This window comes from Lonepinella koalarum, from assembly GCF_004565475.1.
Taxonomy (GTDB): Bacteria; Pseudomonadota; Gammaproteobacteria; order Enterobacterales; family Pasteurellaceae; genus Lonepinella; species Lonepinella koalarum.
Genome location: NZ_SRHX01000007.1, coordinates 57672 through 115342, shown reverse-complemented (window position 1 = coordinate 115342; position 57671 = coordinate 57672). Strand labels below are relative to the sequence as shown.

The window sequence follows — 57671 nt, the reverse complement described above, 5'->3', positions numbered from 1 at the left end:
TTGGGGCGGGCTTGTTGGCACGCAAGGCGGTGGAACGAGGTTTATCCAGTCAACCTTGGGTGAAAACTTCCCTTGCCCCAGGTTCAAAAGTGGTCACCCAATATTTAACACGTTCGGGCTTAAATGCGGATTTAGATGCCTTAGGTTTTTATAATGTGGGTTATGGTTGCACTTCTTGTATTGGTAACTCTGGGCCTTTGCCAGAACATATTGCTAATGCCGTGGATCAAGGGGAACTGGTGGTGGCATCGGTATTGTCGGGCAATCGTAATTTTGAAGCACGGGTACATCCACAGGTGAAAATGAACTTTTTAATGTCGCCGATGTTGGTGGTGGCGTATGCTTTAGTGGGGCGAGTGGATTTGAATTTATTAGAAGATCCCCTTGGCACCGATCCCAATGGCAACCCTGTCTTTTTAAAAGATATTTGGCCAAGTCGAGACGAGATTGTGCAGACCATTCATGATTGTTTAAAACAAGAAGATTTTCAGCAAGTTTACGATGTGATTTTTGATGGTTCAACTGATTGGCAAGACTTGGAAGTGGATTTAAGTGAAAATTATCAATGGAATGAAAGCTCTACTTACATTAAACAAGCACCATTTTTTGATAATTTAACCGTTGAAACCAAGACGATTACGGATATTGAAGATGCTCGTGTATTGCTGTATTTAGGCGATTCCGTGACCACTGACCATATTTCGCCCGCAGGTTCATTTAAACCCGAAACGGCGGCGGGGCGTTATTTGCAAGAACAAGGCGTAGAGCCTGTGGATTTTAACTCCTATGGTTCACGGCGTGGTAATCATGAAGTGATGATGCGAGGCACTTTTGCTAATGTGCGGATTAAAAATAAAATTGCCAATAAAGAGGGCGGTTTTAGTCGCCATTTCCCCAGTGATAAGGTGGACACTGTGTTTGACACCGCACAAGCCTATGCCAAAGACGGCACGCCGTTAATCGTGTTAGCGGGTAAAGAATACGGCTCTGGATCGTCCCGTGACTGGGCGGCGAAAGGCACATTTTTACTTGGAATTAAAGCCATTATTGCGGAAAGTTTTGAGCGGATTCACCGCAGTAATTTAGTAGGCATGGGGATAGCCCCCTTGGTGTTTGAAGAGGGCGAAAATGCCGAAAGCCTTGGTTTAGACGGCTCGGAAACCTTTAGCATTACAGGCTTAGCCAAGGATTTAAAACCCTTTAAAATGCTTGATGTAAAAGCCGTGCATCCCAGTGGCAAAGAAACGCAATTTAAGGTGAAAGCCCGCCTAGATTCCGCCATTGAAATTGAATACTATAAAAATGATGGCATTTTGCAATATGTGTTACGGCAGTATTTGAAAGACGCATAGGCGTAAAATTAGGCATAAAAATAGGGGAGCGATCCCCTTTTTTACCCCCCTTACAATCCCCCTAAAGATCCTGTATAATCCTGTCTAATTTTATATTTTTATTGGGGTCTGTTGACCTTTTGGTTTGACCTATTTGTTGTCGGCTAAAATCGTCACAGGCAAGGAATAAAACGTAGTGAATGGTTATTCCATTCACAAGTTTTATGATGCGGGATGTGGCGATTTTAGCCACAACCCAAAGGGCTAGGCTTAATTTTAGCCAACTCGGCGTTGAAAAACCTTTGTTTGGAATGACCAAACGGCAGGTTTTCCGCCTTGATTTGGCTAAAATTAAGCTCTAGCAAATAGGTCAAACCAAAAGGTCAACAGACCCTACAAGTTGTGAGAAATTTTAATGTCTGAAACATCACAAACTATCCCTGAATTGGTGTCGTGGGCGAGAGAGCGGGAATTTTCGCTATCGCTCAACACCGAACGGCTAGCGTTTTTACTTGCCATTGCACTTTATAATAACGAACGTTTTGACGGCGAGATGCAAGAATCTGATTTGGTGGATATTTTCCGTCAAGTGTCTTCTGAATTTGAGTATTCTGAGAGTGTCGTCACCCGAGCCAACAATGCCATTAATGATTTAGTGAAACAGCGGTTTTTAAACCGTTTTAGTAGTGATTTCACCGAAGGGCTTTCCATTTACCGCTTGACCCCGTTGGGTGTGGGCGTGTCTGATTATTATATTCGTCAACGTGAATTTTCCGCTCTACGATTATCCGTGCAGCTTGCTATTGTGGCAGATGAAATTCAGCGTGCATCAGAGTCTGCTGAAGAAGGTGTGCGGAAAAACGAAGATGCGTATTTTTGGCGGCGAAATGTGTTTGCACCGCTTAAATATTCCGTGGCAGAGATTTTTGATAGCATTGATTTATCGCAACGTATAATGGACGAAAATCAGCAGGGGATTAAGCAAGAAATCGCTGATTTGTTAAGCAAAGATTGGCAAGCGGCGATTGCCAGCTGTGAACGGTTGTTAGATGAAACATCGGGCAATTTGCGAGAATTGCAAGACACCTTAAACGCTGCTGGCGACAAGCTACAAGCACAACTTCTGCGGATTCAAGACTGTATTATCGGGAATAGCACGCTGTATTTTATTGACCAGTTGATTGTAGATTTGCAGGCAAAACTTGACCGCATTATCAGCTGGGGACAGCAAGCCATTGACTTGTGGATCGGCTACGACCGCCATGTGCATAAATTTATTCGTACTGCCATTGATATGGATAAAAATCGGGTGTTTAGCCAACGGCTACGAAATTCTATTCATCATTATTTTGATGCACCGTGGTATTTGTGGACGGCTCAAGCGGAACGCTTGATTGATTTGCGTGATGAAGAATTGCTGTTGCGAGATGAAGATGCACTTGGTGAATTGCCAGATGAATTGCAGTATGAAGAGCTTACAGACTTGCACGATCAAATTGTAGAAACGATGCAAACCTTGCTCATCGCCCAACGTGAACACAATCAACCGATTGATTTAAGCCTTGTGTTAAAACAACAGCTTGAACATTATCCGCTTTCTCGCCATTTTGACGTGGCACGCATTATCGTGGATCAAGCGGTGCGATTAGGTTTAGCCAGTCAAGATCTCTCGGGCATTTATTCCCCGTGGCAACCGATTAATAACGCTGGTGCAGAAGTGCAGGCGAATGTGATTGATGAATTTAAATAAGAAAGAGAAGACAAAATGACAGACAATCTTCAAGACGTGATTTCAACCAAATTGGCAGCCGCTATTGCCAATCCACTATTTCCTGCGGTGGATAGCCAGTTGCGGGCGGGGCGGCATATTGGGCAAGAGTATTTAGATAATTATGCGTTTTTAGGCGATTTTCAGGCAGAATTAGACAGTTTTTATCGCCGTTATAATGTGGAGCTGATTCGTGCCCCCGAAGGGTTTTTCTATTTGCGACCGAAAGCCACGACCTTGATTTCACGTTCCGTGTTGTCGGAGCTGGAAATGTTGGTGGGGAAAGTGCTTTGTTATCTGTATTTAAGCCCTGAACGGCTGGCTCAACAGGGGATTTTTTCGGTGCAAGAAGTGTATGATGAGTTGCTGAATCTTGCAGATGAAGCCAAACTTCTGAAAGCGATTAATTTGCGTGCCAGTGGGTCGGATTTGGATAAACAAAAGCTGGCGGAAAAAGTGCGAGCAGCCATTGGGCGGTTACGCCGTTTGGGAATGTTGCATACGGTGGGCGAGCAGAATAGTGGTAAGTTTACCATTTCCGAATCGGTGTTCCGTTTTGGGGCGGAAGTGCGGACGGGGGATGATCCGTTGGAAGCCCAATTACGCTTGATTCGGGACGGTGAAGCGGCAACTCCACAGTCGTTGCAAGCGGGAAAAGCGGCATTCAATCAAGAAACTGCGGTGGAAAATGACGAAGATTTTGATGATAGCCAAGATGAGAATGAAGAAGGGGCGGAATAATGGCAGAGTTTGAATTAGAACAAGATGATTTAAGCCAACAAGATGTGGTAGAAGAAATGCAGGAAGAAACAGAAGAAATTTTCACCGCCGTTTCGCCATTTCAACCGCAAGCAGGGGTAGAACGGGGCAAATTCCGCTCGCTCACCTTGATTAACTGGAACGGTTTTTTTGCTCGCACCTTTGATTTAGATGAACTGGTGACCACGCTGTCGGGTGGTAACGGAGCAGGGAAATCCACCACAATGGCAGGTTTTGTCACGGCGTTGATTCCTGATTTGACCTTGTTGCATTTCCGCAATACCACCGAAGCAGGGGCGAGTGGCGGATCCCGTGATAAAGGGTTGCACGGTAAACTTCGCCCTGGGGTGTGTTATGCGGTGTTGGATACCCTTAATTCACGTCATCAACGCACCTTGGTGGGGGCAAGATTGCAGCAAATTGCAGGGCGTGATAAGAAAGTAGATATTAAAACCTTTAGTTTACAAGGGGTGGAATTATCCATCAATCCCACTGCGATTTTCACCGAAGTGGTCAATGATCGCCAAGCCAAAGTGTTGAATTTAAACGAACTTAAAGACAAGATTGACGATATTGGCGGACAATTCAAGCAATATCATTCCATCGCCGATTATCACGCAATGATGTTTGATTTGGGGATTATTCCAAAACGTCTGCGTTCATCCAGTGACCGTGCGAAATTCTATAAACTGATTGAAGCGTCCCTGTACGGGGGGATTTCCAGTGCCATCACCAAATCCTTGCGTGATTATTTATTGCCTGAAAATCTCGGCGTTCGCAAGGCGTTCCAAGATATGGAATCGGCGTTGCGGGAAAACCGTATGACCTTGGAAGCCATTAAACTGACCCAAGCGGATCGGGATTTATTTAAGCATTTGATTACCGAAACCACCAATTATGTAGCATCGGATTATATGCGTAATGCCAATGAGCGTCAGGGCAATATTGAAAATGCCTTGAAATTCCGCCGTGAGTGGTATCAAGCTAAGTCAGAACAGGCGTTGTCGCAACATCGTTTAATTGATTTAAGCCGTGAAGCTCAGGAATTAGCCGAAAGCGAAAAAGGGCTGGAAGTAGATCATCAAAGTGCAGCGGATCATTTAAATTTGGTGCTCAATGCGTTACGTCATCAAGAAAAAATTGAGCGTTATCAAGACGATATTGGTGGCTTAACCGAACGTCTTGAAGAACAAAAAATGGTGGTAGAAACGAGCCAAGAACAGCTAGAAGAAAGCCAAGCCCAATTTGAGCAATTAGAAAGCGAAGTGGATCAAATTCGCAGCCAGCTTGCCGATTATCAACAAGCATTAGATGCCCAACAAACTCGAGCGTTGCAATATCAACAAGCCATTGCGGCGTTAGAAAAAGCCAAACAGCTCTGCGGATTGGCAGATTTGAGCGTGAAAAATGTGGACGATTATCAGCAGGAATTTACCGCTCAAGGGGACATTCTGACCGAAAAAGTGTTAGAGCTTGAGCATAAAATGTCCATTTCTGAAGCGGCAAAATCGCAATTTGATAAAGCCTATCAATTGGTGTGCAAAATTGCGGGCGATGTGCCAAGAAGTGCGGCGTGGGAATCAGCGAAAGAACTGTTGCGTGAATATCCAACCCAAAAACTCAATGCCACCCAAACCCCACAATTACGAGCAAAATTGCACGAATTGGAACAGCGTTTTGCCCAGCAACAAAGTGCGGTGCGTTTATTAAAAGATTTTAATCAACGTGCCAACACACAGTTGGAAACCGCTGATGAGTTGGAAGCATTTTACAGCGAACAAGAAGCCCTGATTGACGATTTGGGAGCCGAACTTTCCGATCAAGTGGAAAACCGTTCTACCTTACGTCAAAAACGAGAGCAGTTAAATCAAGCCTATAATGAACATTCGCAAAAAGCCCCTGCGTGGTTATTGGCTCAAGCCGAACTTGAACGATTAACCGAACAATCAGGCGAGCAGTTTGGTGACAGCCAAGATGTGATGAATTATATGCAATCGTTGTTGGTGAAAGAACGTGAGTTTACGCTACAACGGGACGAGTTAGCTCAAAAACGTCAACAGTTAGAAACACAGATTTCACGTTTAAGCCAACCTGATGGCTCAGAAGATGCCCGTTTGAATGTGTTGGCAGAGCGTTTTGGCGGCGTGTTGTTGTCCGAACTTTACGATGATGTGCCGATAGAAGATGCACCGTATTTCTCTGCCCTTTATGGTCCTGCTCGCCACGCCATTGTGGTGCGTGATTTAGCCGCCGTGAAAGCCCAACTTGCCAATGTAGACGATTGCCCTGATGATTTGTATTTAATTGAAGGCGATCCAAGTGCCTTTGATGATAGCGTGCTATCTGCCAATGAGTTGGAACACGGGGTGGTGGTGCAGGTATCGGATAGGGAAGTGCGTTATTCCAAATTCCCTGAAATTCCATTGTTCGGGCGTGCGGCTCGGGAAAAACACTTAGCGGAATTGGAAATTGAGCGTGACAATGTCACAGAAAAATACGCCGAAGCCGCCTTTGATGTACAAAAATGCCAACGCTTACACCAACAATTTAGCCAATTTGTCGGCTTGCATTTAGCCTTGGTGTTCTTACCAAACCCAGAAGAAAGTCTGCGAGCCATTAATGCGGAACGCAATGAAATTGAGCGAGAATTAACCGCACTTTCCACAGGCGAACAACAGGCACGCTTGAAATTAGATCAAGCCAAAGAAAAAATGCAGTTGCTCAATCGGATTATTCCGCAATTAGCCGTGATTGCCGATGAAAGCCTGCAAGATCGCATTGAAGAATGTCGGGAGCAGTTGGATAACCTTGAGCAAGATGAATTGTTTATCCGCCATCACGGCGTGACATTGTCACAATTAGAGCCGATTGCGAACAGCTTGCAAAGCGACCCTGAAAATTACCAGCGTTTAAAAGACGATTTAGCCCAAGCGGTGGCAATGCAAAAACAGGTGCAACAGAAAATCTTTGCTCTTTCCGACGTGGTGCAACGCAAAGCCCATTTTGCCTATGATGATGCCATTCAAACCGAAAGCAACAGCCTAAATGAGCAACTGCGGTTGAAATTGGAGCAGACCCAAGCACGCCGTGAGCAACAACGTGAACAGCTCCGCCAAAAACAAGCACAATTTGCCCAATATAATCAGGTGATGATTCAGTTGCAAAGTGCGTATAACAGTAAAAATGATTTGCTGAAAGAATTATTAACCGAAGTCAACGAATTAGGCGTAAGAGCCGATCAGGGAGCAGAAGATCGTGCGAGAGTGCGGAAAGATGAATTATATCAACAACTTTCCACCAATCGTCAACGCCGTTCTTATGTGGAAAAACAACTTACCTTGATTGAAAGTGATGCAGAAAATTTAACTCGCCGTATTCGCAAAGCAGAGCGAGATTATAAACAGCAACGTGAAATCGTGGTCGCCGCCAAAGCCAGTTGGTGCGTGGTGTTGCGGTTATCTCGCAACAGCGATGTGGAAAAACGACTACACCGCCGTGAGCTTGCCTATTTATCCGCAGACGATTTGCGTTCAATGTCGGATAAAGCCCTTGGGGCATTACGCCAAGCAGTGGTAGACAATGAATATCTGCGTGACAGCCTGCGTTTGTCGGAAGATAACCGCAAACCTGAAAACAAAGTGCGGTTCTTTATTGCGGTGTATCAACATTTGCGTGAGCGGATTCGTCAAGATATTATCAAAACCGATGACCCAATTGATGCCATTGAACAAATGGAAATTGAGCTTAACCGCTTAACGGACGAACTCACAGGGCGTGAACAAAAATTGGCGATAAGCTCAGAAAGTGTGGCGAACATTATGCGAAAAACCATTCAACGTGAACAAAATCGCATTCGTCAGCTCAACCAAGGATTACAAAATATTTCCTTTGGTCAAGTAAAATCCGTGCGGTTGGTGGTCAATATTCGGGATACCCACGCCATGCTGTTAGATGCCTTATCAGGCGAACAGCAGGAATATCAAGATTTATTTAGCGACAACCGCATCACCTTCTCAGAAGCAATGGCGAAACTCTATCAACGCATTAATCCGCATATTGATATGGGGCAACGTACCGCCCAAACCATCGGCGAAGAATTGCTCGATTACCGCAATTATTTGGATTTAGAAGTGGAAGTGTTCCGTGGTGCAGACGGCTGGTTGCGTGCCGAAAGTGGGGCATTATCAACAGGTGAAGCCATTGGTACGGGAATGTCGATCTTGTTAATGGTGGTGCAAAGCTGGGAAGAAGAAAGCCGCCGTATTCGGGGAAAAGACATTGTGCCTTGTCGCTTGTTATTCCTTGATGAAGCCGCACGTTTGGATGGCAAATCCATTTCCACGCTGTTTGAACTCTGCGAACGGTTGGATATGCAATTATTAATCGCCGCCCCTGAAAACATCAGCCCAGAAAAAGGCACGACTTATAAACTGGTACGGAAAATTTCGGGGAATCAAGAGCAGGTTCACGTTGTTGGACTTCGAGGATTTGGGGATCAGAAGACAGATGACAGATGACGGAAGACAGATGTAGCGATGTAGGAGCGAATACATAGATTCGCCCCTACTGGAATTGGGCTTATTAATGATTTTTCACAAGCCGAGCCTAGGCTAAAAAATTTTAACGTAGACTCGTTAATTTAGGGCTGTTTGAGCAAGTCTATTTGGTTTAATTTCCAACCGCAAATTCAATGCTTTCATCACTTTTAGCACCGTTGAAAAAGTGGGATTGCCTTTCCCAGATAAGGCTTTATAAAGACCTTCTCGGGTGACACCCGCATCACGAGCAATTTGGCTCATATTTCTTGCTCGGGCAATATCCCCCAAGGCAGACAAAATCAATTCCACGTTATCTTCTTGTAATATTTCATTTAAGTAAAGCTGAATTTGTTCTTCGCTTTTTAAATGTTCTGCTATATCAAAATCTTGTAATTCAAGCATAAATTATCCCCCCAGTTGTTGTGCGAGTTGTTTGGCTTTTTTAATATCGTTTTTAACCTTTGAATTATAAATCAAGCACAACAAACTGTAAATTATAATTCACAACAAATACAGCATACAGGCTCAATAATAATCGAAGTATGGAAAAATAATAATGGCAAAGGCAAATTTTGGAATCAAGATCACAAAATTAAGGTTTTTGGGTGACTAGTCGTGCGTTATTCATAAAATACATTGCAAATTTTTTCAGTTCTTTTACAATGTAATACAAATGTCTTACATTTTATAGGAGAATTGAAGATGACTTCTTATACATTCCGCTTAGATGAAACACTCAAAGAACAAGCATTCAATGTGTTTAGAAACTACGGATTAAACCCTGCTCAAGCGATTAAAATGTTCTTACAGCAAGTTGCAGAAACCAATACGATTCCTGTTAGTCTTGACTATGAACCTGAACCCAATAAAGCCACCATGGTTGCCATGCAAGAACTTATGGACGGGAAAGGTGAGATTGTTGGTTCAATTGATGAGTTAGTTGAGAATATCAAACATGAACATCGTTTACAGTAAGGCTTTCAAGCGTGATCTCGCAAAATTTCTTGAAGTAGCGGTTACCCCGGATTTGTGGAAGTAATGTATTTATTGCAGAATCATAAACCTTTACCCGAAAAATACAAAGATCACCTATTAAAAGGAAATTGGCTATAATTTAGAGATTGCCATATTGCCAATGACCTTGTGCTGATTTATCGGTATCAAGGTGACGATTTGTATTTAGCAAGAATGAATACGCATTCTGAAGTGTTTAAATAGCCCCTTTGTTAATACCTTTTGAGTGACTAGCTGTGAGTTATCTTAGAATTTCACATTAGATTTTCAATCCTGAAAGTAAAATCACAAAAAATTAATAAATTGAGAAAGCATGGATAATTCGTTACAATACAGAACAGTGTAATTGTAGGGGCGGATCGATGTATCCGCCCGTTAAATTCGGAGCGTGATTTTTATGCGAATACATAGATGCTCCCCTACAAATTTAGATTATTTTTAATATTAGGAATTTTTATGCATTTTCTCATTCTCGCCATTCTTTGTAGTGTGTCGGTTTCTGTGTTATTCAAACTGGTAAAACGTTACAATGTCACAACGGAGCAAATGGTTGCCTTTGGTTATGTGGTGGCGTTGTCGCTGACTTATTTCTTGCTTACCCCTGATTTTAAAGGGTTGGGCTTCACGGAATATGTGTTGCAAAGTGAATCGAACTGGATTTTCTTAACCCTTGGTGTGTTGTTGCCTTTGGGTTTTATTATTATGTCCAAAGCGGTGGAGCATGGCGGAATTGTGCGAACTGATGCGGCACAGCGTTTGGCGTTGTTTTTGCAAATTATTGCGGCAGTGGTAATTTTCGGCGAAGCCATTACGGAAATGAAAACTTACGGCGTGATTGTGGCGTTTTTTGCCTTGTTTGGTTTGTTGTATAAACCTGCTGGCAGTCTGGGTAATGCCAAAATTGCTGCGTTGTCGCTGGCTGGTGTGTGGTTAATTTGGGGGACAACGGGGATTTTGTTTAAAATCATCGCCTTGCAAGGGGATGGCGGCGTGAGCTTGTTTATGTCTTTCGCCTGTGCCATGGTGATTATGTTCACTTATTTATTGATTAAACGCACCCAATGGACAGCCCCGAGTTTGCTGGCGGGGATTGTTCTTGGCGTGCTGAATTTTGGCAATATTTTGTTTTATATCAAAGCCCACCAATTCTACAAAGAAAGCCCGACCATTGTTTACGCCACCATGGATGTGGGGGTGATTTGTCTTGGTACGATTATCGGGGCGTTTGCTTTCAAAGAACGCATTAGCAAAGTGAATATTGCCGGTATTGCATTGGGTATTCTCGCTATTTTGTTATTAAGATTGTAACTGATGAACAACGAATTTAGCTATTTTTTCTACGATTTTGAGAGTTTCGGCATAAGCCCAGCCGAAGACCGTCCCGCCCAATTTGCGGGCATTCGTACGGACAGCGAGTTTAATATTATTGGCGAGCCTGTGATGTTGTATTGCAAGCAAACCAATGATTATTTGCCGAGTCCCGAAGCGGTGTTGGTGACGGGGATTACGCCGCAAGAATGCAATGAAAAAGGCGTGAGCGAACCTGAATTTGCTGCTCAAATTTTAGCGGAATTTAGCCAACCGAACACTTGCATTATTGGCTATAACAATATTCGTTTTGATGACGAAATGACCCGTTACACCTTTTATCGCAATTTTATTGATCCGTACGAATACAGCTGGAAAAACGGCAATTCTCGCTGGGATTTGCTGGATTTGGTGCGGGCTTGTTATGCGTTACGTCCTGATGGCATTGAATGGGCGTATGATGAAGATGGAAACCCAAGTTTCCGCTTGGAAAAATTGACCGTAGCCAACGGCATAGAACATCGCAACGCCCACGATGCCATGGCGGACGTGTATGCGACCATTGCCATGGCAAAATTAATTAAGCAAAAACAGCCGAAATTCTTTCAATTTTTCTTTAATTATCGGGGAAAAAAAGCCTTGGAAACCTTGGTGAATGTAGCAGAAATGACCCCACTGGTGCATGTTTCTGGCATGCTGGGTAATTATCGGGGCAATTGCACTTGGATTGCCCCGCTGGCGTGGCATCCCACCAATCAAAATGCGTTAATTGTGTGCGATTTGTCGCAAAATATCGATGATTTACTCACGAAATCCGCCGATGAATTGCGAACACATTTATATACCAAAAAATCCGAGCTAGAAGAACAGGGGATTTTGCCCGTGCCGTTGAAATTGGTGCATCTCAATAAATGCCCGATTCTTGCCCCTGCCAAAGTGTTATTGCCTGAAAATGCTGAACGTTTAGGTATTGACCGCCAATATTGCCTTGCCAACTTGCAAAAACTGCGACAATCCCCTGAACTGCGGTCAAAAATGGAGCAGATTTTTGCCGAAGAACGCTTTTTTGAACTCAATGATAATGTAGAAACCCAGTTATATCGTGGCTTTTTCAGCCAAAATGATCGCAACAATCAACATATTTTGCGAGAACTCACGCCCGAACAACTCGCCAATCATGGCTTAACCTTTGAAGATGACAGGGTAGAGCAGTTGCTGTTTCATTACCGTGCTAGACATTTTTTCAAAACCTTAAATCGTGGCGAACAATTGCAATGGGAACGCTACCGCCGCCGTAAATTGGAAAAAACTGCGGTGGATTTTGAGCAAAAAATGCAAAACCTGATTGAAGAATACAGTAACGATGAAGAGAAATTGCAGTTACTACATTCGGTTTATGAGTATGCATCAAAATTGCTGTGATTTTTATGACATCATAACAAAATAAACAAGAATAAAACAAAAACGCTTCATGTATTTATGTACATAAGCGTTTTTTATATTTAGCTCATGTCATAAGTATTATTTTATTAAACAGCATCTACATAGATAAATTTTGTAACTAGAATCTCAACAAAGAATTCTCAGATTTTGCATAGCATTGCCTAAGGAATTGTCTTTCTTAACTAGTGCTTTTTATTATTTGTTGTTAATAATTTCATAAAATTCTGCGTTACATAGTCATTTCATCCCTTAATTTGTCTCGTTTAACTGCTACAACGTGACTGTTGATAACTCTGTGATTTATTTAATTCGTAGTATCTGCTAACCTTATAACAGATTTCGCATAATGTATATTATGTTAAATATAGCAATTGAAATGTCACAATTATAACTACTCTAGTTTGGATTTATTTAAGTATGAAAGTTATATTGATAGTGCTACGTAAAATCTGAAAATAAATGAATATAACTTATCGTCAGATTTTTTTACTGAACTTCTTAATTTGCTATAAGTGACAGCGTTACTAAATAAATATTTAAACGATTTAGAAATTTTAGATTCAACGATATTCGCAGTTTTAATTCCAAGGTTTATTATTTTTGATGCTGCTCTAATTTTGTTCAAAGTGCGGTGAATTTTCACTGTACTTTTTACTTTTATCTGAATAAAATTAATTATGTTAGAATAACGATAAAATAATTAAAAAATCCCTTTACTTAAGATAGGAGTTCACTCAAAATGCCTAATCAACCAATTAACGACACATCGAACTCCATTGATAACCGTACTACTCGTCCTATCTCTTTTATTCTTGCATCAACCCACACTGGAACGATGATTTTAAATCGGCAGGATTATACATCTAATGCGAACGGAGAATATTTTGGCGTAGGCTATCAATATTTGACGACATCGGAATTTGATCAGCATGAGATTAATCTTGCTTTGCAATTATTACGTTTACGTCGTCAATATTATGGTGATGGCGTTCAAGCATTAGATTGCGGCGCAAATATCGGGGCGCATTCTATTGCTTGGGGAAATGAAATGACACATTGGGGAAATGTATTATCTTTTGAAGCTCAGGAACGAATTTATTACGCCTTAGCCGGTAATATCGCGATTAATAATTGCTTTAATGTCAGGGCATTAAATGTTGCATTAGGTGATGATAGCCAAGAGAAATTCTTATTTATTCCTAAATTGGATTACAATCAACACGCTTCTTTCGGTAGTTTTGAATTAAAACCATTAGCTCGTTCTGAATTTATCGGTCAAAATATTGATTATCAACATGCAGAAAAAATCAAAGTCCCTTTATTATCCTTAGACAGTTTAGAATTACAACGATTGGACTTTATTAAAATGGATGTAGAAGGCATGGAGGAAGAAGTATTAAAAAGTGGTTTAAACTTAATTAAACGATTTAAGCCAATTATGTTGGTAGAAATTCTAAAAACTGGCTTACAACCCGTCAATAATCTTTTGATTCCATTAGGCTATCGTATCTTTTCACAAGGTATTAATATATTGGCTGTACATGAACAAGATCCTGTGTTAAAGCATATTACAGTAAATTCCAAATAAAAAATCGCGGTCAAAAAATATTGAATTTTTTGACCGCGATTATATTTTACCATCTACACTATTTTATTAGCATAAGTGACAATGTCACATTTATTGTGATTCTATTTAGTTATAAGTTATACCGAAATGGTAATAACGTTATTTTTAGCATTCTGGTATCATTACTCCCTTATTTTTCTATTTTCATTTATAAGGAATTAATAAAATGCTGATTGTTACTTTGGTTGCATTTTTAGCTATACTTTATGGTTTAAATGTATTGTATCGTAAACATCAAAAATTAGGTTTAACGGTGCTTGTGGCGTTAGTTTTAGGTTTATTATTTGGAACTACGCTACAATCCTTTACGGAAAAATCATTCATTGACACCGCTCTTGATTGGATTAATTTAGTCGGTAATGGTTACGTGCGATTATTACAAATGATTGTGATGCCATTAGTCTTTGTTTCTATTCTTTCAGCTATTACTAAATTAAATCAAGCAAGCTCATTAGGTAAAATCAGTTTCAGCGTACTTGGTGTCTTATTAGTCACCACTGCAATTGCCGCCGCTATCGGTATTGCAATGACTTATATTTTTGATTTATCTGCAGATGGTTTAATTGTGGGTGAACGTGAATTAGCGGCTCAAGCTAAAGTGGATGGTCGCGTAGATCAAGTTAGTCATTTGAGTGTGCCTACTATACTCCTCTCTTTTATTCCGAAAAATCCGTTTGCAGAACTCACCGGCGCTAATCCAACATCTATTATTAGTGTCGTTATTTTCTCTGCTTTATTAGGGATTGCAACATTAAGTTTACGTAAAGAAAACGAAGAATTAGGTAATCGTATTGCTCAAGGTGTTGATACACTAAATCAATTAGTCATGCGTTTAGTTCGTTTTGTGATTCGCTTAACGCCTTATGGTGTTTTTGCCTTAATGATAAAAATGGCATCTACATCTAAATGGGAAGATATTGTAAATTTAGGTAGCTTTATTATTGCATCCTATTTAGCAATTTTATTAATGTTTATTGTACACGGTGTAATACTTGCTTTTTCTGGTATTAATCCGTTTAACTATTTTAAAAATGTGTTACCCGTATTGAGTTTTGCGTTTACTTCCCGTTCAAGTGCCGCATCTATCCCGTTGAATATTGAAACCCAAATAGACAAATTAGGCAATAAAAGTGTAATTGCAAATTTCTCTGCCACCTTTGGTGCTACCATTGGACAAAATGGTTGTGCTGGAATTTACCCAGCAATGTTAGCTGTTATGGTCGCTCCAACAGTAGGAATCGACCCTTTTACCGTACAATATATTCTGAGCTTAATTTTAGTGGTTGCTATTTCTTCCTTTGGTATTGCTGGTGTCGGTGGAGGCGCAACTTTTGCCGCAATTGTAGTATTATCTAGCTTAAATCTTCCCCTAGCGTTAGTCGGCTTACTCATTTCTATTGAACCGTTAATTGATATGGGACGCACAGCATTAAATGTTAATGGTGCAATGGTGGCAGGCACTTTAACTAATAAATGGTTGAAATAATCCTTAAATTATCAATGAAAATGCGGTGAAAATTCACCGCATTTTTTACATTACCACACTATCAATTACGCTGACTTCAATGGCTTAATTTTCCAGATTTTTTCTGCATATTCCGCAATGGTACGGTCAGATGAAAAGAAACTCATGTTAACAATGTTTTGTAACGCACTGTTCACCCAAGCTTCTTGATCTTTGTATTTCTCATCTACAGCTTTTTGAGTTTCGATATAGCTACGGAAATCTGCAAAAGCTTGGTAATAATCGTGATAGTTTAAACCATTTAATAATAAGTCTTGATAACGATTAGGATCATTTGGCGAGAAATAACCTGAACTGATTTGGTCGATGACATCGCGTAACTGTTGATCCGATTGGTAAATATCAAATGGACGGTAACCATGACGGCGTAGTTCTTCCACTTGTTCAACAGTGTTACCAAAGATAAAGATATTATCTTCGCCTACATTTTGTAATATTTCGACATTTGCCCCATCTAGCGTCCCTATTGTCAATGCACCATTTAGCGCAAATTTCATATTACTTGTGCCAGATGCTTCGGTACCGGCTAATGAAATTTGTTCAGAAATATCTGCCGCCGGAATAATGATTTGAGCAAGACTTACACTGTAATTCGGGATAAAGACCACTTTTAAACGACCTTGTAAACGTTCATCATTATTAATGACGTTAGCAATATCATTAATTAAATTAATGGTTTGTTTGGCCACATAATAAGCCGATGCGGCTTTACCGGCAAGGATAAATACGCGTGGTGTCCAGTCTTTTTCTGGATTTGCTAACATTTCATTGTAACGAGCAACAATATGTAAAACATTCAAACTTTGGCGTTTGTATTCGTGAATACGTTTAACTTGTACATCAAATAAGGCATCTGGATTTAACTCTACGCCTAATTCTTTTTTCACATAATTCGCTAAGCGAACTTTGTTAGCACGTTTAATTGCTGGAATAGCTTTTTTTACTTCTGGATCTTGAATATGTTTTTTGAACAATTCAAGTTGAGTTAAATCACGTCGCCATTCTTTGCCAATGTATTTATCAAATAAAGTAGATAAATCAGGGTTTGCTACTGCAATCCAACGACGTGGTGTAATACCATTTGTCACATTGGTAAAGCGTTCAGGATAAATACGAGCGAAATCTGCAAAAGTGGATGTCACCATTAAATCAGAATGGATCGCCGCTACCCCATTCACTTTGTGTGAACCAACTACGGATAACCAGCCCATGCGTACTTTACGTACATCCCCCTCTTCTACTAAAGACACGCGACGGATAAATTCTTCATCTGTGGTTACGTTACTTCTCACGTGCTCTAAGAAATAATCGTTGATTTCGAAAATCATTTGTAAATGACGAGGTAAGATTTTCGCCATCATTTCTACTGGCCAAGTTTCTAAGGCTTCTGACATTAAGGTATGGCAAGTATAAGAGAAAATGTGACAACTCATTTGCCATGCTTTTTCCCAAGTATAACCGTTTTCATCAATTAGAATACGCATTAATTCAGGAATGGCTAACGCTGGGTGTGTGTCATTTAAATGGATTGCTACTTTGTCTGCAAGGTTATCGAAAGTGCCGTGCATACGTAAATGGCGTTTTAAAATATCCTGCAAAGAGGCTGACACAAGGAAATATTCTTGACGTAAACGTAGCTCACGACCAGCCTCTGTTGAATCATCTGGATAAAGTACTCTTGAAACATTTTCAGAGGAAGAACGTTTCTCCATTGCCCGGAAATAGTCACCTTTATTAAAATCGGCTAAATTGAACGTGCTGCCTGAATGAGCAGACCAAAGACGCAACGTGGTTGCACTATCATTCTCAAACCCCGGTATCATTTGGTCGTAAGCAAGTGCGGTGATTTCTTCATCATTTTTCCAAATACATTTTTTGCCTTCAAAATAAACATGACCTCCCAAACGGATTTTGAACCGTTTAGATGGACGGATAAATTCCCAAGGCACGCCTTTTTCTAACCATGCATCTGGTTTTTCAATTTGACGACCATCCACAATGCGTTGTCTGAACATACCGTATTCATAACGAATACCATAACCCATACTTGGAATGGATAAGGTCGCTAATGAATCCATAAAACACGCGGCTAAGCGACCTAAACCGCCATTACCTAAGCCCGGATCCACTTCTTTGGCTAAGACTTCTTCCAAATCAATATCTAATTCCTGTAATGCTTGTTGCGCTCTGTCATAAATACCTTCAGCGATTAACGCATTAGAAAGCGTACGACCAATTAAAAACTCCATTGAGAGATAGTAAACTCGACGAGTATCTTTCGCTCTTGATTTTTTCGCAGTAGAAATCCATCCTTCGGTAACTAAGTCGCGTACAGCAAATAAAGTGGCATTTAACCAGTCACGTTGGCTGGCTTCTTCTGGTGAACGTCCGATTAGATAAACTAATTTATAGACGATAGCTTTTTTCAACGATTCTACGTCATTAGACGGACGTGCATAAATTTGCATTTCTTGCATAGAAATAATCCTTAGCTAAATAATAAAAAGTGCGGTATTTTAACCGCACTTTGGTGACTTTTACAACTAAATTCTGTCATAAAGTGTTTGATAACTGCGAGCAGCTAATGCCCAACTGAAATCTTGGGCCATCGCATTAGCTCTTACATTAACCCATAAACGTTGTTTTTGCCATAATGCAAAGGCATTATTTAAGGCATAACGTAAGCCTTGTGGATCAGCATGTTCAAACACAAATCCGGTGGCAATTCCTGCTTTAATGTTTTCGCTAGTGCTGTCCACCACGGTATCTGCGAGTCCACCGGTAGCTCGCACTAAAGGTAATGTACCATATTTTAAACCATATAATTGGGTTAACCCACAAGGTTCAAAACGGCTTGGTACTAAAATAACATCGCCACCTGCAACCATTAAGTGAGATAAGGCTTCATCATAACCGATTTTAACCGCTACATTTTGCGGATAATATTGAGTTAGCCCCCATAGCCCTTGTTCAAAGTGCTGAGCGCCAGAACCTAATACAATCAGTTGTCCACCTTGTTTTACGATTTCATCGGTGGTTTCAAGTAATAAATCCACGCCTTTTTGTTCGGTTAAACGAGTAATCATCACAAAAACCGGCACATTAGGATTTAGCGGTAAATTGAAATGAGCCTGTAATTGTTCCTTATTTTTTTTCTTACCCGCCATAAATTTTAATTTATAGTGATCGGTAATATAAGGATCGTTATTTGGATGCCAGATTTTTTCATCTACGCCGTTTAAAATACCATGTAAGCGACCTTGATATTCTAAGGTGCCAAGCAAACCTTGCAAACCATAAGCAAATTCAGGTCGAGTAATTTCTTTGGCATAGGTTGGACTCACGGCTGTCACTGCATCAGAATAATATAAGCCCGCTTTCAAATAAGAAATTTCGCCATATAATTCTAAACCATCCACATGGAACATGCCGGCAGGTAACCCAATTTCATATAAATGACGATAATCAAATCGACCTTGATAAGCCAAGTTATGAATGGTAAATACCGATTTAGCTGGTTTACCTTTGTTATACAAATACGCACTGGTTAACCCTGCGTGCCAGTCGTGAGAATGTACAACTTCAGCATGCCACCAATTGTCTAAGCCAGTTGCTAATTCTGCCCCTACCCAACCTAATAAGGCAAAGCGTTTATAGTTATCGGTGTAATCCTGATACCATTGATCATGATAGGGATTGCCGGGACGATCATATAAATGTGGAGCATCAATAATATAAACACCTACACCATTGTATTCACCGTAACGTAATAAAATATGACCGGCAAAATTGAAAAACTCTGCGACTACATAGGTTTCAGGAATGCCCGCAAAAATAGCGGGATAACCCGGTAATAACACCCGAGCATCAGTGCCCTCTTCTTTTTGTGCAAAAGGCAATGCTCCCATGACATCGGCTAATCCACCGGTTTTAAGTAAAGGGTATAATTCAGAACAAACGTGTAATACTCTCATTTAATTTTATGTTTCCTTAATTTAGCCCCCATTATCTTTCAAATGTATCTCTCCCGCAAGCAGGGGGAAATAAATTGGGGGCTATAAAATAATTAATCTAAATTTTCGTCAGAACTAACGTCTTCACCATTTAATTTTTTAATCATAGAATCGGTAACTAACACAACTTTTCCGGTACTACTTACACGGAAACGTTTACGATCTTCTTCAATATCAAGCCCGATTTGTGTGTCGTCAGGGATCACCACATGGCGATCAATAATACAATTTCTTAATACACAATTTTTACCAATAGTTACTTGAGGTAAAATAACACAGTGATCAACACTCGAATTTTCTTTAATCTTAACGCGGTCAAATAATACAGAATAACTAATACTTGCATCCGTAATCATACAACCACCTGAAATTAACGAATTATCTACCGGTTTAATATGCGGATTGTTATAGAAGAATTTTGACGGATAAGTTTGTACAGGATTACCACGAATTGGCCAACGTTGATCATAAATGTCTAATTGTGGTTTTTCTGATACTAAGTCAATATTAGATTGCCAGAAACTATCTAATGTACCCACATCACGCCAGTAAATTTCACCTTCAGTATTGCGCCCCATGCAAGAACGACTGAATGGATGAGCATATAACACACCTTCTTCTAAGGATTTTGGTAAAATATCCTTACCAAAGTCGTGAGATGTATAAGGAGATTTCACTTCACGTTTTAACACGTCATATAAATAATCCGCATCAAACACATAAATACCCATTGATGCTAAAGATGTATCTGGTTTACCAATCATCGCCGGAGGATCTTTTGGTTTTTCAATAAAATCTTTAACTTTTAAGTTTTCATCAACCGCCATCACCCCAAATTCAGATGCTTCTGAACGCGGTACTTCAATACAACCCACCGTACATTTTCCACCACTGGTGACATGGTCGAGAATCATTTGGCTATAATCTTGTTTATAAATATGGTCACCAGCAAGGATTAACACATATTTCGGTTGATAATGATGTTTCAAAATTTCCATATTTTGATACACAGCATCCGCTGTACCACGATACCAAGTAGAATTATCAATTTGTTGGCGTGCAGGTAACATGTCAACGAATTCACCTCGTTCTTGTGGTAAGAAAGACCAGCCTGTTTGCAAATGGCGTAACAAAGAATGTGCCGCATATTGTGTTACCACACCGATACGGTTTAATCCCGAGTTAATACAGTTTGATAAAGCGAAATCAATAATACGACGATTACCACCAAAATAAAGTGCTGGTTTGGCACGTTTATCCGTTAATTCGTGTAAACGAGAACCGCGTCCACCTGCTAAAATTAACACTAAAGTTTCTTTAACAAGTTCATATTTGTTAGGTACTGCTACTTTGCTACTCATAATTATTCTCCATAGATAAAATTGCGGGCTAATCGTTTCAGTTCAAAATAAGGACTAATCAATAATCTGCTTACACTATACAAAAAATAAAATTAATTTTCTGTGACAAAGTTCAAACTTTTGAAAATTTAATTAAAAAAATCACTTATTTTCGTTGCAATATACAAAAATCTAAGGTTTCTACTAATAAAACTTGCCCTTTTAACAACTGAGTTCGATTAGAAACTAGCATTTGCCATTTACCATCTGGCAAAATGAAATTTTGTAAATCATCTTTGGCATTGATTACCAATAACCATTTATCATCTAATAAAATTTGTATTGCTTTACTTGCATAGTTTTGCCAGTTTTCTACTTGCAAGCTATGTCCAGATTCATTAAGCCAATTTACATTCTGTGTATTCCACCATTGTCCATTGGTTAGGCTTTGAATTTTTTTACGTAATTGAATGGCTTGTTGTGTCGCTACAAATAAGTCTCGCTCAAACATTGACCACTTCAACCAAGTAATCTGATTATCCTGACAATAGGCATTATTATTACCATATTGCGTATTACCAAATTCATCACCCGCTAATAACATTGGCGTACCATTAGATAGTAATAAAGTACGTAATAAAGCCACACTGGTTAAAAAACGTTGTTTTTCTACCGTATTCTGCTCATTTTTAGGCAAACCTTCCGTAAAACCTTCTATACCGTGGTTATAACTGTAATTTTCATTGTGTCCATCATAATTATTTTCACCATTCGCCCAATTATGTTTATAGTTATAACTAACCAAATCACGTAACGTAAAACCATCATGCGCGGAGATAAAATTCAAGGTTTTGTAGGGTAACTGATTCGCTTTACGATATATATCACTTGAACCCGCTAATCGTTCGGCAAAAGTCCCCAATGCCCCACTTTTCCACAACCAAAAACGCTTAATATCATCACGATAACGGTCATTCCATTCAGCAAAATAGCTTGGAAAATTTCCTACCTGATAGCCTCCATCACCTAAATCCCAGGGTTCACTAATCATTTTACAGCGGCTTAATATCGGATCGTTTTCAATGGCTTTAAATAACAAACCTTGCGGATTAAAATACGGTTGTTCTCTTCCCAAGCTAGACGCTAAATCAAAACGGAAACCGTCAATATGATATTCTTCCACCCAGTATTTTAAACAATCAAGCACCCATGCTCGTCCTTGTGGGGTAGATAAATTTAACGTATTGCCACAACCTGTCCAGTTTTCATAATAACCTTGATCATTATGATAATAATAGGTTTGATCGTCGATTCCACGTTGACTAAAGGTCGGAAAATGTTTTTCCCCTTCAGCAGTATGGTTAAATACCACATCTAAAATTACTTCAATACCGGCTCGATGCAAAGCTTTCACCGCTTGTTTAAATTCATCCATTGGGTTATCTGTCGCTGCATAAGTAGTTTCTAAAGCAAACATGGCTAACGGATTATAACCCCAGTAATTACTTAATCTTTTTTCTTGTAAATGTGGTTCATTAACAAAAAAATTCACTGGTAATAATTCAACTGCCGTTATCCCTAAAGATTGCAAATAAGCAATACTTTTCGGATGCGCGAGACCTGCATAGGTGCCACGAATATGAGCTGGCAAATCTTCACGTAATTTAGTAAACCCCTTAACATGCAATTCATAAATAATGCTTTTTTCCCACGGCGTTTGTAACGGCTTATCCCCTTGCCAATCAAAATTGGATGAACTGGTCACCACCCCTTTGGGTGCCAATTTGGCATTATCACGTCGATCATTTAATAAAAACCATGATCTTTTATCCGCCGTCGATAAATCTGGTTTTCCTACAACCCTTTTGGCATAAGGATCTAACATTAATTTGTTAGGGTTATTTAGGCTAATGCCATCTTTAGGATAAAGACGATAACCATATTGAGCCCCCTCATCAACATCAGCAATCCAACAATGCCAAATATTTTGTTCATTTTTTTTCATGACAAAGCGTTTTTCATTATCTTCCGAATCAAATAAACATAATTCTATTTTGCTTGCTTGGCTGGAATATAGGGCAAAACTAACCCCTTGTTGATTATTGCGAATTTCAATATTCGCCCCTAATAACGTGCTCATAACAATAATAATTTTAAATAATCCATTAATATTAATGATAATATTCAGAAATGGCACATTTAAATGTCCCATTTCTGCTATTACATTCCCTATCTGTTATTCTTCAGCCGTTTTTTTAGCTTTTGGTTTAGCTGTTTTTGTTGTAGTAGCCTCAGTTTTCACTGTTGCTTTTTTTACTGTTGCTACTTTCTCTTTTACTACTTTTGGCGCAGTTTTAGCTTTAACCGTTTTTTTCGTCGGCTCAGCATCTACTTCGGCTTTTTTGCTCGTGGCTTTTGTCACTTTTTTCGCCGTCGTTTTTGCTGTGGATTTCACCGCACTATTTTCAGTCACAAGCGTTTCCGGTGTTACCACTTCTGGTTTTACCGTATCTGATTTAACAGATTTTGTTCTTGTGGTTTTGGTTTTAGCTTTGGTCACTTTGCTTTCTGCCACGTCCGCTTGCACGGTATCTGCTTTAGTGGCTTTCACTTTGATCTCCGTAACCTTAGTTTGTTTCGATTTTGTCGCTTTTATCGGTTTTTCCATCGCAATTTCTGCAGTTTTAGTCCGTTTTATAGCTGTTTTTTTAGCCTTTTTTGTGTTTTTTTTCCAACGAAAATAAATTGTTGCCAATGGAGGCACCACAACAGAAATAGATTGTGCTTTGCCATGACTTTCAATATCTTCCGTTGTGACCACACCAAAGTTACCGACATTTGAGCCTTTATAGTAAGCCGAATCCGTATTCAAAATTTCTTCATACTCCCCTTCTTCGTTCACCCCGATACGATAGTTTTCACGCACCACAGGGGTAAAATTACTCACCACCACAATACGCTCACCATTGCTATCACTACGTTCAAAAGCAAAGACAGAATTTTGATTATCATCAACCACTAACCAATCAAACCCTTCTGGTTTATTATCTAATTGATAAAGTGCGGTGTTTTCTTTGTAAGTTTTATTTAAATCTTTGACTAATTGCAACACCCCTTTGTGCCAACCACCGCCATGGAAATCATCCAGTAAGTACCAATCAAGGCTTTCTTGATAATTCCACTCACGACCTTGAGCAAATTCATTACCCATAAACAGTAATTTTTTACCTGGATAACCCCACATATAGGCATAGTACGCACGCAAATTAGCAAATTTTTGCCATGCATCCCCCGGCATTTTACCTAACAACGAAGATTTACCATGTACCACTTCATCATGTGACAATGGCAATAAGAAGTTCTCGCTATATTGATACACCATACCAAAAGTCATTTTATTGTGATGATATTGACGATAGATCGGATCCAGTTTCATGTAAGAAAGGGTGTCATTCATCCAACCCATATTCCATTTGAAATGGAATCCTAAGCCGTTATTTTCAGGCGGTAAAGTCACACCAGCAAAAGCGGTGGATTCTTCTGCAATACTGGTTGCCCCCGGCACTTCGGTACCTACAATACGGTTGGTTTGACGTAAGAAATCAATCGCTTCTAAATTCTCACGACCACCATATTGGTTTGGAATCCACTCGCCGTCTTTACGGCTATAATCACGATAAATCATCGAAGCGACCGCATCAACACGTAAGCCGTCTAAGCCAAAACGTTCTAACCAATATAACGCATTTCCCGTCAAGAAGTTTTTCACTTCGTTACGACCATAATTATAAATTAAGGTATTCCAGTCTTGATGATAGCCCTCTTTTGGATCCGCATGTTCATATAATGCCGTACCGTCAAAAGCAGCTAAACCATGGGTATCACTCGGGAAATGCCCCGGAACCCAGTCTAAAATCACATTAATTCCCGCTTCATGTGCTTTGGCAATAAAACGTTTAAAGCCTTCTGGTGTACCAAAACGGCTGGTTGGCGCATATAAGCCTAAAGGTTGATAACCCCAAGAACCATCAAATGGATATTCAGAAATTGGTAATAATTCAATATGGGTAAAACCCATATCTTTTACATAAGGAATAAGTTCATCGCCAAGCTGGTCATAGTCTAGCCAGAAATTATTTTCAAGGTTCCGACGCCATGAGCCTAAATGGACTTCATAAATAGAGATCGGTTGATCCGCTTGATTAGCTTTGCGACGAGCATCCGTCATCTCCACAATTTCAGGTAACGCACTGACTTGTGATGCAGTATCTGGGCGTAATTGTGCGGCAAAGGCATACGGATCAGATTTTAAGCGAAGTTGATTATTGCTATCTAATAATTCAAATTTATATAATTGCCCTAAGGTGACTTTCGGAATAAATAATTCCCATACACCACTATCGGCATGGAAACGCATTGGATGACGGCGACCATCCCAATAGTTAAAATCACCGACCACAGAAACCCGTTTCGCATTTGGAGCCCATAAACGGAAATTTACCCCTGTGACATTGTCACACTCAGTAAAGTGAGCGCCTAATACTTCATAAGGGCGTAAATGGGAACCTTCGGCTAATAGCCAATTATCTAATTCTTCGATCATCGGATGAAAACGGTAAGGGTCTTCAATAAATATCGCTTCATTACCCCAATAGACTTTTAATTGATAATCAAAAAAATCACGAGTATTTGGTGCGACACCGGTGAAGAAACCTCGTTCATCAATCAAATCCAACACCACTTCAACATTTTGTGTTGTTCGATTGATAACTTCAACACTGTTTGCATCTGGCATTAATACACGAACTTCAATTCCCCTTTCCGTTTCGTGCATACCTAACACCGAAAATGGATCAGCATGCGTTCCATTAAAAAACGCATCTATTACTGATTGTTCTACTAATTTTTTCATAATGACTTCCTATTATGGTTAATTTCATTTAATAATGCCTGAATGCGTGGGTCACTAAATATTTGTTCTAGTGGCATAGCAAGTTTAATTTGCCAATTTGGGTACTCGGTTGATGTCCCTGGTAAGTTAAACGACACTTCTTGATCGATCAGATTTTCTAACTGTACACCAATCAATCGACTTTGACTACATGCTAAATAACGATGAATCACAAAATTTAGATGATCGTGCATCGCCATGCTTAACGCATCGCCGTCATAATCATCGGGTAAATAATGATCACGGTGCAAACTATTTAATAAGGCTTGTTTGTCCTCTACTCGCTGTTGATATTTTTGTTGCAAAAAATCCCCTTGCAACACGCCTAATTGTTCAAATAAGGCTAAATCCTTACAATGCCAAAAACTCCGTAAAGATGGCACATCATGCGTACCAATGGTGGCAAAGGCTTGAGTTGGGAATTTTTCAGCGGGGGGAAATTCACCATTCGCTTGCGAGAAATACAACACAAAATACGAATAGATTAAAAATTGATTTAATGTTGACCGCACTTCATCAGCAACAGTACCTAAATCTTCCCCCACAATCACACATTGATTGCGTTGGCTTTCAATGGCTAAAATTGCCATTAATTCCGCAAACGGATAAAACACATAAACACCATTAACAGCGGTTTTATTTTCTGGAATCAACCACAAACGGAACAATCCCATCACATGATCAATTCTCAATACGCCGAAATGTTGCATATTCGCTCGTAACATTTCAATAAAAGGTTGGAAACCACGTGCTTTTAATACGGTTGGATTATAAGGTGGTAAATTCCAATTCTGTCCGATAGGTCCTAATGGATCGGGTGGTGCACCAATGCTTGCATTGACACAATAAAGTTCAGGATCACTCCAAACATCCGCACTACCCCGTGAACTTTGTACCGCTAAATCACCGTAGATACCTAATTGTAAGCCAACTTTCTGAGCAACAATTTTTACTTCTGCCAACTGTTGTTCAGTTAGCCATTGCAACCACATATAAAATTCAATTTGATTTTGATATTTTTTAATTAACGCGTTACGGTTTTTATCACTTAATTGTTGCCATTCTTTTCGCCAGCCTAACCAACCGATATTTTTTTCCTCAGCTTGATGAGTTGGATGCTCAATCCCATCTAATACATCAAATAATGCTTGATTTAACAGGTTATCTCCCTGTTGTTTAACAAAATCTAAAAAGGCTTGCCGGCGAGTGATAATTTTGGCGGTTTTACTACGCTGACTAAAGGCAAAAAGCTGCTCAAGTGCGGTGAATTTTAAACGAGAAATTGCTTGATAATCTACTTGTGGCTGTTGGCGTAAACGCGTCATTTCGTCTTGTTGTTGAACAAACCACGTCTGCACAGATTTAGCTAATTTATATTCCGGCAACCAATCTACCGCCAAATAAATCGGATTTAACCAACGACGAGATGTGGCACTATACGGACTCGCCCAATCTGGTACGGCAGCATACATTTTGTGTAATGGATTAATCCCGATAAAATCCGCACCAAATTGCACCGCATGTTGTACTAAATAAGTTAAATCGGCAAAATCGCCAATCCCCCAGTTACGCTCAGAACGCAAACTATAAAGCTGAACATTAATCCCCCATGCTTTTTGTTGCTCTAATAACGGAGATTGAAAAGTGGTTTTGGGTTGTACTAATAAACGTATTTTACGCTGCTGATTTTGGTCAGAAAGGGTCAATTGATAATAACCGACGGGCAAAGCTGGTAAACTGATTTGTTGTTGGGATTGCTGTTCAAGTAATATTTCATCTTGTTCGTTGGTTAAACGGCAAGTTGTGACGGATAAGAAAAAAGAAGAAAAGGAATAGTTTGTAGCTTGTTCTGCGTTTATGACAAAAACATCATCAAAGTGATCATTAGACTGGCTATTTTCCGTTGATAAAAGTGCGGTGAAATAATCTAAAGTTTCTGCTGATACTGTAATAAAATGACCATCAATATCATAATGGGAAAGACAGATCCCTAATTTTTCAGCTTTCTGTTCAGTACAGCGTTGTTGTTCCGTTAAATTCATAGGTGTACCTCAAGTTTCAACTACATTTTAGCAAGGTCTATAATAAACTCAATAAATTTAATTCAGTTTTGTGATCTTTGTCATATTTGTTGGAATCATAGAAGAACAATCAGGCTTACTACGATATGGATTTTTGTGATCTGGATTCCAAATATTGATCATCTTTTTTGCTTGCAGCCTAACTTTGCATTATGTTTTCCATTATATAAGAATAATTCTATGGCTTGACAAATAAGCTATAAATTATAAAATATCAAAGAATAAGCCATGACTTAATTAGAGCAGTATAATGAAAACATTAGATGATCTACTCGCAACATTCACACCTGAAGAACAACAAGAAATACAACAAGAAGCTGAAAAACTCGTCCTTGAATCTGGGCTTTAATAATCTAAGAGAAGAAGCGATGTTGTCACAGAAAGAATTAGCCAACTCATTAGGCATTTCCCAACCTGCCATTGCTCAAATTGAACAACGTGGCAATGAATTAAAACTTTCTACTTTAAAGCGTTATGTAGAAACCCTTGGCGGAAAACTTAGCCTTACGGTGGAAATGCCAACGGGGAATACACATATTTTTCGGATTTAATCAATCACATACTCAAACCAATCAATCACATCCCTTTCATGAATGCCATTTTTGATCATAACGCCAGCTAATTTGACTGAGTTGGGGTTATGGGAAATCAGCGGATGCCAGTCAAATAAAGGCTTGCCTTCGTATAGTAAACGATAGGCACAGGTATCGGGGAGCCAGCTGAATTGAGCGAGATTTTTTTGGGTGAGTTTGGTACAATCGTCAATTAATTTAAAACGATTGCAATAATCACCGCACTTTCCGGTTTCTAGGTTTAATAAATCACAGGCGATACGGGTGTAATACAAGCGTTCTCGCCGTCCACGTCCTGAGATAAATTTGCGGTAGCAACATTTACCGCAACCGTCACATAGGGATTCCCATTCCGATTCGGTCATCTCCGCAAGGGATTTGCGTTGCCAGAATGGGCGAGCTTCCGTTGTGATCATTTCATTTCCGTATTGACATCAAAACGGCTGGTGTCTTTGTTGTATTTCAAGCCTGAACCTGAGCCTTCCGCCCCATTAAAATAAATATCTTTTGGCTGGGAACACGCCGCTAAAACCAAGACACTCAAGGTGATGAAGAGTAATTTTTTCATTTAAAATCCTTCTTTTAAGCTAACGGTGAGATTAAACACCAACTGATCCGCGCGGCTGTGTTTGTTGTCCGCACAATAATAGCCTTCCCGTTCAAATTGATAGGCTTGTTCCGCTTGAGCATTAACAAGGGATTTTTCTACAAAACCTTGTTTCACCACCAAGGAATTCGGGCTAATGGCGGCTATAATATCCTCTTCCGCTCCCGGGTTTGGCATATCAAATAAACGTCCGTATTGACGAAATTCCGCAGGGTAATTTTCTGTTGCTGACACCCAATGAATTACGCCTTTCACCTTACGTCCATCAGCAGGATTTTTGCCTAAAGTGTCAGGATCATAAGAGCAATAAACGCAGGTCACATTGCCGTCTGCATCTTTTTCTACTCGTTCTGCTTTAATTACATAAGCATTACGTAAACGTACTTCTTTGCCTAATACTAAACGTTTATATTGTTTATTGGCTTCTTCACGAAAATCTGCCTGATCGATATAAAGCGCTTGGGTAAATGCTAATTGACGAGTGCCGAGTTCTTCCCGATTGGGGTGATTAGGTGCGGTTAAAATTTCTGGATTTTTTAAGTTTTCAATCACGATTTTTAACGGATTAATCACTGCCATGGCACGTGGTGCATTAGTGTTTAAATCATCACGAATACAACTTTCCAATGCACTAAATTCTACCACGTTATCTTGTTTAGTCACCCCAATACGGCGACAAAATTCACGTAAAGATGCTGGCGTATAACCCCGACGGCGTAAACCTGAAATGGTTGGCATGCGTGGATCGTCCCAGCCATCTACCACTTTTTCTTCCACTAATTTCAATAATTTACGTTTAGAAGTTAAAGTACCTTCTAAATTTAGACGAGAAAATTCATATTGATGTGGCAACGGACGTGCAATAGAAATATGTTCTAATACCCAGTCGTATAAACGGCGGTTATCTTGGAACTCTAACGTACACAATGAATGGGTAATGCGTTCAATAGCATCAGAAATACAGTGAGTAAAGTCGTACATCGGATAAATACACCATTTATCTCCTGTTTGATGATGGCTGGCAAATTTCACCCGATAAATCACAGGATCACGCATCACCATAAAGGGTGAACTCATATTAATTTTGGCACGCAAGCTCATTTTACCCTCAGGGACTTCGCCGTTTTTCATTTTTTCAAATAATGCCAAATTTTCTTCAATCGGGCGATCACGATGCGGGCTATTTTTCCCTGCTTCCGTTAAGGTACCACGATATTCACGCATTTGTTCTGCTGAAAGTTCATCTACATAGGCTAAGCCTTTCTCAATTAACTCAATGGCATAGCCATAAAGTTGATCAAAATAATCGGAAGCATAACGTGGTTCACCCTCCCAGTGAAAACCTAACCATTCTACATCTTGCTTGATGCTGTCCACATATTCCACATCTTCTTTGGTGGGGTTAGTATCATCAAAACGTAAATTACATTTGCCTTGATAATCTTGGGCGATACCAAAATTTAAACAAATAGATTTGGCATGTCCGATATGCAAATAACCATTGGGTTCAGGCGGGAAACGAGTGTAAACATTGTTATGTTTACCACTTGCTAAATCTTCATCAATAATTTGGCGAATAAAGTTGGTTGGACGAATCTCGCCCGTTTCTTCAATTACAGTCTTTTCGGTTGTCATATAGTCAAATTTAAGCGGTTAAAAATGAGGGTTATTCTACACGCTTTAAATAAAGATTACAAAGTCGATAAAAAGATAAAAATGAAACTTTTACCTAAAATCACAATCTATTAAGCATACTTAAGGATTTATTAAGATTTATCTCTTATACTTCCCCTCACTTTAATTATTATCGGACAATATTATGAAAAAGAAGTTATTCATTGCAGCAATCGTCCTAGCATTATGTGGCAGTTGTTGGTTTTATTTTAAAGCAGATAAAGATTCGCAAATTACCTATTTAACCGAAACAGTGAACCGTGGTAATTTACAAAAATCAGTGATTGCCAGTGGGACAGTACGAAGCTATAACCGCGTTGAAGTGGGGGCGCAAGTATCTGGAAAAATTGAAAAAATCCATGTGATCTTAGGACAAGAAGTCAAAGAAGGTGATTTGATTGCGGAAATTGATTCCAAAACACAAGTCAATAACCTAAATACCGCGCAAGCTCAACTGTCTTCTTATCAGGCTCAATTAAAAGCAAAAAAAATAGCTTATGATGTGGCATTGTCAGCTTATAATCGTATAGCTAAATTATATAAGCAAAATTCAGCCACGTTAGATGATTTAAATTCAGCAAAAAATACCCTATCCAGCGCGGAAGCGGATATTGAAACGGTACAAGCATCTATTAAGCAATCAGAAATTGAAGTCAGCACCGCTCAAACTAACTTAGGTTACACTAAAATTGTGTCGCCATTAAATGGTACGGTGATTTCTATTCCTGTCTCTGTCGGACAAACTGTCAATGCGAATCAAACGACACCAACAATCGTACAAGTGGCTGATTTAAGCAAAATGTTGGTGAAACCTGAAATTTCCGAAGGGGACATTACTAAAGTGAAACAAGGTATGTCAATTGAGTTTACTACCCTATCTGATCCAAATACCAAATATCATGCTCAAATTAATTCGGTCGATCCAGCCATGACAACATTAACTGATAATGGTTATACAGAAGATGTGACCGATACCAACGCCGTTTATTATTATGCCAATGTGGTTGTAGATAACCCAGACGGTAAATTGCGTATCGGCATGACAACGCAAAATACCATTACTATTGCAGATGTTAAAGATGCCTTATTAGTGCCAACCACTAGCCTACAAAATGATGGTAATCAAGTTTATGTCAATGTATTAAATAATGATAAACAGGTAGAAAAACGAGAAGTTACTATCGGCTTAAATGATGATGTGAATACCCAAATTTTATCTGGCTTAAATGAGGGTGAAAAAGTGATTACCTCTCAGGTAGCGGAAGGTGAAACTGTCGGTAATAGTAACCGTGGACCAAGATTGTTCTAAGGTTGCGATATGAATATCATTGAAATCAAAGGCATTAACAAATTTTTTGGTGAAGGTGAAAACCGTACCCAAGTTTTAAAAGACATTGACTTAGATATTAAAAAAGGTGATTTTATTGCCATTATCGGGCAATCGGGTTCGGGTAAATCGACCTTAATGAACATTATCGGTTGTTTAGATACGGCAACATCGGGATCTTATAAAATTGATAATCAAGAAGTTAGTCATCTTAATCGAGATCAACTTTCCGACTTGCGTCAACAAAAATTTGGTTTTATTTTCCAACGTTATAACCTGCTTTCTACTCTAAGTGCGGTGGAAAATGTAGCACTTCCGGCCATTTATGCTGGTGTTGATCAACAAGCTCGTTTAGCACGAGCCGCTAGTTTGTTAGATAAATTAGGCTTAGGCGATAAATTAGAAAATAAACCGAGCCAACTTTCCGGTGGACAACAGCAACGGGTGAGTATTGCTCGAGCCTTGATGAATGGCGGTGAAATTATTTTAGCAGATGAGCCAACAGGGGCATTAGACAGTAAAAGTGGTGAAACGGTAATGGAAATTCTAACCCAGTTACATAGCGAAGGGCATACCATTATTTTAGTCACCCACGACAAACAAGTGGCGAATTTTGCTAACCGGATTATTGAAATTAAAGATGGTCGTATTATTGAAGATACACGTAAAAGTGATTTAATTGCTCATAAAGATACCACACCAAAAATCAATAAAAATGCCTTTAGTTTCTATAAAGATCAGTTTATGGAATCCTTTAAAATGTCGGTGAACGCTATTTTAGCTCACAAAATGCGTTCACTATTGACCATGCTGGGAATTATTATTGGGATTACGTCTGTGGTTTGTGTGGTGGCATTAGGTAACGGTTCACAACAAAAAATTCTGGCCAATATTAATTCTATGGGGACTAACACCATGGATATTTTTAATGGTACCGGATTTGGCGATCGACGCGCTGAGAAAAATCAAAATCTGACAGTTTCCGATAGTGATATTTTAGCCAAACAAAGCTATATTGAAAGCTCTACACCAAATAGTTCAGTGAGTGGCACACTGACTTACGGTAGCCAAAGTTTTACCGCCCAAGTCTATGGTGTGGGTGAACAATATTTTAATGTGAAAGGCTTAATCACAGTGACAGGGAAAATTTTTGGTGCGAATGATGTAGCAAATAATGAAAATGTAGCGGTCATTGATGATAATACCGTCGACCAGATTTTCCCAAATAGCGATCCTATCGGGCAAATTTTAATGGTTAATAAAAAGCCATTAAAAGTGATTGGTGTAGCAAAATCCAATAATAATATGGGGAGCAGTAGTAATCTAAAAATCTATATCCCTTACACCACAGCAATGAATAAAATTTCAGGTAATCAGAAAATTGATAGTATCACAGTAAAAATCCGTGATGATGTTAATTCCACCGTGGCAGAAAAAGGACTGACCAATTTATTGCAGGTTCGTCATGGTAAAAAAGACTTTTTTGTGATGAACACCGACACGATTAAACAAACAATTGAAGCCACCACCAACACAATGACCTTGTTGATTTCATCTATTGCGTTGATTTCCTTAGTGGTTGGAGGCATTGGTGTGATGAATATTATGTTAGTGTCAGTGACTGAACGTACCAAAGAAATCGGCGTTCGTATGGCAATTGGTGCTAGACAAGCAAATATTTTGCAACAGTTTTTGATTGAAGCCGTGTTAATTTGTTTAATTGGTGGTGTAACAGGAATTTTGCTATCCGTCTTATTTGGCACTATTTTTAATCTGTTTATGACGGATTTTACTATGATATTTTCCAGTTTTTCGATTATTTCGGCAGTACTCTGTTCGACCTTAATCGGTGTGATTTTCGGCTATGTGCCAGCAAAAAATGCATCACAATTAAATCCGATTAATGCACTTGCGAGAGAATAGTAGAAAATTTTTATTTTTCTGTTAGAATAAGCAAGTTCAAAAATGAACGAACGTTCATTAACAACTTTTTTATTAAAAGTGCAGTTAAAAAATGAGGTATTTTTCACCGCACTTCCATTTCAAATTTGAAGGAAAAAATATGTTAAAACTCAATAAAATCGCCCTAACCGTGATTTTATCTTCTGCTTTAGCAGGTTGTGCTAATATTGAAGATAGCTACCAAACTAGCCAACAAGATTACCAACAATATGAACAAATTACTCAACAATATAATATCAAAGAAAATTGGTGGACATTGTATAATGATGTCCAACTAAATCATGTGGTTGAACAAGCTTTATTAAATAATAAAGATTTAGCCAAAGCAGCAATTTCGGTAAATTCAGCTCTTTATCAAGCAAATTTATTAGGCGCAGATTTAGTACCAGCCTTTAACGGTTCAACCAGTTCGTCTGCCAGTCGTCGTACGGATACCCATGATAATTCGACTATTAGTCATGAAGGATCATTAGGTGTCAGTTACACCTTAGATTTATGGCGTCGTTTAGCCGATGCGGCAGATGCTGGCGAATGGACGTATAAAGCAACACAACAGGATTTAGAAGCAACTCGTCTTTCTTTAATTAATTCTGTTGTGGTAACTTATTATCAGCTTGCTTATTTAAATGATGCCATTTCAGCTACAAATGACACCATCAGCTATTATGGTCAAATTAACAATATTATGCAAAATCGTTTCGCGCAAGGCGTGGCAGATCGTGCCAACATAGACCAAGCACAACAATCTGTATTAACTGCTCGTAACAATTTAATTGCTTACCAAACTCAACGTAAAACTGCCGAACAAACTTTACGTAATTTATTAAACTTAAAACCAGATCAAGCGTTAAATATCACTTTCCCACACATTTTAGATGTAAAAACAGCTGGGGTTAACCTTAACGTACCAGTTTCAACGATTGCTAATCGTCCTGATGTTAAAGGTAATTTATTCCGCTTAAGCAGTGCATTTAAAGATGCCAAAGCCGTGCAAAAATCGTGGTTCCCAAGTATTAATTTAGGCGGTAGCATATCCTCTAGTGCTAGTACGGTAGGTAATTCATTAAGTAATCCTGTAGCTGCCGGCACGTTAGCCATTAGCTTACCATTCTTAGATTGGAATCATGTGAAATGGAATGTGAAAATTTCCGAAGCTGCTTATGAGTCTGCTCGTGTCAATTACGAACAAGGCATTACTACCGCATTAAATGAAATTGATACTAACTATTTTGCTTATACCCAATCCCAACAAAACTTTGAAAATTTAAACAAAAAATACGATTATGATCAACGTATTACTCAATATTATCAAAATCGTTATAATGCGGGTGTTTCTGAATTAAGAGAATGGTTAGCCGCAGCAAATACGGAAAAATCTTCTCAGGTAGCAATTTTGAATGCAAAATATGCCGTTATTCAGAATGAAAATGCGATTTATAGTGCAATGGGTGGATATTATTCCACCAAGTATTAATATGCTTATTGCATAATTTGGCCCCTATTGCAGGGGCTATTTTTTATGCTGATTATAAATTATTCAAATCTAACACATCAGTCATATCAAACAAACCATGCGATTTATTTTCAATCCATTTGGCTGCACGCACTGCCCCATTCGCAAAGGTCATACGACTAGACGCTTTATGGGAAATTTCCACTCGTTCACCAATATCAGCAAACCACACCGTATGTTCACCTACCACATCACTGGCACGAATAGTGGAAAAGCCAATTTCATCACGTTTACGTTCGCCTGTAATACCTTCTCGAGCAAAAACACCATGTTTTTTTAAATCACGCCCCAATGTTTTGGCAATATGTTCACCCATGGATAACGCCGTACCTGACGGTGCATCCACTTTATGACGATGATGAGCTTCAATAATTTCAATATCGCAATAATCCCCCATTACTTTGGTTGCTTTTTCTAATAATTTAAAGACTAAATTTACACCGACGCTATAATTGGAAGCAAACACAATCCCAATTTTTTCAGATGCTTGTTGAATAGATTGTTTACCTGCATCATCAAACCCCGTTGTGCCGATAATCATATTTTTGTGATATTCTGTACAAACTGTTAAATGTGCCAAAGTACCTTCTGGGCGAGTAAAATCAATTAATACATCAAAATGACTAATTTGATGTTCTAATTTATCTTCAACTTTAATGCCTAAATTACCGACACCAGCTAACTCACCCGCATCAGCACCAATTAATGATGAACCCTCGCGTTCAAAAGCGGCGCCTAATTCGACGCCATCTGCTAAATGTACCGCTTGAATTAATTGACGCCCCATTCTACCGCCAGCACCTACAATACCGATTTTTAATGTCATGATGAAATTCCCTCTTTTTATGCTTGTCATGTCGTTTTATTATAATAAAAAAAATACCAACAATCAGTGATTATTGGTGTTTTCGTGTAACAAATTAAAAACTATACTGATTTGAAATTAAAATACATTACATTTTTTACTGTAATTAATTTAAAAATCAAAACAATAAGTTGAAATTTTGCATATTCTCTAATGGTGAGACATTTGCGTTTTATTTAAGAAAAAACAGCCATAAAATTCACCGCAGTTTACGGGAAATTTCCCCATCAGCCAAAAATCAAGTAGAATACGCAAAAAGATTAATAACAGGAACACCAAATGGCACGTAAACCAAAAGAAACAGAAAATGAATTGGACTTTGAAAGTACCTTGGTTCAATTAGAAAATGTGGTTAATCAATTAGAAAATGGCGATTTGCCTTTAGAAGAGGCGTTAAAAACCTTTGAAAGAGGCGTAAATTTGGCGAAACTTGGACAACAACGGTTACAACAAGCCGAACAACGAATTCAGATTTTATTACAAAAAAGTGCCACCGCAGAACTCAGTGATTATCAGCAAGGACAGCAAGATGACGGTTTACAATTTTAAGCAAGATTTAGCCGATATACAGCAACGCATTAACAATTTTATGCTGGCACAATTTGATGAAATTGATTGTTCTCCCTCACCTTTAGCAGATGCGATGAAATATGGTTTATTGCTCGGCGGTAAGCGAATTCGCCCGTTTTTGGTGTATGCCACAGGACAAATGCTCGGGGCGAAGATTACTCAGTTGGATTATGCGGCGGCGGCATTGGAATGTATTCATGCTTATTCTTTAATTCATGATGATTTACCCGCCATGGATAATGATAATTTAAGACGCGGACAGCCGACTTGTCATATTGCCTTTGATCACGCCACCGCTATTTTGGCAGGCGATGCCTTACAAGCTCTTGCCTTTGAAATTCTAACCAAAAGTACCGCACTTTCTGTTGAACAAAAACTGGCATTAGTGCAAATATTAAGCCGTACATCTGGGGTACAAGGAATGTGTTTAGGGCAAAGTTTAGATTTGCTGGCGGAACATAAACAGGTATCCTTAGCGGAGTTAGAAATTATTCATCGCAATAAAACAGGGGCATTACTCTCTTGTGCAGTCACCATGGGTTTTATTTGTTCGCCTGAATTTGGTAATCAAAAATTGGCTCAACAGCTTGAAAATTATTCCCAAGCGATCGGACTGGCATTTCAAGTGCAAGATGATATTTTGGATATTGTGGGCGAACAAACAGAAATCGGTAAACCCGTGGGATCGGATTTGAATTTAGGTAAAAGCACTTATCCAAAACTGCTTGGACTTGATGGCGCAAAACAAAAAGCACAAGAGTTATATCGAACTGCGGTGCAAAATCTGGCAGAAATGCCATTTGATACCACTGCGCTGTTATCTTTGGCGGAATTTGTAGTTAGCCGAAAAAGCTAGTAGAATACACCCAATTTTATAATTAACATTAAATCCATAACCTTATGACTGATTACACACTACTTTCCCATATTAATTCGCCTGATGATTTACGTTCATTAAATAAAGAACAATTGCCACAAGTATGCAATGAATTACGCCAATATTTGCTCGAAAGTGTGAGCCAAAGTAGTGGTCATTTAGCATCTGGATTAGGTTGTGTAGAACTAACAGTTGCTTTACATTATGTGTATAAAACACCGTTTGATCAGTTGATTTGGGATGTAGGACATCAAGCCTATCCGCATAAAATTTTAACGGGTCGCCGTGAGCAAATGTCAACTATTCGCCAAAAAGACGGTTTACATCCTTTTCCGTGGCGGGAAGAAAGCGAATTTGATGTATTAAGCGTGGGGCATTCTTCTACATCAATTAGTGCGGGTTTAGGTATTGCCATTGCCGCTGAAAAAGAAAATGCGGGGCGAAAAACGGTGTGTGTTATTGGAGATGGTGCGATTACAGCAGGAATGGCATTTGAAGCGCTGAATCACGCAGGTGCAGTGCATACCGATATGTTGGTGATTTTAAATGATAACGAAATGTCCATTTCTAAAAATGTTGGAGCATTGAATAATCATCTTGCTCGCCTTTTTTCAGGTTCAATTTATTCGACGGTACGTGATAGCGGCAAGAAAATTCTAGATAAAGTCCCCACCATTAAAAACTTTATGAAAAAAACCGAAGAACACATGAAAGGTGTGATGTTCTCACCGGAAAGTACCTTATTTGAAGAACTCGGTTTTAATTATATTGGTCCGATTGATGGACATAATATTGATGATTTAATCGTTACTTTAAGTAATATGAGAGATCTTAAAGGTCCACAATTCTTGCACGTACGTACCAAAAAAGGCAAAGGATACGCCCCAGCGGAAAAAGATCCCATTGGTTATCATGGTGTACCAAAGTTCGACCCAAGCTGTTGCGAATTACCAAAATCCAGTAGTAAACCAACTTATTCCAAAATCTTTGGTGATTGGTTATGTGAAATGGCAGAAAAAGATGAAAAATTAGTAGGAATTACGCCTGCTATGCGTGAAGGTTCGGGCATGGTAGAATTTTCTGAACGTTTTCCCGAACAATATTTTGACGTTGCCATTGCGGAACAGCATGCCGTGACGTTTGCGGCTGGCTTGGCAATAGGTGGTTATAAGCCTGTTGTTGCCATTTACTCTACGTTCTTGCAACGTGCCTACGATCAATTAATCCATGATGTTGCTATTCAAAATTTGCCCGTACTATTTGCTATTGACCGTGCAGGTATTGTGGGTGCGGACGGGCAAACTCATCAAGGGGCATTTGATTTAAGTTTTATGCGTTGTATTCCAAATATGATCATAATGACCCCAAGTGATGAAAACGAATGTCGCCAAATGCTCTACACAGGGTATCAATGTGGTCAACCCGCTGCCGTGCGTTATCCTCGTGGTAATGCAGTTGGTGTGCAACTTGAACCCTTACACGAATTAGTGATCGGGCAAGCAAAACCGGTTAAACAAGGGGAAAAAATTGCTATTTTGAATTTTGGCACATTATTATCAAATGCTCTTGCCGTGGCAGAACAATTCAATGCAACCGTAATTGATATGCGTTTTGTGAAACCGTTAGATGTAGATTGTATTAAACATATTGCGGAAACCCATGATCTTATTGTGACTATAGAAGAAAATGCCATTTTAGGAGGAGCTGGATCGGGTGTAGCGGAAGTGTTATTTTCTCAACAAAAAAACACCGCAGTTTTACATCTCGGTCTGCCTGATCAGTTTATTGCACAAGGCACACAAGCAGAAATGTTGGCGGAAATAGGGTTAGATACAGCAGGTATTGCACGACAAATTGAAAAATTTTACAAAAATATTTAAAAAATCTGAACTATTTGTAGAATAACCAGTCTGAATAATTGCTAGTGCACTGCATATCTTGATGATCCTTTATATCGCAGTCGTTTTTTTCAAATTCTTTATTTTAAAGATTCACCGCTATCCTATTTGATAGCGGTTTTTTTCTTTTAAAGCATTAAGAAATTACTTGAATTTTCACCGCACTTTCATCTGTTTTTTTAATTAATCGACCGACTGGTGTCAATTCAATCCCTGCTTGTTGAGCCACATCAAAAACTTGTTTCTGTGCTTGCGGTTCGATAGCGATTAACAAACCACCCGACGTTTGTGGATCACATAAAATTGCTTTTTGCACATCGGTTAATACCGATACTTTATGTCCATAACTGGCAAAATTGCGGTCTGTACCACCCGGTGTACAGCCTTGAGCAATATAATCCAATACGCCATCCAGGGTTTTAAGCTGATTAATTTGCACTTCTGCTTGCAAATCCGCCCCTTCGCACATTTCCAATAAATGCCCTAACAAGCCAAACCCTGTCACATCGGTCATGGCTTTTACACCATCAATTTTTGAAAATTCCGCACCAATATTATTCAATTTCGTCATTGTCGCCGTGGCAAGCCCTTTATGTTGTTCCTGCAACTTACCTTTTTTCTCTGCCGTGGTTAAAATGCCAATCCCTAACGGTTTAGTTAAATAAAGTTGACAACCTGCTGTAGCCGAGGCGTTTTTCTTTACTTTTTCGGTATCAATAATCCCTGTTACCGCCAAGCCAAAAATCGGTTCCGGTGCATCAATAGAATGCCCTCCAGCTAAGGAAATCCCTGCTTGATGACATACAAAACGCCCACCATCGACTATTTTCTGTGCCACATCTACAGGTAATAATTTCAACGGAAAACCAAGAATGGCAATCGCCATAATTGGTTTACCTCCCATGGCATAAATATCGCTGATCGCATTGGTCGCCGCAATACGTCCAAAATCAAAAGGATCGTCCACAATCGGCATAAAGAAATCTGTTGTACTAATTATACCTATACCATTACCAATATCATAAACTGCCGCATCATCCGCCGTATCATTTCCCACCAACAAATGCGGATCTGCAAATTTTTCCAATTCCGACTGCAAAATATTTTGCAAATCTTTCGGCGAAATTTTACAACCACAGCCAGCACCGTGGCTATATTGGGTTAGGCGAATATTTTCTGTTGATGTGTTTGTCATCTTTTGTATCCTTTTTGTAAGTGAATAATGAAATTATTATACGGTAATTTTATTCATTTAGTGTATTATAATTCCACAATCAATTTACATTCTATTTAATATGCCAACTAAGAAAAAACGCCCAACCCTACAAGATATTGCTAATCATCTCGGTATAACTAAAATGACCATTAGTCGCTATTTGCGTAATCCTGATGCGGTGGCAGCGGAAACTCGAGAACGAATTGCGGTTGCCATTGAGCAATTTGGTTATATTCCTAACAAAGCACCTGATATGCTTTCTAATGCCAAAAGTCGGGCGATTGGGGTATTGGTGCCATCTTTGACTAATGCAGTATTTGCAGATGTGTTAAAGGGCATTGAGATTGTGACGGATCAAGCAGGTTATCAAACCATGTTGGCTCACTATAGTTACAGTGAACTTAAAGAAGAACAACGGATTGAAAGTTTACTTTCCTATAATGTGGATGGCTTAATTTTGTCGGAAAATCAACATAGCCAACGGGTATTAAAAATGCTGGAAGTGGCAAATATCCCCGTCGTGGAAATTATGGATACAACGGAACTAGGCGTTCAGCAAGTAGTGGGCTTTGACAATATTTCGGCGGCACAGGCAATGGTTGAAACCATGATTTTGCGTGGTTATCAACATATTGTGTATTTTTCCTCTCGCCAAGATAAACGTACGTTGTTAAAACAACAAGGTTATGAAAAAGCAATGAAAAAACATCATTTAAAACCAATTACTATTGGCTCACTACAAGCATCGTCATTTACCCAAGGGGCAGAATTTCTGCAACAAGCCTTGAAACAACATCCTGATCTCAATGGCATTTTTTGTACTAACGATGACTTAGCTATTGGTGCCTTATTTGAATGCCAGCGGTTAGGAATAAAAGTACCAGAACAAATTTCAATCGCCGGTTTTCACGGTCACGATGTGGGACAATCGCTCACCCCACAGTTGGCATCTGTCATCACTCCAAGATTAGAAATAGGCAAAATTGCTGCTCAAGAATTATTAAATCGTATTAATGGCATCCCACAACAAAGTCGTATTATTAATTTGGGTTATGATATTCATTTGGGTGAAACGATGTAATTTATTGATTATTGGCTAAAAGGTGGATATATTCGGCTACTATGAATCACTGACAAAATAACCACTTCATCTGCGATTTCATTAAAATCATACACAATTCTGTATTTTCTTGCAAAGGCTTCTCTTGAGCCATCATCTCGCAAACGCCCAATAGCAAGTGGCATAAACGCAATTCGTTCTATTTTTTCATAAATTTCATCAGATAACCGGATTCCGCTTACATCAAATCCTGTAAATTCAACAACATTAACTAAAATTTCGTTTATCTGTTGTAATGCTTGCGGAAGAATTGTTAATTTAGGCATAAACAACGTTTTTAATAAAATCATCTAATTCTTGTGATTTACGCTCAATCACTTGTTTAGAACTGGCTTTTGCTTGTTCTAAAGTAAAACCTAAGCCTGCTTGTTTTTCTTCCCGACCTTTGCGAACACATTCATTCACAAACTCATCATAACCTTTTTCTTTAAACATAGACTTGTTCTCGTAGATATATAAACAGGTCAATTATAATCCTTATTCTTTATGCTGTAAATCTAATAACGGTTCCAACGCCCTAACACACCGCTCCACCACCTCATCAAAACTACCGTCAATATCAATGGCAATTACATCTGGCTCATCGGCTTGTGGAATTTCCAAGGTATCAAATTGGCTTTTCAGCATTTCTTCTTTCATAAAATGCCCTTTGCGTTGTTTCATTCGTTCCAAAATCAACGCAAAACTGCCGTGCAAAAACAAGAATTTCACATTTTCATTGCCATCTCGGATCAAATCACGGTATTTTTTCTTTAAGGCTGAACACACAATAATGCCTTTTTCGCTTACAGGATTAAGCGAATTTGATCTCTGCTTTATCGTGATTTCCATTGCATCAGGGGCAACGGTGTTGGCTCATGTCAACGACAGCGGTTTCTGGCTGGTGAGCCGTTTCCTTGAAATTGACACCAAAACCATGTTTAAAACATGGACAGTGCAAGAAACCTTAATTGGTTTGGTGGGATTTGGATTGTCTGTAATTGGTAGTATTTTACTTTAATCTCTTATTAACATTTAAAAACTGCGGTAAAAATCACCGCAGTTTTATTAGAAATAATCTATCAAAGTAGAATATATAATAAATATTTTCTAACAATAATCACAATTTACTATTATTTATCTATATAAAATTTGCATATTTTCCTATTTTTAGGTATATCTACAAGTATCTTTTTATTTTTATCGCGGAGAGCATTTTATGACACAAGAATATTCTGTTATGCGAAACAACATCAATATGTTGGGGCATTTTTTAGGCGAAACTATTAGTGAAGCGCAAGGTAGCGATATGCTGGATTTAATTGAGAATATTCGTATTCTTTCACGTAACTCGCGTGCGGGTAATGATAAAGCACGTCAGGAGTTATTAGCTATTTTATCTACTATTTCTACCGCCAATATAATCCCTGTAGTGCGTGCTTTTAGTCAATTTTTGAATTTAACTAATGTGGCGGAACAATATCAAACCATTTCTCGTCATCATTATGATGAAGTATCTTCCACACGTTCTATTGCGTCGCTATTTAAACGCTTAAAAGCACAAAATGTATCGAAAGATCAAGTGATTAAAACCATTGAAAATTTATTAATTGAATTAGTTCTCACCGCACACCCAACAGAAGTGACGCGCCGTTCTTTAGTGCATAAACAAGTGGAGATTAATAAATGTTTAAGCAAATTAGAACATGACGATTTAACAGACGGTGAACGCAATAGCATTGAACGCCGTTTATTGCAATTAATTGCTCAAGCATGGTACACCAATGAAATCCGTACTGTCCGTCCGACACCATTTGATGAAGCTAAATGGGGCTTTGCGGTGATTGAAAATAGCCTTTGGACAGCCGTACCAGAATTTTTACGTAAATTGAATGATAATGCCAAAACTTATTTGGGCTATGAAATTCCAGTGAATTTAATGCCTGTGCGTTTTTCTTCTTGGATGGGCGGAGACCGTGATGGTAACCCATTTGTCACCGCTGAAGTCACTCGTAATGTATTATATTTAGCTCGCTGGAAAGCGGCAAATTTATTTTTAGGTGATATTCAAGCATTAGTGGATGAACTCTCTATTGCACAATGTACTCCTGAATTTCGTGCCAAATATGGCAATCATGTAGAACCATATCGTGAAGTCATGAAAGGGTTACGTACCAAATTAAACAATACACTAGCTTATTACAATGATTTATTAGCTGGTCGTATGCCACATTATACGGAAGAGGATATCATCACTCGAGATGAACAGTTATGGCAACCGTTAAATGACAGTTACCATTCCTTGCTCGCTTGCAATATGAAAATTATTGCCAATGGCTTATTGCTAGATAGCCTACGACGTGTGCGTTGTTTTGGGGTCACACTCTCTCGTTTAGATATTCGCCAAGAAAGCACTCTCCACACTGATGCCATTGCAGAAATTACTCGTTATATTGGTTTAGGCGATTACGCCAGTTGGACGGAAGATGATAAGCAAGCATTTCTAATTCGTGAATTAAGTTCACGCCGCCCATTGTTACCACAAAATTGGATACCGTCCGCAAAAACTAAAGAGATTTTAGATACTTGTAAAATTATAGCGCAACAGCCAGAAGGTGTGATTTCCTGTTACATTATTTCTATGGCTCGTACTGCCTCAGATGTATTAGGTGTGCATTTGTTATTAAAAGAAGCTGGCGTACCTTATCATTTGCCTGTAGTACCATTATTTGAAACATTGGATGATCTTGATGCTTGCGAAGACGTGATGACGCAATTATTTAATGTGGGTTGGTATCGTGGCGTGATTAATAATAAACAAATGGTGATGATCGGCTATTCTGATAGTGCTAAAGATGCAGGGATGATGGCAGCTTCTTGGGCGCAATATCGTGCACAAGAAAGTTTAGTCAATCTTTGTGATAAACTCGGCATAGAACTCACCTTATTCCATGGACGCGGTGGCACAATCGGGCGTGGCGGTGCACCTGCACATGCGGCACTACTTTCACAGCCGCCTCGTTCTTTAAAAAATGGTTTACGTGTCACTGAACAGGGAGAAATGATCCGCTTTAAATTGGGATTGCCAGATGTGGCAATTGAAACCCTTGATCTCTATGCTAGCGCTATTCTAGAAGCCAATTTATTACCACCACCTGAGCCAAAAGCACAATGGCGGGAGATTATGGATCAGCTCTCTCAATCTTCTTGTGAAATGTATCGCAATGTGGTACGTGGTAATAAGGATTTCGTACCCTATTTCCGTAGCGCAACCCCAGAACAAGAATTAGCCAAATTGCCACTGGGATCTCGTCCTGCCAAACGTAATCCTAATGGTGGTGTAGAAAGCCTACGTGCCATTCCTTGGATCTTCGCTTGGATGCAAAATCGCTTGATGCTGCCCGCTTGGTTAGGGGCTGGGGCAGCTTTGCGCCAATCCATTGAAAGGGGCAAACAAGAAGTGATCGAAGAAATGTGTCATCACTGGCCATTCTTTAATACTCGAATTGGTATGTTAGAAATGGTCTTTAGCAAAACCGATATTTGGCTTTCTGAACATTACGATCAGCGTTTAGTGAAAAAAGAGCTCTGGCATTTAGGTCAATCGTTGCGTGAACAGCTTCAAGCAGATATTCATACGGTACTTGAGCTTTCGGGCAAAGGTCATCAATTAATGTCCGATTTGCCTTGGATCGCAGAATCTATTGCCTTGCGTAATGTTTACACCGATCCATTAAACCTATTACAGGTAGAACTGTTAAGCCGCTTACGTCAAGATCCTGAACAATCCAATCCTGATTTAGAGCAAGCCTTGATGATTACTATTACAGGTATTGCCGCGGGTATGCGTAATACAGGTTAACTTTTAAATAAGGTAAATTGATAAAATAATTGGTTAAAGCTTTATAGCAATTAGCTTTAACCACTATTTTGAAAATACCTAAAAACCGATCCTGTTGCCTAAATTCGACGTTTTCATTCCCTATCTTTCTGATAAGATTCTCGCAATTCTTCTGCCACGCGTTTAATCGCTTGTCCTGCCGGAATCCCTTGTGCCATCAATTTTTGTATATGTTCCACGGCTTGTTGTTGCTGTTCATGGGTTAAACCTAATAATGCGTTATCTAACATATTATTTCCCTTATAAAATACCCGCTAATTTAAAAAAATATTGATAGGCTTCAGCTTTTTTCTCAAAGCTGAGTGGATAAGCCCTTGATGTGGACGGTAAGCGATATAATTTTAGTTCTCTCCCAGCAAAAGAAAAATCGATAAACTCATTCGTTTTCGGTTCTTTTAGTTTTTCGGGTAATAAACTTAATAACGTCTCGGTGGCTTTTCCGCCAGTTGTGAAAATCCATTGGCAATCTGGAAGTTGTTTAAGTACCTTTGCTAGATTCACAGGTTCAACAATTTTAAGAAATTTATCAGAGGCATTGCCTTGTTCACGAATTGCTTTTTGTACCGTTGGACAACTTGCAATTCCCCTTTCTATTAAGAAATTTTTTATCCGTTCAGGATCAAAACATTTTTCATTTTTCACTTGAAAATAGTGTTTATCGTTAAAAAATACTAAACCATAAATTCGCCACATATCATTTTGAAAATTCGGATAATGAAATTCCATACAACGCTTTTCAACGGTTGGCGGGAATGTTCCCATCATCATCACTTTCGCTTGTGGCGGTAACACGGGAGGAAATGGGTGAGTTTCAATGATCGCTTGCATGACAACTTTAACTCTTTAATGTATCAAAAATCAATTCTGCTAAATCTTTAGAAATGCCCGGTACACTGGCAATTTCATCAATGGTGGCATTTTTTATCCCTTGCATACCACCGAGATATTTTAATAACGCCTGACGACGTTTAGCTCCCACGCCAGCAATGGTTTCTAATCCACTTTGGGTAAAGGCTTTCTGGCGTTTTTTACGATGTCCTGTAATCGCATGGTTATGACTTTCATCACGGATATGTTGGATTAAATGTAAAGCGAGATTATCAGGATCTAAATGCAATTCCTTACCTATTTTGCTTAAAATCAAGGTCTCCTGCCCTGCTCGACGATCGACACCTTTGGCTACACCAATTAAGTGCGGTTTATTTTTATCCCATTTCACTTTTAATTGTTCAAATACTTGTAATGCCCGATTTAGCTGCCCTTTGCCACCATCAATAAAAATAATATCAGGAATTTTATCTTCGTCTAGTTCTCGATCATAACGTTTTTTTAATGCCTGTTCCATCGCGGCATAATCATCACCTGCCGTAATACCATCAATATTAAACCGGCGATAATCAGATTTTAATGGTCCATTGTCACTAAACACGACACAAGATGCGATGGTTTGTTCCCCCATCGTGTGACTGATGTCAAAACATTCCATTCGCTTAATATTTTCAATGCCTAATAAATTTTGTAAGGCTAAATAACGCTCACTAATCAAACTGGTTTCTTTTAGTTTTAACGTTAAAGCTGCTTTAGCGTTCATTTGAGCAAGTTGCAAATATTTGCTTTTATTACCTTTACTGTTATCCTGAATCATCACTTTCCGTCCAACTTGATCGGATAATAGACTTTCTAACTCAGCTTTTTCATCTAATTTATGATCAACAATAATAGTATTCGGTACCGTTCGCCCTTGGTGAGCTTGTAAATAAAATTGTCCGACAAAGGTGGCGGTTAATTCTGCTAAATCAGTATTTGCTGGCACTTTCGGAAAATAACTACGATTGCCTAATACTTTACCTTGTCGAATAAATAATACTTGCACGCAAGCCACTCCTAACTGGTAAGCAATAGCGATAATATCCATATCATCTAAACGATCTTGGCTGACAAATTGTTTCTCCATCACCGAACGCACTGCCTGAATTTGATCACGGAAACGAGCGGCATTTTCAAAATCAAGTTCATTACTCGCCTTTTCCATTTTGCTGATTAAATGATCGATAACTTGATTATCTTTGCCCTGTAAAAACAATCTCGCATACTCTACTTGAGTATTATAGTCTTCGTCTGTCACTAAGCCACTTACACAAGGGGCAGCGCAACGTCCAATTTGATATTGCAAACAAGGGCGAGAACGGTTGTTATACACCGAATTTTCACATTGCCGAACCGGAAATAATTTTTGTAACAAAGACAAGGTTTCACGCACTGCTCCAGCGTGGGGATAAGGTCCAAAATATTCCCCCGCAATTTTTTTTGAGCCACGATAAGCCGTGATTCTCGGGTGACGTTCTTTGGTGAGTAAAATATAAGGGTAGGACTTATCGTCTCTTAGCAAGACATTATAACGTGGTTGATAAGTTTTAATATAATTATGTTCAAGTAATAAGGCTTCCGTTTCAGAACTGGTAATAGTGGTTTCAATGCGACAAATTGCAGAAACTAAAGCCTCGGTTTTTTTACTGGATAAATTAGCGCGAAAATAGCTAGCAAGACGTTTTTTCAGATGCTTCGCTTTTCCCACATAAATAACCTGATCGGCTTTATCAAACATACGATAAACTCCGGCATCATTAGTCACATTTTTGAGAAAAGATTTGTGATCAAACATAAAAACGTATTTTATCCTTAAAACAAGACCCTTGTATATACACAAGGGTCCATCTGATATACCTATTTTGGATAAACATTAAAATCCATAGGAACAATTTTTCGCAGAACTATTCTTTTTTTTATTATGTCAAATCCTACCGGTAATTTCAACTAATGGTATTGTTTACCGATATTAAAGGTTAATGTCGCATAATGCTTCGCCACTTGACATTGTGCAGGATCGTTAAATGGCACCTCATAAGTCACTTGAGCTTTCCAAAAACCCTGACGTAATGGAATAATATTTACTGTGCCATCATCTGCCGTCACATCAGAAAAAGCCTGTGCTTCTACTTTATGTGTTTTAGTATTATCTGCGGTATCAAACCCATCAAAAGTCGCCGTTAACGTCACATTTGGCAAGGGTTCACCGCGATAGAGCACTTTCACTTTAAATAAATCACTCACATTAATATTGGCAGGATTATCCATCGGCACAATTTCTAACTCGTGTCCTATTTGTTTGGTAATCACGTCAATACCTGCACTTTCATGCCCTACATTAACAATATTTTTACCATACATGGAAGTTAATTCACAATAGGTCGCTTTTGGCGTATCTTTCATATCCGCTTGTTTCCAACCTTCCGCATTTTTCGACCAAAACATCGGTTTATATTCTGCCGCAACAATATAACTCCCTTCTTGTACGGGTTTTTCTGTTTCAAAATGGTAGTTTTTATCACCTTTTTGCACTAATTTTTGTTTGCCTTGTGCGGTGAATAAAGTCATACCACGATCAAAAAAATGTAATCGTTTTTCAGAAATTTGCTCTAATGTCGGAAATTCACCATAACCTAAATCAGCTTTTAAAATTTCATCGCCATGAGTATGATCAGTTTGCACCCAAACACGGTGAGCTTGTGCGGAAATCGCTAAAGAACATAATAATGTGGCTAAAAGTGCTTTTTTCATAAAATACCTACTTAATATTGATTTACTTATTTTTTAATAGAAAAGAAGTGGCTATATTAATAGATTAATTTTAACTTGTAAAGCCAAATTAAACTAAAATAAAAGGCTAAGGGGAATAATTAATTTTTCAATATAAAAAAAGAGCTTTCGCCCTTTTATATTTCACAGGATCTAGAACTAACCTAAAATTAACCGCACTTTTGCCAAATCTTCAGGTGTATCCACCCCTACAGCGGGAACTTCTTTTGCAAGTTCAACGTGGATTCGTTCACCATTCCATAGCACTCGTAATTGCTCAAGGCTTTCGATTTGCTCGAGTGCTGTCGGTTGCCATTGTACATATTGTTTGATAAAACCGGCTCGGTAAGCATAAATACCGATATGTCGCCAGTAACAAGGTTGTAATATTAATTCAGATTGGATTAATTCACCTTTTTGTAAAAGAGCAAATTGATCACGATCCCATGGAATCACTGCCCGAGAAAAATACAATACATAACCATCTTTATCAGTTAACACTTTCACCGCATTTGGATTAAACAGTTCTTTAGGATCATCTATTTTTACCGCAAGGCTTGCCATATTAACTTGGTATTTTTGTAAATTTTCTGCAACTTGTTGCACAATGACAGGAGGAATTAATGGTTCGTCGCCTTGAATATTGACGATAATTTCATCATCAGGTAAGGCTAATTTTTCAACTACTTCCGCAAGACGTTCTGTACCTGAATTATGTTTTTCCGATGTCATACAAACTTCACCAGCAAAACCCCGCACTACTTGTGCAACTTGTTCATTGTCGGTTGCCACAATGACACGACTTGCCCCAGATTGTTGAGCCTTTTCCCACACATGTTGAATCATCGGTTTACCGGCAATATCTGCCAGAGGTTTACCGGGTAACCGGCTTGAAGCAAAACGAGCTGGAATAATTACGCTGAATGTTGTCATTTGTTATCCTTGGTAAACATAATGATTTTATCTAAAAGTGCGGTTGTTTTTTGTCCTGAAATTTCAGCATCTACGGGGACATACCACCAATTTTGCTGGGAAAATTTACCGCACTTCACTGCATCTTTTTCGGTCATTAATAAAGGTTGATTTTTGTCAAAAGCATTAAATAATGCTGCACTATAGGCTTGGTGATCGGCAAAAGCCTGAATCTTGTTCAATTCAATATTTAAACCCTGTAACATAGTAAAAAAACGTTGTGGATTTCCTATACCTGCCATAGCTTGAGCCTGTTTAATTTCACTTAATAAACGTTTTTCACCTGTCACTAAATTAATCGCATAATGGGGAACTAATTTCATCACCGCATCTGTATAAGCATTTGCTGCCCCATTGGTAATCACAAAATCAACGGTTTTTAATCGGCTTGCATTTTCACGTAATGGACCCGCTGGCAATAATAAACCATTTCCCAAACCACGCTCGGCATCCATCACAACGATTTCAATATCTCGCTGTAATTTATAATGTTGAAGACCATCATCACTGATAATCACATCACAGTCATGCTCTTTCATCAATAATTCAATAGCCTGTTGGCGATTGTGCGAAATACAAACCGGTACACCTGTACGTTTAGCAATTAACAACGGTTCATCACCGGATTGAATAGGATCATCATCAATTTTGACTAAACGTGGATAATAATCCGATTTACTCCCATAACCACGAGAAATGACACCGCAGTTTATACCACGCTGTTGTAATTGGTCCACCAACCAAATGGTTACTGGCGTTTTTCCATTCCCCCCGACACTCAGATTTCCCACAATCACCACTGGTACCGGGCAACGATACGATTTTAATATCCCCGATTTAAATAGAAAGCGACGAAAACTACTGATTAAACTAAATAACCATGAAAAAGGTAATAATAAGTAAGCAATCTTTGAGTTGCTATACCAGAAGTTCATCGTCTCATCCCTAATGTGAAAACTGCATAGCATGCAATTGTTTATAAGCGCCACCTCGAGCAAGCAGATCGCTATGGCTACCACGCTCTTTTACTTCGCCATGCTCAATCACAATAATTTCATCAGCTTTTTCAATGGTGGATAAACGATGAGCGATCACTAAAACGGTACGATCTTTTTGCAAGATTTCCAGTGCTGATTGAATAGCTCGTTCAGATTCTGTATCGAGGGCAGAAGTGGCTTCATCCAAAATAAGTACCGGTGAATTTCGCAATAACGCACGGGCAATGGCTAAACGCTGGCGTTGTCCTCCTGACAAACTTGCCCCATTTTCACCGATGACGGTATCTAAACCATTGTCTAATTTTTCAATAAATTCCATCGCATGAGCTGCATGAGCCGCATCAATAATTTGTTGGCGACTGTACTTATCTGTGGCAGCATAGGCAATATTATTTGCTACCGTATCATTAAATAAATGGACTTGTTGCGATACTACGGAACATTGTTCACGTAAGTTACTTAAACGGTAATCTTGAATATTTACACCGTCCAACAAAATTTCGCCTTGTTCAATATCATAAAAACGTGTGAGCAAATTCGCTATGGTAGATTTACCTGAACCAGAACGCCCCACTAATGCCACGGTTTTACCTTGCGGAATAGTTAAAGAAATATGATTTAACGCACGTTCTTCCTTACCTTGGTAAGCAAAGCTTACATTTTTAAATTCTACATTGCCTTTAGCTCGTTCAACTTCGTAGGTGCCATTATCTTTTTCTGTGTCTAAATCTAAAAATTCAAATAGGGTTTGACAAGCCGCCATACCGCGTTGGAATTGAGAATTTACATTAGTTAAGGATTTTAACGGTCGCATCATTGCCATCATGGAAGAAAACACAACAGTAAAAGAACCGGCGGTTAAATTTTCACTCATCACTTCAGGAAAGGTTGCTACATAAAGTACGGCAGAAAGGGCAAAAGAAGCAATTAATTGTACCAAACCATCGGAAATACCATCCGCTGACACAATTTTCATACCTTTACGTCGCATATCATTACTCACGTCATTAAAACGTTGTTCTTCGACTTTTTGACCGCCAAAAGAAAGTACGACTTTATGTCCTTTCAACATTTGTTCCGTAGTAATGCTTAACGCTCCCATACTCTCTTGAATATTCCGACTTAACTGGCGAAAAATTTTGGATACTAACCCAATTAATATCCCGATAATCGGTGCAACAATAAATAGCACAATAGACAGTTGCCAACTGGTATAAATCATCACCACAAAAAGGGATATGAGATAAGTGCCTTCACGCACAATCGTTACTAAAGCACTGGAAGATGAACTGGCGACCATTTCACTATCGTAGGTCACTCTAGAAAGTAAACGACCTGTTGGATTTTGATCAAAGTAGTTCACTGGCATAAACATTAAATGCTTAAATAAACGGCGACGCAAGGTCATCACTACTTTGCCTGAAACCCAAGCTAAACAATAGCTTGCTACATAGTTAGTTAAGCCGCGAAACAGTACAAAGGCGACAACTAATACCGCCATTAATTTAAGAAAATCATGATCAGCCTGCCCGAAACCCTGATCTAATAAAGGTTTAAGTAAATAGATTAAACCAGAATCCACGAGGGCATTTAGCACTAAAGCAATTGCAGCCGCAATCAAACCCGACTTAAATACACTAATTGTCGGCCACAAGCGTTTAAAGGTTTTAAATACCGAGATATCTTTTTCTTTCATAATCACATCTTCATTTTTAAAATTGTTGGCATTGTACAATCATTTTAATGATTATCCAACTTAATCACGCGCTTGAACATCAATAATCTGTTGATACCAAGGACTCAACTCATTTCTAGCAGTCACTATCGCGGTGTTATCCGCATAAAATCGCACAGAAATTTGTCCCGCAACTGCGGTATTATACACCGCGCTTTTAGCTTGACGTAAACGTTCTATCACGCCTTGATTAGGAAAATGCCAAGGATTCCAACGACCACTAGAAATCAACGCTATATCAGGTTTAATTTTATTTATAAAATTTATTCCTGTGGATGTTTTACTCCCATGATGCCCAACTTGTAACACCTCTACTTTAGATAATGTTGATAGAATCCGTTGTTCTATAGCAATATCTGCATCTCCCGTTAGTAAGACAGTATGCGTAGCTTGTCGCATTAATAATATACAAGAATCTCGGTTCTCTGCTCGTTGTACAAGCGTATCTGGGGATAATGCACTTATCTTTATCCCTTGCCATTCCCACTGTTCACCTTTCTTACAAAAACCGCGGTAGTTTTCGCCATAGTTTTTATAGGATGGACTGATAAACACAGCATCTGGAAACATCTTTATTATCGCACTTGCCCCGCCAGCATGATCATTGTCATCATGGCTGACAATGACATAATCTAACTTAATTCCTTGTCGTTGCAAATAAGGTATAATTTCAAGTTCTACCATCGATCCACCTTGCCAACTTGCTCCAGTATCGTACAAAATTCCATGTTGATCTTTCACAATTAATGTGGCTAATCCTTGTCCCACATCAAGGGTTTCTACTTGCCAATCTGAACGATAAAAATAATGTCCACAAAGTAATGTAGTACAAGCTAAAATAAACAGGATCAAGCCTTGTTGCATACGATTATAAAGAATGGGAGATAAACTACGATCTGATTTTAAGGAAAAGTAAGGCGGTCTTTGCTGATAATTGGCAACGTTCTGAGTTGGACCATAAGTTTTATATAAGGCTACCCATAATATAAACGCTAATAAAATATTTAAATACAAACTTTGCAGATAAGACAAATTCAGCCAACTATGTTGAAAAAGCGAAAGTAAATCGGTAATTTTATCGGCTAAAAAATTTGCTATTTGCCAACTATAAAAACCGCCATGACTAAATACCGCCAATAACACAATAGGCACCAGTAAAAAGCTATATAGAGGTACTATTAATAAATTTGCGACAAAGCCTTGTAACGAAAACCCATGGAAAAAAGCCAGTTGAATCGGAGTAAATAAACAAAATAAACCTAACTGTAAGTGAAATAATGCAAAAATCCACCGCACTTTTGGCGACAGAGGTAAACCACGCCACCTCATTAAATGCAATGGGAAAAGCTGATACCATAAAATTAAGCAAGCTACTGCCCCGATGGATAACCAAAAACTCGTGGATAAAATCATTAAAGGATCGCATAGCAACAACAATGCCACTACCCGAACATAGAGTTGCCATGCAGTACAATAGGCTCGATAAAAACGCAATAATATCACTATTAATATCGCTAGAATGGCTCGCAAGGTAGGAATCGCAAAACCCGCTAATTGTGCATATAATAAAGCGAGTATTACCCCGCCACATAAAGGCAGAATAGGGGTTATTTTTCGGGTAGGTAAAAAATACTGTATCACTCGAACTAACCAAAAACCGAGTGCCATCGCCAAGCCGATATGCAGTCCAGAAATCGCAATTAAATGAGCCGTGTTGGTTTGTTGATAGCGTTGCCAAATCTCTGGATGTAACCATGCTCGCTCACCAAAGCCAAGGGCGAGTAAAAGTCCTTGTTGGGTTAATCCTTGGGTTTGTACCAAACTATGTGCTAAACGTTGTTCTCGCCACGAAAAATCCTGCGAAATTTTGACCGCACTTTTTACCGTTCCCCATGCTTGAATATCTTTGGCAAAATACCATGTTTGTCGATCGAAACCACCTATATTTAAACGAGATGAAAGCGGTCGAAGTTGTAATTCACCTTGCCAAATTTCACCTAGCCTAGGAACCTGATCTACTTTCCAACTGGTATAAATCCGCCTTTTGGGCTGTTCTGTTTCTATCACCAAAGATTGATAATCTCCTTGATGTTGAATTTCCACGATACGAAACATCGTTTGAACTTTTTGAGGTGTGATTTGGGCTTGTTGCAAGGCACTCAGTGCAAAGTAATGTGCGTAACCAACACATACTAGCAAAATTAACGCTCTATTTAGCCATAATATAACGAATTGTTTTCTAGCCACAACGATTCGCAATATAACAACAATAAAAAATAAACTCGTACAAACTTGCCAAGATAATAAAAATTTCGTGGGTAAAAAATATAATGAAATAACCGCTAAAATAACGCTATACACAATAGTATTTATATTTATTTGATTGATTACTCTTAAAATTATCTGCATGTTAAACCGTACTTTATCTAGCTATAAACATCATGTGCCAATTCCGTTCAAAGAATACACAAAATATCGCAAAAGCCTATCGCAAAAATAGAAAATCTCGCAATCATTTCTTTCATTTTTGGAACTTAGATCACATTTTTATGTAAAGACCGAGTAAATATTGCAATGTTTAGATATTTTTATTTGCTTATTTAGTCAACTTCTGGTATTTATAACGCCTTTAAAATTATCCTCTATTATTTTAGGGAACAACTAACGTGCTTGGCGTCGCTAGAGATGGCTCGCTCAGACAATATATATTGATTGGAGAACAACATGACAAATACAAATAAAGCCTCTTTAAGCCTATTAGCTTTAGCGGGTGTGTCGCCCTATCAAGAAGAAAAAAATGAAGAATATATGAACGAAAAGCAGATTGCTCATTTTCGTAAGATTTTACAAGCATGGTATAACCAAATTGTTAATGAAGCCGGTCGTACTGTCAACCATATGCAAGATGAAGCATCTAATTTTCCAGATCCTGCCGATCGTGCTACGCAAGAAGAAGAATTTAGTTTAGAATTACGCGCCAGAGATCGTGAACGTAAGTTAATGAAGAAAATTGAAAATACTTTAAAAAAATTAGATACCGAAGATTTTGGTTACTGTGATTCTTGCGGTGTGGAAATCGGTATTCGCCGTTTAGAAGCTCGCCCAACCGCAGATCTTTGTATTGATTGTAAAACATTAGCTGAAGTACGTGAAAAACAAATGGGATTTTAGTCCCAATTAAGCTACAAGCTATATAGAATAAAAATCCGGACACAATTTATGTGTCCGTTCGTTTTATTCAAAAACGTTTTATTTACGGAGTTTATTATTTTAACCTACATAAAAAACCTGTTTAGTAAACATTCAAAGCAGGTTAAATCTACTAAAATTGATCGTTCATCACTGAACGTCGTTGTTCATTCAACAAAATCGACAAAGGCAAAGACGAATAAACCAGTTCAGTCTCATAAAAAATACACAGTTAAGGCAAGTCAAGTTAATATTCATGCCCGTATGCTTAGCAAGAATGCTTTGAGTGTGGTTGAAAAACTCAATCGTCACGGTTATGAAGACTATATTGTCGGGGGATGTTTGCGTGATCTTTTATTAGGTAAAACCCCTAAAGATTTTGACGTAGCCACTAATGCTCGTCCAGAGCAAGTACAGGCTATTTTCCAACGTCGTTGCCGTTTAGTGGGGCGTCGTTTTCGTTTAGCTCATATTATGTTTGGACGGGATATTATTGAAGTTGCCACTTTTCGAGCTAGCCACGAAGTTAATCATTCAGAACAACAAGCAAAACAAAATCAAGATGGTATGATCTTGCGTGATAACGTATATGGTACATTAGAGCAAGATGCACAACGCCGTGATTTTACAGTAAACGCCCTTTATTACAGTCCAAGAGATAATAGCATTTATGATTTCTACCACGGCATTGATGATCTTAAAGCCGGGAAATTACGTTTAATCGGTGATCCTGTCACTCGCTATCAGGAAGATCCTGTTCGTATGCTAAGAGCCATTCGTTTTATGGCTAAATTGGATATGTTCTTAGATAAAGCCAGTGAAACACCGATTGTAGAATTAGCACCTTTACTAAAAAATATTCCACCGGCCCGTTTATTTGATGAAAGTCTAAAATTATTACAAACAGGAAGTGGTGAAAAAACCTATTATTTATTGCGTCAATATGGCTTATTTGAACAACTTTTCCCGGCGTTAATACCTTACTTTACCGAACAAGGCGACAGTTTAGCCGAACGTATGATTATCCATTCGTTAAAATCTACTGATGAACGTATTGCCGATAATTTACGTCTGAATTCCGCCTTTTTATTTGCGACTTTTTTCTGGTATCCATTACGTGAAAAAGTGGATATCTTGAAAAACGAAGGTGGCTTAAATAATCATGATGCCTATGCTTTAGCGAGTAATGAGATTATGGATTTATTATGTCATTCCCTTGCCGTACCTCGTCGTCACACGGGTGTTATTCGAGAAATTTGGCTATTACAATTACAACTTTTAAAACGTTCAGGAAGATTTCCTGAACGCACCATGGAACAGCCAAAATTCCGAGCAGCTTATGATTTATTAGCAATGCGAGCA

General features: G+C 38.8%; 42 protein-coding genes and 4 pseudogenes (2 of these 46 cut by a window edge). 23 read left to right on the top strand and 23 right to left on the bottom strand.

Annotation, left to right across the window (positions count from 1 at the left end; all coding sequences use genetic code 11):
* The 5 genes from acnA to mukB form a co-directional block, all read left to right on the top strand.
* A protein-coding gene (gene acnA, locus E0709_RS09540; RefSeq protein WP_132300373.1) for an aconitate hydratase AcnA crosses the window boundary here: on the top strand, positions 1–1352 show its 3' portion. Its footprint begins 1303 nt before the window's first position; the window shows 1352 of its 2655 coding nt (coding positions 1304–2655); its start codon lies beyond the left edge, outside the window; it ends in the stop codon at positions 1350–1352.
* Between the two features lie 179 nt (positions 1353–1531).
* Complete coding sequence (locus E0709_RS12315; RefSeq protein ID WP_153984663.1) at positions 1532–1693, top strand: hypothetical protein; 162 nt, start codon at positions 1532–1534, stop codon at positions 1691–1693.
* A gap of 53 nt (positions 1694–1746) precedes the next feature.
* The gene (gene mukF / locus E0709_RS09535) at positions 1747–3081 is read left to right on the top strand and encodes a chromosome partition protein MukF (RefSeq protein ID WP_132300375.1); all 1335 of its coding nucleotides are present in this window, start codon (positions 1747–1749) and stop codon (positions 3079–3081) included.
* Positions 3082–3096: 15 nt separating this feature from the next.
* Positions 3097–3840 (top strand): chromosome partition protein MukE, encoded by a 744-nt coding sequence (gene mukE, locus E0709_RS09530; RefSeq protein ID WP_132300377.1) that lies wholly within the window; start codon positions 3097–3099, stop codon positions 3838–3840.
* Positions 3840–8375: a chromosome partition protein MukB gene (gene mukB, locus E0709_RS09525; RefSeq protein WP_132300379.1), complete on the top strand. Its 4536-nt coding sequence runs from the start codon at positions 3840–3842 to the stop codon at positions 8373–8375. The genes mukE and mukB overlap by 1 nt, the downstream gene beginning before the upstream one ends.
* 117 nt (positions 8376–8492) lie before the next feature.
* Here mukB and E0709_RS09520 read toward each other — a convergent pair whose 3' ends face one another.
* Entirely contained in the window at positions 8493–8798 is a 306-nt protein-coding gene (locus E0709_RS09520) for an addiction module antidote protein (RefSeq protein ID WP_132300381.1), read from the bottom strand.
* Between the two features lie 300 nt (positions 8799–9098).
* Here E0709_RS09520 and E0709_RS09515 point away from each other — a divergent pair, with 300 nt between their 5' ends.
* The 6 genes from E0709_RS09515 (at position 9099) to E0709_RS09490 (ending at position 15274) form a co-directional block, all read left to right on the top strand.
* Positions 9099–9371: a type II toxin-antitoxin system RelB/DinJ family antitoxin gene (locus tag E0709_RS09515; protein ID WP_132300383.1), complete on the top strand. Its 273-nt coding sequence runs from the start codon at positions 9099–9101 to the stop codon at positions 9369–9371.
* 168 nt (positions 9372–9539) lie between these two features.
* Positions 9540–9614: a type II toxin-antitoxin system YafQ family toxin gene (locus tag E0709_RS12570; protein WP_243640850.1), complete on the top strand. Its 75-nt coding sequence runs from the start codon at positions 9540–9542 to the stop codon at positions 9612–9614.
* Between the two features lie 252 nt (positions 9615–9866).
* Positions 9867–10718 (top strand): EamA family transporter, encoded by an 852-nt coding sequence (locus E0709_RS09505; RefSeq protein WP_132300385.1) that lies wholly within the window; start codon positions 9867–9869, stop codon positions 10716–10718.
* 3 nt (positions 10719–10721) lie between these two features.
* On the top strand, positions 10722–12140 hold the full coding sequence (gene sbcB / locus E0709_RS09500) for an exodeoxyribonuclease I (RefSeq protein ID WP_132300387.1): 1419 nt from the start codon (positions 10722–10724) through the stop codon (positions 12138–12140).
* 760 nt (positions 12141–12900) lie between these two features.
* Positions 12901–13749: an FkbM family methyltransferase gene (locus E0709_RS09495; protein ID WP_207905218.1), complete on the top strand. Its 849-nt coding sequence runs from the start codon at positions 12901–12903 to the stop codon at positions 13747–13749.
* Between the two features lie 205 nt (positions 13750–13954).
* A complete protein-coding gene (locus E0709_RS09490) occupies positions 13955–15274 on the top strand; it encodes an L-cystine transporter (protein ID WP_132300389.1) in 1320 nt (439 codons plus the stop codon).
* 65 nt (positions 15275–15339) lie between these two features.
* On the opposite strand, the gene E0709_RS09485 is transcribed toward E0709_RS09490, so the two are convergent.
* From E0709_RS09485 to malQ, 6 genes and pseudogenes are all read right to left on the bottom strand, one after another.
* The gene (locus tag E0709_RS09485; RefSeq protein ID WP_132300391.1) at positions 15340–17790 is read right to left on the bottom strand and encodes a glycogen/starch/alpha-glucan phosphorylase; all 2451 of its coding nucleotides are present in this window, start codon (positions 17788–17790) and stop codon (positions 15340–15342) included.
* Positions 17791–17856: 66 nt separating this feature from the next.
* Positions 17857–19287, bottom strand: a complete 1431-nt coding sequence (gene glgA / locus E0709_RS09480) for a glycogen synthase GlgA (RefSeq protein ID WP_132300393.1) — start codon at positions 19285–19287, stop codon at positions 17857–17859.
* Between the two features lie 92 nt (positions 19288–19379).
* Complete coding sequence (gene glgC, locus E0709_RS09475; RefSeq protein ID WP_132300395.1) at positions 19380–20687, bottom strand: glucose-1-phosphate adenylyltransferase; 1308 nt, start codon at positions 20685–20687, stop codon at positions 19380–19382.
* A gap of 145 nt (positions 20688–20832) precedes the next feature.
* Entirely contained in the window at positions 20833–22806 is a 1974-nt protein-coding gene (glgX, locus tag E0709_RS09470; RefSeq protein ID WP_132301068.1) for a glycogen debranching protein GlgX, read from the bottom strand.
* A 456-nt stretch (positions 22807–23262) separates the two neighbouring features.
* A pseudogene (glgB, locus tag E0709_RS09465) lies at positions 23263–25578 on the bottom strand (1,4-alpha-glucan branching protein GlgB); the annotation flags it as partial.
* Entirely contained in the window at positions 25575–27659 is a 2085-nt protein-coding gene (gene malQ / locus E0709_RS09460) for a 4-alpha-glucanotransferase (RefSeq protein ID WP_132300397.1), read from the bottom strand. The gene malQ and the pseudogene glgB, both read right to left, overlap by 4 nt.
* 289 nt (positions 27660–27948) lie before the next feature.
* Between malQ and E0709_RS09455 the strand changes: the two are divergent.
* Positions 27949–28249, top strand: a pseudogene (locus E0709_RS09455) (helix-turn-helix domain-containing protein).
* On the opposite strand, the gene E0709_RS09450 reads toward E0709_RS09455, so the two are convergent.
* Genes E0709_RS09450 through glnS form a run of 3 tightly spaced genes read right to left on the bottom strand, consistent with a single transcriptional unit; the run spans position 28246 to position 30512 of the window.
* Positions 28246–28686: a YcgN family cysteine cluster protein gene (locus E0709_RS09450; protein WP_132300399.1), complete on the bottom strand. Its 441-nt coding sequence runs from the start codon at positions 28684–28686 to the stop codon at positions 28246–28248. The pseudogene E0709_RS09455 and the gene E0709_RS09450 overlap by 4 nt on opposite strands.
* Complete coding sequence (locus tag E0709_RS12310; RefSeq protein ID WP_165867200.1) at positions 28683–28838, bottom strand: lipoprotein; 156 nt, start codon at positions 28836–28838, stop codon at positions 28683–28685. The genes E0709_RS09450 and E0709_RS12310 overlap by 4 nt, the downstream gene beginning before the upstream one ends.
* Positions 28839–30512 carry a glutamine--tRNA ligase gene (gene glnS / locus E0709_RS09445; RefSeq protein WP_132300401.1) on the bottom strand — a complete coding sequence of 558 codons (1674 nt, stop codon included), beginning with the start codon at positions 30510–30512 and terminating at the stop codon, positions 28839–28841.
* 184 nt (positions 30513–30696) lie between these two features.
* On the opposite strand from glnS, the gene E0709_RS09440 reads away from it, so the two are divergent.
* The 3 genes from E0709_RS09440 to tdeA all read left to right on the top strand — a co-directional run bounded on the left by E0709_RS09440 (position 30697) and on the right by tdeA (position 35314).
* A complete protein-coding gene (locus E0709_RS09440) occupies positions 30697–31860 on the top strand; it encodes an efflux RND transporter periplasmic adaptor subunit (RefSeq protein WP_132300403.1) in 1164 nt (387 codons plus the stop codon).
* A gap of 9 nt (positions 31861–31869) precedes the next feature.
* Entirely contained in the window at positions 31870–33801 is a 1932-nt protein-coding gene (locus E0709_RS09435; RefSeq protein ID WP_132300405.1) for a MacB family efflux pump subunit, read from the top strand.
* Positions 33802–33940: 139 nt separating this feature from the next.
* Positions 33941–35314, top strand: coding sequence for a toxin/drug exporter TdeA (gene tdeA, locus E0709_RS09430; RefSeq protein ID WP_132300407.1), 1374 nt, complete (start codon positions 33941–33943; stop codon positions 35312–35314).
* A gap of 52 nt (positions 35315–35366) precedes the next feature.
* Here tdeA and dapB read toward each other — a convergent pair whose 3' ends face one another.
* Positions 35367–36179, bottom strand: coding sequence for a 4-hydroxy-tetrahydrodipicolinate reductase (dapB, locus tag E0709_RS09425; protein WP_132300409.1), 813 nt, complete (start codon positions 36177–36179; stop codon positions 35367–35369).
* A 318-nt stretch (positions 36180–36497) separates the two neighbouring features.
* Here dapB and xseB point away from each other — a divergent pair, with 318 nt between their 5' ends.
* Genes xseB through dxs form a run of 3 tightly spaced genes read left to right on the top strand, consistent with a single transcriptional unit; the run spans position 36498 to position 39545 of the window.
* On the top strand, positions 36498–36767 hold the full coding sequence (xseB, locus tag E0709_RS09420; protein WP_132300411.1) for an exodeoxyribonuclease VII small subunit: 270 nt from the start codon (positions 36498–36500) through the stop codon (positions 36765–36767).
* Positions 36748–37644, top strand: a complete 897-nt coding sequence (ispA, locus tag E0709_RS09415; protein ID WP_132300413.1) for a (2E,6E)-farnesyl diphosphate synthase — start codon at positions 36748–36750, stop codon at positions 37642–37644. Before xseB ends, ispA begins: the two co-directional genes overlap by 20 nt.
* Positions 37645–37688: 44 nt before the next feature.
* Positions 37689–39545 (top strand): 1-deoxy-D-xylulose-5-phosphate synthase, encoded by a 1857-nt coding sequence (gene dxs, locus E0709_RS09410; RefSeq protein ID WP_207905219.1) that lies wholly within the window; start codon positions 37689–37691, stop codon positions 39543–39545.
* A gap of 154 nt (positions 39546–39699) precedes the next feature.
* Here the strand turns inward: dxs and selD are convergent, their stop codons facing one another.
* A complete protein-coding gene (selD, locus tag E0709_RS09405) occupies positions 39700–40758 on the bottom strand; it encodes a selenide, water dikinase SelD (RefSeq protein WP_132300417.1) in 1059 nt (352 codons plus the stop codon).
* Between the two features lie 100 nt (positions 40759–40858).
* Here selD and gntR point away from each other — a divergent pair, with 100 nt between their 5' ends.
* On the top strand, positions 40859–41860 hold the full coding sequence (gntR, locus tag E0709_RS09400; protein ID WP_132300419.1) for a gluconate operon transcriptional repressor GntR: 1002 nt from the start codon (positions 40859–40861) through the stop codon (positions 41858–41860).
* Between the two features lie 8 nt (positions 41861–41868).
* Here gntR and E0709_RS09395 read toward each other — a convergent pair whose 3' ends face one another.
* From E0709_RS09395 to E0709_RS09390, 3 genes and pseudogenes are all read right to left on the bottom strand, one after another.
* Positions 41869–42165 (bottom strand): type II toxin-antitoxin system RelE/ParE family toxin, encoded by a 297-nt coding sequence (locus tag E0709_RS09395; RefSeq protein WP_132300421.1) that lies wholly within the window; start codon positions 42163–42165, stop codon positions 41869–41871.
* Positions 42158–42334: a hypothetical protein gene (locus E0709_RS12305; RefSeq protein ID WP_165867201.1), complete on the bottom strand. Its 177-nt coding sequence runs from the start codon at positions 42332–42334 to the stop codon at positions 42158–42160. The genes E0709_RS09395 and E0709_RS12305 overlap by 8 nt, the downstream gene beginning before the upstream one ends.
* Positions 42335–42376: 42 nt before the next feature.
* Positions 42377–42700, bottom strand: a pseudogene (locus E0709_RS09390) (gluconokinase); the annotation flags it as partial.
* Here E0709_RS09390 and E0709_RS09385 point away from each other — a divergent pair.
* A pseudogene (locus tag E0709_RS09385) lies at positions 42687–42899 on the top strand (GntT/GntP/DsdX family permease); the annotation flags it as partial. The pseudogenes E0709_RS09390 and E0709_RS09385 sit on opposite strands and share 14 nt — an antisense overlap.
* A 198-nt stretch (positions 42900–43097) precedes the next feature.
* On the top strand, positions 43098–45740 hold the full coding sequence (gene ppc / locus E0709_RS09380; RefSeq protein WP_132300423.1) for a phosphoenolpyruvate carboxylase: 2643 nt from the start codon (positions 43098–43100) through the stop codon (positions 45738–45740).
* A 113-nt stretch (positions 45741–45853) separates the two neighbouring features.
* Here the strand turns inward: ppc and E0709_RS09375 are convergent, their stop codons facing one another.
* The 8 genes from E0709_RS09375 to E0709_RS09340 all read right to left on the bottom strand — a co-directional run bounded on the left by E0709_RS09375 (position 45854) and on the right by E0709_RS09340 (position 55529).
* Entirely contained in the window at positions 45854–46009 is a 156-nt protein-coding gene (locus tag E0709_RS09375) for a YoaH family protein (protein WP_132300425.1), read from the bottom strand.
* Between the two features lie 10 nt (positions 46010–46019).
* Complete coding sequence (locus E0709_RS09370; protein WP_132300427.1) at positions 46020–46607, bottom strand: DNA glycosylase; 588 nt, start codon at positions 46605–46607, stop codon at positions 46020–46022.
* A gap of 7 nt (positions 46608–46614) precedes the next feature.
* Positions 46615–48441: an excinuclease ABC subunit UvrC gene (uvrC, locus tag E0709_RS09365; RefSeq protein WP_132300429.1), complete on the bottom strand. Its 1827-nt coding sequence runs from the start codon at positions 48439–48441 to the stop codon at positions 46615–46617.
* Between the two features lie 152 nt (positions 48442–48593).
* Complete coding sequence (locus E0709_RS09360) at positions 48594–49397, bottom strand: DUF4198 domain-containing protein (protein WP_132300431.1); 804 nt, start codon at positions 49395–49397, stop codon at positions 48594–48596.
* A gap of 177 nt (positions 49398–49574) precedes the next feature.
* A complete protein-coding gene (gene kdsB / locus E0709_RS09355) occupies positions 49575–50348 on the bottom strand; it encodes a 3-deoxy-manno-octulosonate cytidylyltransferase (protein ID WP_132300433.1) in 774 nt (257 codons plus the stop codon).
* Positions 50345–51322, bottom strand: a complete 978-nt coding sequence (gene lpxK / locus E0709_RS09350; protein WP_132300435.1) for a tetraacyldisaccharide 4'-kinase — start codon at positions 51320–51322, stop codon at positions 50345–50347. Before lpxK ends, kdsB begins: the two co-directional genes overlap by 4 nt.
* A gap of 10 nt (positions 51323–51332) precedes the next feature.
* Entirely contained in the window at positions 51333–53081 is a 1749-nt protein-coding gene (gene msbA, locus E0709_RS09345; protein WP_132300436.1) for a lipid A ABC transporter ATP-binding protein/permease MsbA, read from the bottom strand.
* 60 nt (positions 53082–53141) lie between these two features.
* Positions 53142–55529, bottom strand: a complete 2388-nt coding sequence (locus tag E0709_RS09340; RefSeq protein ID WP_132300438.1) for a DNA internalization-related competence protein ComEC/Rec2 — start codon at positions 55527–55529, stop codon at positions 53142–53144.
* 315 nt (positions 55530–55844) lie between these two features.
* On the opposite strand from E0709_RS09340, the gene dksA reads away from it, so the two are divergent.
* Complete coding sequence (gene dksA / locus E0709_RS09335) at positions 55845–56291, top strand: RNA polymerase-binding protein DksA (RefSeq protein ID WP_132300440.1); 447 nt, start codon at positions 55845–55847, stop codon at positions 56289–56291.
* A 117-nt stretch (positions 56292–56408) separates the two neighbouring features.
* On the top strand, positions 56409–57671 hold the 5' portion of the coding sequence (gene pcnB / locus E0709_RS09330) for a polynucleotide adenylyltransferase PcnB (protein WP_391540696.1). The gene runs 159 nt beyond the window's last position; 1263 of the gene's 1422 nt are visible here — the first part of the coding sequence; it begins with the start codon at positions 56409–56411; its stop codon lies beyond the right edge, outside the window.

Coding starts and splice junctions, on each gene's coding strand:
- mukF (WP_132300375.1), top strand. CDS start 1,747: ATGTCTGAAACATCACAAACTATCCCTGAATTGGTGTCGTGGGCGAGA.
- tdeA (WP_132300407.1), top strand. CDS start 33,941: ATGTTAAAACTCAATAAAATCGCCCTAACCGTGATTTTATCTTCTGCT.
- dapB (WP_132300409.1), bottom strand. CDS start 36,179: ATGACATTAAAAATCGGTATTGTAGGTGCTGGCGGTAGAATGGGGCGT.
- E0709_RS09490 (WP_132300389.1), top strand. CDS start 13,955: ATGCTGATTGTTACTTTGGTTGCATTTTTAGCTATACTTTATGGTTTA.
- mukB (WP_132300379.1), top strand. CDS start 3,840: ATGGCAGAGTTTGAATTAGAACAAGATGATTTAAGCCAACAAGATGTG.
- uvrC (WP_132300429.1), bottom strand. CDS start 48,441: ATGTTTGATCACAAATCTTTTCTCAAAAATGTGACTAATGATGCCGGA.
- E0709_RS09370 (WP_132300427.1), bottom strand. CDS start 46,607: ATGCAAGCGATCATTGAAACTCACCCATTTCCTCCCGTGTTACCGCCA.
- ppc (WP_132300423.1), top strand. CDS start 43,098: ATGACACAAGAATATTCTGTTATGCGAAACAACATCAATATGTTGGGG.
- msbA (WP_132300436.1), bottom strand. CDS start 53,081: ATGAAAGAAAAAGATATCTCGGTATTTAAAACCTTTAAACGCTTGTGG.
- glgA (WP_132300393.1), bottom strand. CDS start 19,287: ATGAGAGTATTACACGTTTGTTCTGAATTATACCCTTTACTTAAAACC.
- glgC (WP_132300395.1), bottom strand. CDS start 20,687: ATGAGTAGCAAAGTAGCAGTACCTAACAAATATGAACTTGTTAAAGAA.
- E0709_RS09395 (WP_132300421.1), bottom strand. CDS start 42,165: ATGCCTAAATTAACAATTCTTCCGCAAGCATTACAACAGATAAACGAA.
- malQ (WP_132300397.1), bottom strand. CDS start 27,659: ATGAATTTAACGGAACAACAACGCTGTACTGAACAGAAAGCTGAAAAA.
- sbcB (WP_132300387.1), top strand. CDS start 10,722: ATGAACAACGAATTTAGCTATTTTTTCTACGATTTTGAGAGTTTCGGC.
- E0709_RS09485 (WP_132300391.1), bottom strand. CDS start 17,790: ATGCAAGAAATGCAAATTTATGCACGTCCGTCTAATGACGTAGAATCG.
- E0709_RS12310 (WP_165867200.1), bottom strand. CDS start 28,838: ATGAAAAAATTACTCTTCATCACCTTGAGTGTCTTGGTTTTAGCGGCG.
- E0709_RS09520 (WP_132300381.1), bottom strand. CDS start 8,798: ATGCTTGAATTACAAGATTTTGATATAGCAGAACATTTAAAAAGCGAA.
- E0709_RS09515 (WP_132300383.1), top strand. CDS start 9,099: ATGACTTCTTATACATTCCGCTTAGATGAAACACTCAAAGAACAAGCA.
- gntR (WP_132300419.1), top strand. CDS start 40,859: ATGCCAACTAAGAAAAAACGCCCAACCCTACAAGATATTGCTAATCAT.
- E0709_RS09435 (WP_132300405.1), top strand. CDS start 31,870: ATGAATATCATTGAAATCAAAGGCATTAACAAATTTTTTGGTGAAGGT.
- mukE (WP_132300377.1), top strand. CDS start 3,097: ATGACAGACAATCTTCAAGACGTGATTTCAACCAAATTGGCAGCCGCT.
- E0709_RS09340 (WP_132300438.1), bottom strand. CDS start 55,529: ATGCAGATAATTTTAAGAGTAATCAATCAAATAAATATAAATACTATT.
- lpxK (WP_132300435.1), bottom strand. CDS start 51,322: ATGAACTTCTGGTATAGCAACTCAAAGATTGCTTACTTATTATTACCT.
- E0709_RS09450 (WP_132300399.1), bottom strand. CDS start 28,686: ATGATCACAACGGAAGCTCGCCCATTCTGGCAACGCAAATCCCTTGCG.
- E0709_RS12315 (WP_153984663.1), top strand. CDS start 1,532: ATGGTTATTCCATTCACAAGTTTTATGATGCGGGATGTGGCGATTTTA.
- ispA (WP_132300413.1), top strand. CDS start 36,748: ATGACGGTTTACAATTTTAAGCAAGATTTAGCCGATATACAGCAACGC.
- E0709_RS09360 (WP_132300431.1), bottom strand. CDS start 49,397: ATGAAAAAAGCACTTTTAGCCACATTATTATGTTCTTTAGCGATTTCC.
- E0709_RS12305 (WP_165867201.1), bottom strand. CDS start 42,334: ATGTTTAAAGAAAAAGGTTATGATGAGTTTGTGAATGAATGTGTTCGC.
- dksA (WP_132300440.1), top strand. CDS start 55,845: ATGACAAATACAAATAAAGCCTCTTTAAGCCTATTAGCTTTAGCGGGT.
- xseB (WP_132300411.1), top strand. CDS start 36,498: ATGGCACGTAAACCAAAAGAAACAGAAAATGAATTGGACTTTGAAAGT.
- kdsB (WP_132300433.1), bottom strand. CDS start 50,348: ATGACAACATTCAGCGTAATTATTCCAGCTCGTTTTGCTTCAAGCCGG.
- glnS (WP_132300401.1), bottom strand. CDS start 30,512: ATGACAACCGAAAAGACTGTAATTGAAGAAACGGGCGAGATTCGTCCA.
- E0709_RS09375 (WP_132300425.1), bottom strand. CDS start 46,009: ATGTTAGATAACGCATTATTAGGTTTAACCCATGAACAGCAACAACAA.
- E0709_RS09495 (WP_207905218.1), top strand. CDS start 12,901: ATGCCTAATCAACCAATTAACGACACATCGAACTCCATTGATAACCGT.
- E0709_RS09505 (WP_132300385.1), top strand. CDS start 9,867: ATGCATTTTCTCATTCTCGCCATTCTTTGTAGTGTGTCGGTTTCTGTG.
- E0709_RS09440 (WP_132300403.1), top strand. CDS start 30,697: ATGAAAAAGAAGTTATTCATTGCAGCAATCGTCCTAGCATTATGTGGC.
- dxs (WP_207905219.1), top strand. CDS start 37,689: ATGACTGATTACACACTACTTTCCCATATTAATTCGCCTGATGATTTA.
- selD (WP_132300417.1), bottom strand. CDS start 40,758: ATGACAAACACATCAACAGAAAATATTCGCCTAACCCAATATAGCCAC.
- glgX (WP_132301068.1), bottom strand. CDS start 22,806: ATGAGCACGTTATTAGGGGCGAATATTGAAATTCGCAATAATCAACAA.